This is a genomic window from Kocuria sp. CPCC 205235 (genome assembly GCF_040980905.1).
Lineage (GTDB): Bacteria > Actinomycetota > Actinomycetes > Actinomycetales > Micrococcaceae > Kocuria > Kocuria carniphila.
On the sequence record NZ_JAVKPR010000010.1, the window covers coordinates 57,672 to 114,440 of the forward strand.

Sequence of the window (56,769 nt, forward strand, 5' to 3'; positions counted from 1 at the left end):
AGGCCCTCACCCAGAGGCGGCGGCGGGCGATGAACATCGACATCAACAGGCCCGTGAAGGCCAGCACGAAGGACACGAAGGCGCCCGTCCGTCCCGGGTCGTAGACGATATCCAGGCCCACGTAGCGCTTCACATCGAGGAACTCGATGCTGCCCTTGCCCTGGGGCAGCTCGTAGACCGGGCCCGCGGCATCCAGGGTGATCGGCCCATCGGGGGTGAGCATGCCGTTGAGCTCGGTGAGCCCTTCGACGTCAAGCGCGTACACGTTCTGGGGGACTCCGGAGTCCAGTCCGAGGTCCCCGGAGTAGGAGGACAGGATCAGCTTCGGGTTGGCCAGTCCCGGATCCGCCGACCGCGGGAGCCCATCGGCCCCGGTGACGGCGGTGGGCAGCAGCAGGCCGGTGAAGCCTAGCTGGTCCGGGGCAGCGTCGGGGACCTTGAGCACGAGTGAAGAGGTGTAGACCCCGTCGGAAGGAATGCCCACCACCGGCCCCTCGAAGGCGACGTCGCCGTTGCCGTCGGTCACCCGGATCAGGGGGGCGTAGCCGTTGCCGATCAGGAACGACTTCACCCCGTCGACGTTGACCGGGGCGTTGACCTTCAGGGTCTCCTGCCGCGGCTGTCCTCCGGGTTGCTGGACGGTGACCTCGGCGGTGAAGTCCACCGGAGTCCCATACTGACTGGGAACGGCGGTGTCGCGGTAAAACTCGACCTCGAAGTTCTCCAGGGTGAGGGAGAACGGCTCCAGCTGGTCGGGGTCGTAGTTGGTGCCCGGGATGAACGCGTCGTAGTTGATCAACGAGTTGGCGAACGAATCGCCCTCCACGAGGATCTTCTGGCCCTTGAAGCCGAACAGGGACCCCACGGCCACGGAGACCAGCACGCCCAGCAGCGCCAGGTGGAAGACGACGTTGCCGACCTCCTTCCACATTCCCCGCTCGGCGGCCACCGACGGTGCCGGTCCTCCTGTGTCGCGCACGGCCACCCGGTAGCCGCGCTTGCCCAGCAGGCGGGCGGCCTGGGCCACGACCTCGTCCGGGGCCGGGGCGTCCGCGGGCCCACCGAGGACCAGGCGGCGGTGCTCGGGCAGCCGTTCCAGCCGTTTAGGGGTGCGCGGGGGCTGCGCCCGCCAGGCCCGCCAGTGCTTGCCCGCCCGGGGCAGTACGCACCCCACCAAGGAGACGAACAGCAGGATGTAGATCGCGGAGAACCACACGGAGGAGAACACGTCGAAGAACTGCAGCCGGTCCAGCCACGGGCCCAGGGTCGGGTTGGCATCGATGTAGTCGGCCACCGCACCCGTGTCCTGGATCCGCTGCGGGAAGGTCGAGCCGGGCACCGCCGCCACCGCCAGCAACAGCAGCAGGAACAGGGCGGTGTTCATCTTCGTCAGCTGCGCCCACGCCCACCGGGCCATCCCGACCGGCCCCAGCGCCGGCAGCTCGACATCCCCGGGGTTCTTGCCGGGTCCGGTGGGCGATGAGCCTCGGGGGCCCCTGCCGGGGGTGTCCTCAGGGGTGCTCTGCCTGCTGCTAGTGGTGCTCATGGTGACCTTTCAGCTCCCTGTGCGGGGACGGCGGAGGGGGTGCCGGAAGTCATGCTGTCTCGGCCACCGTGTCCTCGAGGAGGGTCTCGAGGATGGACCGGTCTGCGATCCCCAGGATGCGGGCTGCGACCCGGCCTTGGGCGTCGAGCACCAGCGTGGTGGGCACCGCCCGCGGGGGCACATAGGCGTTCAGGGCCATCACCACCTTCCCGTCCTTGTCTTCGAAGGAGGGGTACGGGATCCCGAAGGTCCGCTCGAAGGCCTCGGCCGTGGCCTGATCATCGCGCAGGTTTACCCCGTAGAAGGCGATCTGCCCCTCGAACTGCTGGGCGAGTTCGGCGAGGTCCGGGGCCTCCACCCGGCACGGAGGGCAGGCCGCGTACCAGAAGTTCAGCAGCGCGGGCTTCCCCCGCAAGTCCTCGGCCGAGAGCTCGGTCCCATCGAAAAGGGTGCCGCTGAACTGCACCGGCTCCCCCCGCTGATCCGGGGCGTACTCCGAGACGGTGCCGTCCCCGGCGATGTAGCCCTTCTCGTCTCCCGTGTTGGCCTGTTGGGCCAGGGGATCTTCCTCCGCACCGCAGCCGGCCATGACCACCCCGAGGACTCCTGCACCGGCCAAGGAGAGCACACGGCGGCGGGACGGGTGGGTGGGCAGTGAAGAGTTCGAGGGCACGGGCATTTCACCTCAGGGTCGAAACGGGCTCGGGGACGGGTAGGGGCTGACCCCGGAAACGATGAACCGGGAAGCCGATAGGCCTCTGAGCGCAACACGGCGGGCCTGTTGTCGAGGGCCTGGGGCGCACGCCGGCACACTCAGAGATGATCGTTATACGTCGATCATAGCAACGGGAATCACCGTTGCCGTCGGGGCGGCGACCACCGGCTGCGGGGGCATTGGCTCTCCGGGCAATGGCGATGCGGCCCGAGACGGAGGTGCCGCGGTTAGGGCGGACTCCAGGGAATGACCACGCGCGGTTCTCCTCCGGCGGACAGCTACGGGGACTCCAGATCGAGGGCGAGACCCACGTGCCCCAGGCCGTTTTCGGCCAGCACGCGGGCCATCAGCTCGGCCTTGGTGGTGGCTTGCGGCAGCTGCGGATCGGTGATGTGGGTCGGCAACCCTGGCAGGGCCTCAGCCGCGGATGTCCTCGTAGAGCAGGGTGGAGATGTAGCGCTCCCCGTAGTCGCACACAACCGCCACGATCAACTTGTCGCGGTTCTCCTCCTTGGCGGCATCCTGCAGGGCGGCCCACACGATGGCGCCCGAGGAGATCCCGCCGAGGATGCCCTCCTTGGTGCCCAGCTCCCGGGCGACCCGCACGGAGTCCTCGACGCTCACGTCGTAGACGTCGTCGTAGATGTCCCGGTCGAGGTTGTCGGGGACGAAGTTCGCCCCGAGGCCCTGGATCTTGTGCGGGCCGGCCTTGCCCTCGGTGAGCAGGGGTGAGTCGACCGGCTCGACGACGACCAGGCGGATGTCCGGCTTCTGCTCGCGCAGGTAGCGGCCCGCGCCGGTGATGGTGCCGCCGGTGCCCACGCCGGAGACGAAGACGTCGACCTGGCCGTCGGTGTCCTCCCAGATCTCGGGGCCCGTGGTCCGGTAGTGGATCGCGGGGTTGGCCTCGTTGGCGAACTGGCTGGCGAGGACGGCGTTGTCACTGGAGCCGACGATCTCCTGCGCCTTCTCGACCGCTCCGCGCATCCCCTCGGCACCGGGGGTCAGGACGATCTCGGCGCCGTAGGCGCGGAGCATGACCCGCCGCTCGGTGGACATGGTCTCGGGCATGGTGAGGATCACCTTGTAGCCGCGGGCGGCGCCGACCAGGGCCAGGGCGATGCCGGTGTTGCCGGAGGTGCCCTCGACGATCGTGCCGCCGGGCTTGAGCTTCCCGGAGTTCTCGGCGGCGTCGACGATGGAGACCCCGATGCGGTCCTTGACGGAGTTCGCCGGGTTGTAGAACTCCAGCTTCACGGCGACGTTGCCGGGCAGGCCCTCGTCGAGCCGGTTGAGGTGGACGAGCGGGGTGCTGCCCACGATCTCGGTGACGTCGTGGTAGATCTTCGCCATGGTGTGCTCCTGGGTGGTGGTGTGGTGAATCGGTGGGTGTTGGGATTCGGTGCGTCACAAGCCGGGGATGTTCTCCCGGGCTCAGACAGGAGTGATGAAGGTGCCGGCGAGGCTTTGGAGCTGATAGATCCACTGCATCCAGATCCCGGTCACCATCAGCAGCCCCACGGCGATCAGTACGGAGCCGCCGGCGATGTTGAAGGTGCGGATGTTGCGGCGGATGTAGCTCAGGGTCGTGGTGACCCAGTTGAGCCCGGCCGCGACCAGCACGAATGGAATGCCCAGGCCCAGGCAGTAGGTGAAGCCCAGCAGGGCTCCGCGCCAGGCCCCGCCGGTGGTGGTGCTCAGCGCCAGCACCGCACTCAGGGTCGGGCCCATGCAGGGGGTCCAACCCAGGCCGAAGACCACCCCGAGCAGCGGGGCGCCGGCGATGCCGGTGCGGGGTTGGAAGGACAGCTTCTTGGTCTGCTGCAGGAAGGGGAACTTCCCGACCAGCACCAGGCCCATGAGCGCCACGAACACCCCCAACACCCGCATCAGCGGATCCTGCCACCGCACCAACCAGCCCCCGATGGCGCCGAAGGCCGCCCCGTAGACAGTGAACACGGCCGCGAAACCCAGGATGAACAGCCCCACCCCGGCCAGCACCCGCCGCCGGTTGTCGGCCCGGGTCGGATCGGTCAGCCCGGAGACGTAGCCGAGGTAGCCGGGCACCAACGGCAGGATGCACGGGGAGATGAAAGAGACGATCCCGGCGATCACCGCCAAGGGCACGGCGATGAGCAGGGCCCCGGAGTTCACCGTCTCGACGAAGTAGCCGCCAATCGTCATCACCATCTCCTCGGGCCAGGGGGCGCCCTGAGACTACCGCACATGACCACTGTCAGCCCAAAACACGGTTATCATCGGTCCATGACGATTTCAGAGTATGTTCCGGATGCCCCTTGTGAGGTGTTGGATCCGGCGGCGGCGTTGTTCCACTCCCTCAGTGACCCGACCCGGCTGGCGATTGTGCAGCGCTTGGCTTCCGGGGAGGTGCGGGTGCGTGATCTCACCAGCGAGCTGGGGCTGGCCCAGTCGACCGTGTCCGGCCATGTGGCGTGCTTGCGTGGTTGCGGGCTGGTGCAGGGTCGGGCGCAGGGGCGCAGCGTGTACTACTCGCTGACCCGCCCGGAGCTGATGGACGTGCTGGCCGCCACTGAGGTGCTGCTGGCGGCCACCGGCAACGCCGTGAGTCTGTGCCCGAACTACGGGCTGGATGCCCGTGACACCCCCCAGATTCAGGAGATCACCCGATGAGCGATGCCTGCGGATGCAGCGACGAGAAGAACGAAACCGGTGAGGCCGGGGAGGAGGCCGAGGGCTTCTGGCAGGTGCGCGAGGTCCGGTTCGCCGCCGCGGCCGGGGTGCTGCTGCTGGCCGGCTGGATCCTGTCGCTGGCCGGGGTTCCTCTGTGGGTGGCGCTGAGCCTGGAGACGGGCGCGCTGCTGGCGGCCGGATGGACGTTCGTGCCCTCCACGCTGCGCCGGCTGGCCCGGGGCAAGATCGGGGTCGGGACCCTGATGACCATCGCCGCCGTCGGAGCGGTCGCCCTGGGGCAGATCGAGGAAGCGGCGATGCTGGCCTTCCTCTACGCCATCGCCGAGGCCCTGGAGGAGTACTCGGTGGCGCGCACCCGGCGCGGGCTGCGCGCGCTGCTGGAGCTGGTCCCGGATCAGGCCACGGTGCTCCGGGCCGGGGTGCAGGTCACCGTGCCCCCGGCTGAGCTGGTACTGGGGGACCGGATGGTGGTGCGGCCCGGGGAGCGGGTGGCCACCGATGGGCGGATCCTCACCGGGCGCACCTCCTTGGACACCTCGGCGCTGACCGGGGAGTCCGTGCCCGTGGAGGCCGGCCCCGGCGCGGAGGTCTACGCCGGGTCCATCAACGGCACCGGCCCGCTGGAGGTGGAAGTCACCAGCACCGCCGAGGACAATTCCTTGGCGAAGATCGTGCACATCGTCGAGACCGAGCAGTCCCGCAAAGGCCCCGGCCAGCGACTGGCCGATGCGATCGCCAAACGCCTGGTGCCGGGCATCCTCATCGTCGCCGCCCTGATCATCGCCTACGGGTTCATCGTGGGGGAGCCGGTCCTGTGGTTCGAACGCGCCCTGGTCGTGCTGGTCGCCGCTTCCCCGTGCGCCCTGGCGATCTCGGTGCCCGTCACCGTGGTGGCCTCGGTCGGAGCCGCCAGCCGCATCGGGGTGCTGATCAAGGGCGGGGCCGCGGTGGAGACCCTGGGCAAGATCGGCACCATCGCCCTGGACAAGACCGGCACCCTCACCCGCAACAACCCGGCCGTCATCGAGGTCGCCACCACTGGCGGGGTGACCCGGCAGCAGGTGCTGGGACTGGCCGCCGGGTTGGAGGCCCGCAGCGAACACCCCCTGGCCCGGGCCATCCTCGCCGCCACACCTGAGCGGGCCGAGGTGACCCAGGTGGATACCGTGCCCGGGGCCGGGCTCTACGGCACCCTGGACGGCGCCCGCCTGCGGCTGGGCCGGCCCGGGTGGATCGACCCGGGGCCCCTGGTCGCCGAGATCGAGCGGATGCAGCGCTCCGGGGCCACGGCCGTGCTCATCGAGCAGGACGGGCGTGTCATCGGGGCGATCGCGGTGCGCGATGAGCTGCGCCCGGAGGCCCGAGAGGTGATCACCCGGCTCAACCGCGCCGGATACACCACCGCGATGCTCACCGGGGACAACACCCTCACCGCCCATGCCCTGGCCGAGGCCGCCGGCATCACCCAGGTCCACGCCGACCTGCGCCCGGAGGACAAAGCCGAGATCATCCGCACCCTCAAGGCGCAACGCCCCACGGCGATGGTCGGTGACGGCGTCAACGACGCCCCCGCCCTGGCCACCGCCGACATCGGCATCGCCATGGGCGCAATGGGCACCGACGTGGCCATCGAGACCGCCGACATCGCCTTGATGGGCGAGGACCTCCACCACCTGCCCCAAGCCCTCGAGCACGCCCGGCGGACCCGCTCGATCATGCTGCAGAACGTCGGGGTGTCCCTGGCGCTGATCGCGGTGCTGATCCCCCTGGCCCTGTTTGGGATCCTCGGGTTGGCCGCGGTGGTGCTGGTACACGAGGTGGCCGAAATCCTGATCATCGCCAACGGGGTACGCGCCGGGCGGATCTCCCGCCGCACCCAGCTGCCCACTACCCAGCCCGCACCGGCTCTGGAACCGGCCGCATGAGCGCCCCCGTCGCCGGGCAGGTCGGCCCTTCGTCCCGATCTGCTCGCCGGTCCCGGACCCTCTTGCTGGCCGGGGCAGCGGCGCTGGCCACCGTCGATCTGATTCTCAAAGCCGTGACCTCAGCCCGTCTCACCGACGGGACCACGGTAGATCTGGGGCCGCTCACGCTGCAGCTGCACCACAACACCGGGGTGGCCTTCAGCCTCGGGGCGGCCCTGCCCTCCTGGGTCATCATCGCCGCGACCGGGGCGATCATCGCCGGGCTGATCTGGTATTTGCTCGTTGCGACACCCACCCTGACCGGGCTGGCCCGTACCGGAGCGACCCTGATGCTCGGGGGCGCTATCGGAAACTTCCTGGACCGCCTCGACGGGGGAGGGGTGGTGGACTACCTGCACACCGGGTGGTTCCCCACCTTCAATCTCGCCGACGTCTTCGTCACCACCGGGGTGGGCCTCTTGATCCTGGGTACGCTGCTGGCTCCGCGCCCCCAGGACATCTCCGCCGAATAGCCCCCACCTGCTCATCGCGTAACGTCAGGGCCGCCGAGACCTCCTCGGCGGCCCTGACTCAGGCCACCACGGGTCCCGCCCCGGGCCTTCACTCGTCACGCCCATGCCCGCCGCTCTTTGGCCACAGCCACCGCAGGCGAGGCCCCCGGGCCTCCCGTCGCACCGAGCCGATGACTATCTCGGGCCCCTGCACGGCGGCCACAACAGCTTCTCTGCCGGGTAGGCTCGGGTCGAGGTAGTCTCCAGCCCGAGACCCACCATTCCCTGGACAAAAGGCCCTGCACCGTCCCTTGCGGGCAACGTCAGATCCACCCCGTCCAATCAATCGGAATTAGGCGATAGGATCGGGTCATGACGAACACTAGTTGTACGACCGGCCTGGCCCCGGCTGTGGCCCTGTTTCACTCCCTGTCCGATCCCACTCGCCTGGCCATCGTGGGGCGCCTGGCCGGCGGTGAAGCTCGAGTGCGGGACCTGGTGGAGGAAACGGGCCTGGCTCAATCCACCGTCTCGGCCCATGTGGCCTGCCTGCGCGAGTGCGGGCTGGTGGCCGGACGCGTCGAGGGGCGGCAGATCTTCTACGCTCTGACCCGCCCGGAGCTGATGGATGTGCTCGCCGCCGCCGAGACCCTGCTGGCAGCCACCGGTTCCCAGGTCGCGCTGTGTCCCGCCTACGGCACCTCCACCCAAGAACACTGACAAATACATCACCCTCACCTGGCCCGCCCACGCACTGAGGGTGAAAGCGGGTGCTGGTGCGCCTTCGGGTGCCCATGACGGGCGCCGCGACCCATACCCGGTGACAGTGCCCCGGTGATGGTGCCCGGGGCATCGGCTCCCGGCAGCCTTCCCTTGCCTGCGCACTCGGCCGCCCGACACAGCGCAGCACGCCAGGTCCCGGTCGGCGATTCTCCCCACCTAAGAAAAGACAGGTTATGGAACTCATCTCCCCCGTGCTGCAGGCGATCGGCCTGTTCGCGGCCACCAACATCGACGACATCATCGTGCTCTCCCTGTTCTTCGCCCGCGGAGCCGGAGCCCGTGGCACTACCGCCAAAATCGGGATCGGCCAGTACGTGGGCTTCGGCGGCATCCTGGTCGCCTCCGTGCTGGTGACCCTGGGCGCCAGCACCTTCCTGCCGCCCGAGGCCATTCCCTACTTCGGCCTCATTCCCCTGATCCTCGGCCTCATCGCGGCCTGGAAGGTCTGGCGCAGCGACGAGGACGACGACGATGACGAGGGGAAGGTCGCCGGCAAACAGGTCAGCATCTGGACCGTCGCCGCAGTCACCTTCGCCAACGGCGGGGACAACATCGGGGTCTACGTGCCCGTATTCGTCACCGTGGGCCCCACCGCGATGGTGGCCTACTGCATCGCCTTTTTGGCCATGGTCGCGGTGCTGGTGGCTATCGCCAAGTACGTGGCCACCCGCAAACCCATCGCCGAAGTCCTGGAACGATGGGAACACATCCTGTTCCCGATCGTGCTGATCGGCCTGGGCGTGGTCATCCTCCTCGAAGGCGGCGCCTTCGGCCTCTAACCCATCCGCCTGCTGAGCTCAGCCCTGCGACGGGACCCCGGCTCCCCCGGGCGGTGTGAATGGCCAGGTCGCCCCCATCCTTTGCCTAAACGGTTCACTACCGTCGATCGTGGAACTAGGCTCGGCGCACACGATGCGTACGCCGAAAGGTGGAAACCATGCCGAGGATGTCCGCCTTAGAGGCCTCCTTCTGTCGCAGCGCGCCATGGGGCCTTGTGGCCCGGCGGATGGTTCCTTGGGCGACCCAGGGGTTCCCCGTCACCGGGGACGTGCTGGAGATCGGTGGAGGCAGCGGTGCGATGGCCGAGGCCATCGCCCGAGCCCATCCCCGGGTGCGGCTCACCATGACCGATGCCGACCCGGTGATGGTCGAGGCCGCGCAGGACCGCCTGGCCGGACACCCCTTGGTCCAGGCGCGTCAGGCCGATGCCACTCGGCTGCCCTTCGAGGACGAGTCGTTCGACACGATTCTGAGCTTTCTGATGCTCCACCACGTCATCGAGTGGGAACACGCGGTGACCCAGGCGGCCCGAGTCCTGCGACCGGGCGGGGCCTTCGTGGGATACGACCTGCTGGCCTCACCCATGGCATCCCTGGTGCACCGTGCCGACCGGTCACCGCACCGGCTCATCGAACCGGAAGCCTTCGGACCAGTCTTCGACCAGGCCGGCCTTGCCCCACTCGCCCTCCGGCTGTCCTTCGGCGGTCGGGTCATACGTTTTATCGCCCACAAGCCAGGCAATGCCCAGAACGCTCCCGGCAGCGACATCACTTCCAGGAACAGCCGATGAATAGCGCGCCCATCACCCCCGGAACCATCCATGAGGAGCTGGAGCGGGTCCGCGCGGACTTCCACGCCCTGATCATTAAAGCGACCCCTGCGGATGTGCACCATCTCTCGTCAGGCACTCGGTGGACCAACGGGCAGCTGCTGTTCCACATGTTCTTCGGCTACCTGATCGTCTGGCGCCTGCTGCCGCTGGTGCGCCTGATGGGCCGGCTCCCCGAGCCGGTCAGCCGCATCTTCGCCCGGACACTGGAGGCTGGCACCCGTCCGTTCCACCTCTTCAACTACTTCAGCGACCGCGGGGCCGCGCGGGTGATCCACGGTCCGCGGCTGATCCGGTGGTTCGACCGCACCGTCGAGGTCCTGCAGGCCCAGCTCGCCGCCGAGCCCGCGGCCGCACTGGCCCGTGGGATGCACATGCCCGTGTCCTGGGACCCGTACTTCCGGGACTGGATGAGCCTGGCCGAGATCTACCACTACGGCACTCAGCACTACGATCACCACCGACGGCAGCTGACCATCGGCCGGCCATCCTGAGGAGCTGAGTAGTGCGGTCGGGACGGCTCAGTGGGCGTCCTGCGTTTTGGGCGGGATCGCCACGTCAGGGCCGACCAGGCTGATGCTGATGGGGCCATGAGCCTGGGGTGAACCCACCGTTGAACCCGCCCGGCGCCCGAGGGTCTGTATTCAGCCGGCACCGACAGGGGGCTGTTGTCGCAGCGCCACCTTGACCTTCCCCTGTGGGGGAAGGTGCAGGCTGGGTCGGAGAAAGGCGCGCGGAAAGTTTCCGGTGGAAGTGTTCCTCACCGAGTTGCGGAGGTTGTCATGGCTGACACGGCAGTGATCGAGACGGATCTGGCCATCATCGGTTCTGGTGGTGGTGCTTTCGCCGCGGCGATCCGGGCGACCAGCCTGGGCCAACGGGTGGTGATGGTGGAGCGGTCCACGGTGGGGGGCACCTGTGTGAACACCGGGTGTGTGCCGTCGAAGGCGTTGCTGGCTGCTGCGGCCGCCCGCCATGTGGCCCTGGAGGCGCCTGGTCGGTTTCCCGGGCTCGCCGCCTCCGCGGGCCCGGTGGACATGCCGGGGCTGATGGCGGGCAAGGACGGGCTGGTGGAGGGGATGCGTTCGGAGAAGTACGTGGATCTGATCGCCGACTACGGGTGGGACCTGCGCCGAGGGGAGGCCGCCTTCACCGGCACGGCCCAGGACCCGGTGCTGGAGATCACCGGTGGGGGCGGGGCCGTGGAGGAGGTGCGGGCCCGGCACTACTTGGTGGCCACCGGCTCGGCCCCGTGGGCTCCGCCGATTCCCGGGCTGGAGGATGTCGACTACCTCACCTCCACGACGGCGATGGAGTTGCCGGAGGTCCCGGAGTCGATGATCGTGCTCGGCGGCGGCTATGTGGCTTTGGAGCAGGCCCAGCTCTTCGCCCGGCTGGGCTCGCAGGTCACGGTGCTGGTCCGTTCCCGGTTGCTGTCCGGGGAGGAACCGGAGGTCTCGAAGACCCTCCTGGGGGTCTTCGCCGATGAGGGCATCACAGTGGTGCGCCGGGCCGCGGTCGAGTCCGTGGGCACCGATCCGGCCACCGGGGGCGTTGTGGTGGCCGCCACCACCCGGGCCGGGCGCCAGGAGTTCACCGCGGACCGGTTGCTGGTGGCCACCGGGCGCCGGGCGGTCACCGAGGGCCTGGGCCTGGGCACGGTGGGGGTGGCTACGGGGGAGCGGGGGGAGATCCTCGTGGAGGACACCCTGGCGAGTTCGCATCCGCGGATCTGGGCGGCCGGGGATGTCACCGGGCACCCGGAGTTCGTCTACGTGGCCTCCGCCCACGGGGTCACCGCGGTGGAGAACGCCTTCCACGACACCGGGCAGCGGGTCGACTACACCCACCTTCCCCGGGTCACCTTCACCTCCCCGGCGGTGGGGGCGGTGGGGATGACGGATAAGCAGGCCCGGGAGGCGGGCATCCGGTGTGAGTGCCGGGTGCTGCCCCTGGAGTACGTGCCGCGGGCGCTGGTGAACCGTGACACCCGGGGGTTCATCAAGATCGTCGCCGACGCCGACACCGGGCGGATCGTGGGGATCACCGCGGTGGCCCAGGAGGCCGGGGACCTGGCCGCGGCCGGGGTATACATCTTGTCCGCGGGGATGACGGTGGACCAGGTGGCGACCTTGTGGTGCCCGTATCTGACGATGGCTGAGGGTTTGAAGATCGCCGCCCAGTCCTTCCGCACCGATGTCTCGAAACTGTCCTGCTGCGCCGCTTGAGGCCCGGACCCCACCAGCCACCCCAGCACAGGAGGGGACGACGGTGACCGGCCACGAGGCCTCTGCGGTGGCCGGCCGGGAGGCATGAGCACGGCCGAGCAGATGCTCGCCCAGGCCCCCTCCGACCTCCCCGGCGACCATGCGGCGGCTGGCACCGCGCGTCCTGCCCCGTGATGGGACGGGGTGCCACGATGAGCAGAGCCGAAAGATCCACCGCATCTGAAGGAGACGCATCATGAGCGAACATTTCGACGTGGCCGTGTTGGGCATGGGTCCCGGTGGTGAGGTCGCCGCCGGCCGGCTGCTGGCGGCGGGGAAGAACGTCGCCGTGATCGAGCGGGAGTTGATCGGTGGGGAGTGCGCCTACTGGGCGTGCATCCCTTCCAAGACGGTGCTGCGCCCGGCCGAGGCCCGCACCGAGGTGCACAAGGCCGCCGGGGTCTCCGGGGCCGAGGTGGACTGGGCGTCCACCCGGGAATACCGCGACTACATGATCCGTGACCTCGACGACTCCGCCCAGGCCGAGGGCTACACCGCCCAGGGCGCGACCGTGATCCGGGGCGAGGCCCGTCTCACCGGCCCGGGCCGGATCCAGGTCGGGGACCGGGAGATCACCGCCGAGCACATCATCATCGCCACCGGCTCCGAGGCCGTGATTCCGCCCATCGAGGGTATCGAGGAGATCACCGCCTGGACCAACCGGGAAACCTACACCACCCACGATCTACCGCGCCGGGCGGTGATCATCGGCGGCAGCGCCGTCGGGGTGGAGACCGCCACGTTCCTGGCCCGCTTCGGGGTGCAGGTCACCCTCATCCACCGCGGGGACCGGCTGCTGGGCCGGGAGGACCCCCGGGTGGGGGAGCTCGTCCACGACTACCTGACCGAAGCCGGGGTCGACATCCGCCTGGGCGCCTCGGCCGCCAAGGCCCACAGGAACGGTGCGGACAGTATGGTGATCCTCGAGGACGGGAGCGAGGTGGCCGCCGACGTGGTGATCTTCGGCACCGGCCGCGCCCCCCGCACCCAGGGTCTGGGCTTGGAGGCGGCCGGGGCACGTCTGGGCGAGCACGGCGAGGTGCTCATCGACGAGCACGCCCGGGCCGCCGACAACTTGTGGGCGATCGGCGATGTCACCGCGGTGATGCCCTTCACCCATGTGGCGAAGTATCAGGGGCGGATCGCCGCCGACGCGATCCTCGGCCGCCCGCGCCCGGCCGGCTATGAGGGGATCCCGCGGGTGGTGTTCGCCGACCCGGAGATCGCCGCCGCCGGACTCACCACCGAGCAGGCGCAACAGCGCGGGATCCGTGCCATCGCCACCGAGCTGGATCTGGCCCAGGCCATCGCCCGCCCGTGGACCTACGAGCAGGACCCGCGCGGGCACCTGGGGCTGCTGGCCGACGCCGAGCGGGCAGTGCTGATCGGGGCGTGGGCGGTCGGCCCGCAGGCGGGGGAATGGATCCACCACGCCTCCCTGGCCATCCGGGCGCAGCTGCCGCTGGAAATCCTGCGCGATCAGATCGCCCAATTCCCCACCTACCACGAGGCCTACCAAGCCGCACTGGAGCAGCTCGAGGTCTAGGGGCTGGGCGCCGCCCCGGGCAACCGGGCATGATCCGCTGCAGAAGGCGACAGCAAGCCGAAGCACTGCTCGAGAAAGGGGAAGCCCATGGCCCAACGATTGATCGTCATCGGTGGGGACGCCGCCGGGATGAGCGCGGCCTCCGCCGCCCGCCGCCAGCTGCCCCAGGACCAGTTGGAGATCGTGGCGTTCGAGCGCGGTCACTACACCTCCTACTCCGCCTGCGGGATCCCGTACTTCATCGGCAAGGACGTCGCCGACACCACGGCACTGATCGCGCGCACCCCGCAGCAGTTCCGCGACCACCACGCCATCGACGCCCGGACCGGTCACGAGGTCCTGGACATAGACCTGCACCGGCGCGCCGTGCTGGTGCGTGACCTCGTCCGGGGCCGGGAGGCCTGGGAGGGCTTCGACCAGCTCATGGTCGCCACCGGGGCCACCCCGGCCCGCCCTCCACTGCCCGGGATCGAGGCGGCCGGCATCCACGGGGTGCAGACCCTCGACGACGGCCTCGCCCTGCGCACGGTGCTGGAGCGGGACCGGCCGGGCCGGGCCGTGGTGGTCGGGGCCGGCTACATCGGCCTGGAACTGGCCGAGGCCCTGTCCGCCTGGGGCGTGGGCATCACCGTGATCGGACGCCCCCCGGCCCCGCTGCCGGCCCTGGACCCGGACATGGGCGCGCTCATCGCCACCGCGATGGAAGGCTTCGGGATGGAGGTGCGGATGGAGGAGACCGTCACCGGCTTCGACACCACCGACGGGAAGGTCACCGCCGTGGTCACCGACCAAGCCACCATCCCCACCGATCTGGTGATCCTCGGGCTGGGGGTGACCCCGAACACCACCCTGGCCGCCCAGGCGGGGATCCCGCTGGGGGCCACGGGGGCGATCACGGTGGACCGCCGGCTGCGCACCGGCATCGACGGGGTGTGGGCAGCCGGGGACTGCGTGGAGAAGTTCCACCGCGTCTCCCGCCGCCACGTCAGCCTCCCGCTGGGCACCCACGCCAACAAGGAGGGCCGCACCGCCGGGATCAACCTCGGCGGCGGCTACGCCACCTTCCCCGGAGTGCTCGGCACCGCCGTGACCAAGATCTGCGACATCGAAGTCGGACGCACCGGCCTCGGCGAGGCCGAGGCGCAGGCGGCCGGCTTCGATCCGGTCACCGCCGTGGTCGACTCCACCACCCGGGCCGGCTACTACCCCGGAGCCAAACCGATCCGCACCAAACTCATCGCCGAACGCGGCACCGGACGACTGCTCGGAGCCCAGATCGTCGGAGAAGAAGGCGCGGCCAAACGCATCGACGTGCTCTCCGTCGCTTTGTGGCACGAGACCCCGGTGGAAGAGCTGCTGAACATCGACCTCTCCTACGCCCCACCGTTTTCCCCGGTGTGGGACCCGGTGCTGATCGCCGCCCGCAAGAGTTGGCAGGCCGTGGAGACCGACCGCGCCCGCACCGAACCCGGATGACCACCGACTCCGGGTGACCACCGACGACTCCGGGTCAGGCAGTGCCCGGTACCGGAACCTTCCTCTACCGTGGAAGGCCACAGAACAGTCCAGGATCGAGGTGCACCGTGCGGATCGGTGAAGCGGCCGCAGCCGCCGGCATGACCACCAAAGCCCTGCGGTTCTACGAACAGCAAGGACTGCTGCCCCCGGTGCACCGCGGTCCCAACGGGTACCGCGACTACCCACCAGAGACCCTCGCCCGCCTGCAGTTCATCCGCCGCAGCAAGGCCGCCGGACTCAGTTTGGCCGAGATCCGGAACATCCTGCAGATCCGCGACGCCGGACAGGCCCCCTGCGCCCACGTAGCCGCCCAGCTCGCCCAGCAACTCACTGACCTCGACCAGCACATCGCTGAGCTCACCGCTCTGCGGACTTCCGTGGCCGAGCACTACCAGGCCGCCTCCCAAGGCGACCCCGCCCAGTGCGACGCCGAGCAAATCTGCAGTTACCTATGAGGTCATCATTGATGTTCAGATATGGATGAACACAGCGATGAATCCGAAGAGCGCTACCACCGCTTTACATATGGCCGGCTATCGGCCACTTCCCACGGGCATGGGCCTGGAGCATAGTTGTCTGCTCGGCTGGGCTCCCACGTCTAAGAGCTGGTCGGCCTAGCTACGGAGCCTCGACCCTTGCCGTTCTCACGAGTGCCGCCCGCGATTTTCTTCACTTCATCCGGAATCGGTTGGTGACGTTTCGAAGCTACCGCGATGTAAGCCTTGGCTGCAGCCTGTCGATTCGCCACGAACCGACCCGTTTTTGCGGAACGTCCAACGCTCTTCGTCACGACTGCCCCTCCTCACTGTTAGTCAAGTCTGCTTGGTCGTCCTCTGCAGTGTCCAGACCCAAGGCGGTCCCAAGAACTTCTTGGATGAACGCCGCCGTCGTATCGCTAGGGGCGTTCTCACCAAGATGCTGGAGGGCCGCAATCGCGGCAAGAGCGTCGCGGTCGCTGAGGATGGCCACGGTTGCGTCCTCACCTTCCAGATCTTCGTCCTCGGTGGAGACGGAGAGCAGGCGGTCCGACGCCCAACGCGCATTCTCCCACCATTGGGCGGCCTCGGCGGTAGCCCTTTGCACCTCAGCAGTCGCCAGCGCAGTGTCCCGGGCTGTCTGAGCGGAACGGGTGACTCCCCGGTAGGCGATTGAGGCTGCTCCGAGCGCCGCGACTCCACCCAGACCCGCACTCGTGGAGAACGAGTACAACCAAACCCGGACGGCGCCTAGCTCAATGGGCCAGTAGGCATGCGCCAACGCTCCCAAAAGTGCTGCGAATAAGAGAGTAATTAAATACCCAATAATGTGACTCTCAACCTCGTTTGGCGGGATTTCGCAGCTTCGTTTGGCGGTGTCAGGTGATGCCGATGACGAGGGTGGATCGGGCGGCTTCGACGACGTCATCGGTGATGATGTTGAGCTCGTTGATCTGCATGATGCGCTCCATCTGCGTGAACAGTCTGTCGACGAGGCGGAAGTTGCCGCGGGTGATCCGTGCGATCGCGGCGAGGGCTTGAGAGTCGGTGAAGTCGTCGGGGTCGAGGGGGTGGCCGTACTTGGGCCAGCGACGTTCGAGCACGAAACGCAGCTCGTCTTTGCTCAGTGGCCGGTACTCGTGGGCGAACCCGACGCGGCTGTAAAGCTGCGGGTAGCGGCTGAATCTCTTCTCGATCCCGGGCATGCCGACGAAGATGACGGCGACGTTGTCGCGGTCGTAGTGGTCTCGCACCATTTCCAGGGCGGTGGCATTGAGGCGGTCGGACTCGTCGATGATGATCAGCTCGACGTACTTTCGCAGGTTCCTGGGTCGTGCCTGCAGTTCGCCGGTGTTGATCAGATGCTCGTCGATGCACGCAGATACTTGGACCGTCAGTCCGGTGAGATCGTCTCTGACCTGACGCGGAGTGCTCAGGACCGCGGGGGTGTAGAAGACTGTCCGTTTCCTGGCCAGCGCGGCATAGATCGGGAAATCGGAGTCATCGCGTGGGCCCCATTCTTCGAGGAGTCGCTCGGCTTGGTGCCAGTTCGCATACCGTCTGGCAGACAGTGTTTTACCGATCCCGGCTTGGCCGTAGCAGATGCCAATGGTGTGTTGCCGGCGTACGGCGTCGGCGAACTCGACGAATCTGCGGTGCTGTTTGGTGGCGATAAACCGTTGCGGAGACATCAGTCATCCTCCAGGTAGGTACGAAGCTTCGTCTTCCTCTGTACTGGTGGGGTCGGTGCCGGCGGGGCCGGAAACGAGGGGTCTTCGTGGCCGGCGACGACGGCAATGCGTTCGGCGATCTGGCCACGTAGCTCGCGTCGGCGGGCTGCGCGTGCGTGCTGAATGTCTTTGAGACTGACGGTGGTCGATGCGTGATCGGGGTCCACGGCCTTACAGATGTACTGGTTCTTGTGGAAGACGTGAATTTCGGAGATGTCGCGGGGGTCGTAACGGATCACGACCTGTTCTTTGACGTAGGCGGCCAGCAGCGGTGAGACGTACCGCAGGCCCTGGAAGCGCACTCCGTCGCGGCGGACGATGCGCGTTTTGGCCACGGTCAGCAGCAGCAGGTTGAGATCATCGATGGTCTCGGGCAGGCGGGGAAGCCACCCGTCGCCGATCCAGGTCCGGTAGGGGCTGTCGCCAGTCTCCGGGTGGGTGCGGCGGTGATACTTGGCACTGATGAACTCGCCGATGGCGGTGTCGAGTTCGGGCAGCGTCAGTATCGGCTCGGGGTGCCGCTGACCGCGGGTGAGGTAGCCCGGCAGTTCGGCAAGGAGTTCGGTGTTGACCGTGCCGAAGATTCGCTCGATCTTGCCGCGGCCCTGTGGTCGGGCGATGGTCGAGTAGATGATCTGAAAGTGCAGGTCCTTGGCGGTCTGGGCGAGATGGTGACTGGTGAAGTCGGTTCCGTGATCGACGTAGAGCACATCGGGCAGGCCGCACATCGGCCAGTTCGGATCGCTCTTGGGCCAGATCGCGTGCCGCAGCGCCAGTGCGGTGTTCATCGCAGACGGCGCGCCGAGGAAGACCATGTAGCCGCACACTGCCCGGGAGTAGTCGTCGAGGATGACGGTCAACCACGGCCGGGCGGGCCGCCCGTTGGCGTCGAGGATGAGGATGTCGAGTTCGGTGTGGTCGGCCTGCCAGGTGGCATTGGCCCGCTCGGCTCGGTGGCGCCACACCAACTCGTAGGTGTCCCGGTAGGCCGCCGCGCCCTGGTGGGCCAGTGTGAGCATCCCAGGATCCAGACCGGTCACGATGGACCGCACCGTGCTCGCGGAGACCATCGGCCATCCGCGGCGGGTGGCGGTCGTGGCGGCTTTGCGGATGATTGACGCGGTGGTCGGCCGAGGCGTACTCAGCGCCAGGCCTTCGATGTAGGCCACAAGGTCTGGGTGGGTGCGCCGCCCACGCTTGGCTGGCGTTGCCGGAGCCAGTGCGGCGATCCCGCCCTTTCTATAGGCGGCGAGCCAGCGTTGCAGAGTGCGTTCCCCGACCTTCTCGGCTGCGGCCAACTGGGTCAGCGGGACCCCGCTCTCCACGTGTTGGCGTAGGACCTGCCATCGGGCCGCGGCAGTCTTCGCACCAGTGGGGGCGCCGATTGAACCTTGAGGTTCATCGCCCCCGCTCATGGCTACGCCGTCGTCGACTTCTGTCGGCGCGGAGCCGGGGGCTTGTCGGCCCCGCGTTGCAGCGCCCGGTAGACGGTGGTGCGGCTGACCCCCAGGACCTCGCCGATCTGGGCGACGGTCATGTCTTGTTGCTCGTAGAGCTTGCGGGCGGTGCGCAGTTTGTCCCCAGACAACAACGGTGGGCGCCCACCTCTACGGCCACGGGCTCGGGCGGCTTCAAGGCCGGCGTGGGTGCGCTCGGAGATGAGGTCTCGTTCGAACTCCGCCAGCGAGGCGAAGATGTGAAACACAAGCCGCCCGCCCGAGGACCCGGTGTCGATGTTTTCCTGCAGGGAGCGAAACTCGATTCCGCGCTCCTGCAACTCGGTCAGCTGATCGATCAGATGCCGAATCGATCGGCCCAGCCGATCCAGTCGCCAGACCACGAGCGTGTCACCCGGGCGAAGTTGATCGAGGAGCTTTCCCAACTCTGGGCGCGAGGCCAATGCCCCGGAGGCGGTGTCGGTGAAGACCTTGTAGCAGCCAGCAGCCTCAAGAGCATCGTGCTGCAGGCGAGCGTCTTGATCGCCAGTCGACACCCGCGCGTACCCGAAAGCGTGGCCCATACCGATAAATGTAGCAATACCCGTCGCTGGTGGGTAGATCAGAAACACAGATTCCGGGACTGGGTTCCGCTACAGAACAGGCTTCCGCCCACCTCGGCGTATCCAAATCCGGCAGACTCGGGTTCACTTGTAGCAGAAACGATCGTTTGGCGAACAGTCGCCGACTTCTTCTAGCCCCGGTGATTCATGGGGCGTGAGGGGGTTGAAGCTCTACTGGTGTTGCGTGCTGTCGGTTAGGTGGGTATGACGGGGTGCCGGCTGGCGCTGCCGGTGGGCGGGTCTCCGGTGGTGCTACTCGTGGGTGGGCAGGTGGGGTCAGGCTGGTTTGGGGATCGCGGCGATCGTGGCGAAGACGGCGGCGATGGCGGTGGCCCAGGGCCAGGTTTCGGGGATCTTCACGCGTCGTCGACGTCCACTTCGGGTCAGGCGGGCGGCGACGTGCCAGAGTCGGTAGCGCAGTGCTTTGGGCTCGCACAATGCCAGGACTGCGGCGTCGCCGGTGCAGGCGAGCATCCGTGTCCAGGCGACGAGGTCGGCGGCGAGCATCACGGCCACCAACCAGGCCTGATTCACAGCGAACTCGCGTGAGGGCAGGCGGCCGAGGCCGGTGTCTTTGGCGTGGCGGATCCGGTCCTCGACCCGGGCGTGAGCCCGGTGTCGGGCCTCGAGGAATTGGAGCTGGCCGGTGGCGGTGTTGGTGACGAACGCCTGGTAGCGCCACCCGTCGATCTCCTCGAAGATCGACAGCTGGGCGCCCGGGTGGGGTCGTTCGCGGCGGATGATGACCCGCATCCCGTCAGGCCACCGCTCCAGCCATTCGGGGCGCAGGAGTCCGGTCAGTTCGGCGACTTCGGCACCGTCGCGTAGGTCGCCGCCGGGGTTGAGTGCCGGCCCCCACGCAGCTTCGGGGCAGGTCGCGATGGCTCGTCGCATCGGGCCGGTGATGGAGAATCCGACCGAGTACTCCACTCGCCGACCACGGACACGGTTCTGTTCGGTGACCCAGTTCAGCAGGTCGTGGGAGGCGCCGGCGCCGTCGGAGCGGATCAACACATCCCTCCGGTGAGCGGCGGGGATCTGGGCGATCGCCTGGGCCAGGACGTCGATGTGGTCGGCAGCGGTGTTGGACCCGGCGTTGCCCGGCCGCAGCGATGCGGCGAGGAACTCGTCGGTGCTGTCGCACCACACGCCGATCGGGTGGTAGCCGAAGGTGCGCTTGTATGTCGGCGCCGCGTGTTCCTTCTCGGAGTGGGTGACCACGATGGTGGCGTCCACATCCAGCACCACCGTGTCGCCCAGGTCGCGGCCCGCACACGGCGAGGCCGGGATACCACCGGGGATCTGTGCCCATACGTGCCGCCGGGTGCGGGCCCGCGCGGTCTGGATCTTCCTGCGCTTGCCGGCGGTGACTTCATCCAGCGTGCGCCACACCGTCGGGGCCGAGGCGACTGGGCCGAGCGCCTCGGACTGGTGACGCAGGACGCCGATATCGGCGATGGCCTCACCCCCGTCGATGAGTGTCACCGCGAGATCGGTCAACACCCGGCCCCGGTCGTGGACCGGGACGAAGTTGCGGCGGGCTATCGCCTGCGACAGCTCACCGGTGAGCCCGACGCGGTCGGCCAACAACCGGGGCGCGATGGTGCCGGCATGGGAAATCACGCCGACACCATCAGCAGTAACGGACAGGCCGGACGACCACGAGTTACGCTTCACCTACCGAGTGCTTTCTGCTTGAGGATCTGGTTCCTTCGACAAGTCCCAGTTTCCCCTGATCAGGAAGCACTTCGGTGTATCAGCCCCCGGAAATTCGCGGATCCCCGTGAATCACCGGGGCTAGTGTGGAACTCCTCAAGTAATCTTCTGCTTCGACAGCGGCCTGTGTAGTGCTCAGATCCGGGGTAGTGGTGCCAGTTTCAACGACGACCGTTCGCGCGGCTCTGCTGTGCGTGGCAGGACTTGCGGGAATCGCGCTTGCGGCGCGGTGCCGACGGCCCCCCGGCGAGCTTGAGCACTTCCTCGGCGCTTCAGATGTTTATGGTGACGACGCCCTCGCCGCACAAGTGCTGGAGCTTCTGCCCACCAGAGGCGTCCACGCCCTGGGGATCGCTTCGGTGACACGGAGCGGTTCTCGAATCGCGACCGTCGGCGCCCCGCTGGCCGCGACATTTGAAATTGGATCAATCAATAAGGGCATCACGGGGATGCTCTATCTCGATGCCATCGAACGCGAAGAGGTTCTTCCGACAACGACGCTCGGTGAACTGTTCGAGCTGCAGGGCTTCGGCGCGGCAGGCATCACGTTAGAAGAGTTGTCCCAGCACAGGTCAGGCCTGCCAGCACAACCGATGGGGATGACAGATATAGCTCGCATCATCATCAGGACGATCCAGGCAAGGAATCCCTTCGACGGGAGGACCCTCGTCCACCTTGTTGAAGATCTGCGCCGTGTGCCGATCGGAGCGAAGGAGCCTGCTTACTCAAATCTGGGGTTTGCGGCCCTCGGCCACGCGCTCGCTGCCGCTGCCGGAATGGACTATGCCGAACTGCTGCGGGAGCGCATTGCGAGACCCCTCGAGCTGGGACGCTTCTACATACCAGCAGAGGGCCAAGCGGCACTGGATGAGCAGGCCGTACAGGGCAAAGACGAAAACGGGCGGCCGCAGCAGGCATGGACCGATCTGCAATATGCGCCTGCCGGTGGTATTCGAACTGACGTGAAGAGCATGGCGAAAGTTGCGCGGGCGCTGTTGACCGGTCTCGCACCGGGCGCCGCCGCTCTTAACCCAGTCGCTGCCTTCTCGACTGACGGGGCAGACCGCGTGGGCGCGGGATGGATGACCTCTCGAATCGAGGGACAAACCATCACCTGGCATAACGGACGTACCGGAGGATTCTCGAGCTGGATCGGCTTTGATCGCGAGCAAGATCACGCGCTCTTCCTCGTCGGAGCCACAACCCTCGCCCTCGACGAGATCGGCGAGACATTGTTGCTGAGCAGCTGACGTGTTCGCACATACACGGTACTGCCGGGGCCTCGGTAGTGCAGTGCCTGAGAGACCTCGAAAGCTCGGAGCTCTCCGAATCGCCGAGAGTTCCGCCATGCGAAGGTGAGAGAACCCGCCAAATGAAGTTGAGAGTCACAACCCAATAATCCATAATGGCCGAAGCCATCTACTGGAACGTTTGTGAGACACTCCGCCATTTTCCCGTCATGGTTATCCGACACGCCGGAGCACGAGAAATACCGCCTTCAGGAATGTCATTTCCAGCTGGCCAGCTGTAGTTCGACAGTGGGAGCCCCCTTGGCAAGCACAGTGCGCCAGTCGAGGTTTCCCATTTTCTGCAGGCGTCCAATCACAACGATGGGGTGGACGTGGTGCTTGTCTGCTTCGGCTTGAATCCAGGCGCTGCGGACGCGGCTGGGCGGCTCGGAGAACTCCTGATTGGGAAAGGTTAGCCCTGCGGCGAGTTGGTCGGCGGCTCGTTCCTGGTCGTCGAGCCCTTGGGTGTCGGCGGTTTCGTTGATGCCGGTGTCGACGCGGATTTCGCCTTCTTTGAGGTCGCCATTGAGGATGTGCGCGACCTCGTGTAGCAGCGTGAAAAGGACCTTGTCGAGTCTCTTGCCCCGCCCAGACAGCGCGATGACGGGGTTTCCGTCTTGTAGGAAAGACACCCCGTCGAGCTTGGAGCCGGGGAAGCTCTCCTCGTAGAGGAGGGCGACTCCGTACTCGCGGAACTGCTCCGGAAGGGAGGCGAATGCCGCAGGGGTGGCCACCATCTGACTAATCCGCCGGGCAAAGGCGGCGAAGTCGGACGAGTCGAAGGCCGGTAGCTGCTGGCTGCGGGCTTTGTTCTTGATGACGGCCAGCCAGGCTCGCTGAAGCTTGGTGGTCTCTTCGTGTTCGTTGCTGCGACGGGCGACGGCCTTGAACTTGGGCTCATCGTCGATGGTGGGCAATTCGAAGAGCTGGATGATCTGTGCCTCGGTGTCCGCGAGAGATCCTTCGGCGATGATCCCGCGCTTACGCAGCAACGACACGGGTGCCAGGTCGTTGAGGCGGGCGCGTCGCTGGACGTCGGTGAGCTGGTTCTGCAGGCCCTGGTCTTGGGACTGCTGCCACAGCAGGTACCGATTCTGGAGGTTCAGCCAGTACTCGGTGCTGGTCCCGAAGGCCGCTGCGATCTGAGCGGCTGATTCGCGGGTGAGTTCTTTCTTGCCGCTGATCACCTCAGACACGAACTGGGTGGGACGCTGGATGATCTCAGCGAACTCGGCCTGCGACCATCCGCGTGCCTCGAGCTCTTCTTCCAGATGCTCACCAACCGGGAAGGCCTGGGCAATGCTCATGGTGCTCTTCTCCTCTCCACGGACGTCGGACTCAGTGGTAGTCAACGATCTCGATGACCACCGTCGTCCGCCCGGCCGGCTCCGTCCTGAATCGGACGATCAGCCGGTACTGCTTGTTCAGGCGCAGTGAGTGCTGGCCGTCTCTGTTGCCCCGGAGCTTCTCCAAATGCAACGACTTCAACGCCCTCAGATCCCGCTCATCATTGGCTGCCGAAATGGAGTCGATCCTCTTGCGGTACGCCTTGACCAGCTCCCCACTGAGCCGGGGGTGCACGAAGCCCGGATCTTCCGCCAGGCAGCGGAGATCCTCGTCCTCGTACTCGATACGCAAATGCTGACTCCGTTCTCCAGAGATTGTGCTCCCCAGGGACCGGACACAGCCTACTTTACCACTACTCAACTACCGTGCATCACCCTTGCCGAGAAGTATTGAAACGACTAGAGTTCCAGTCGACGCCGGACTGCGGCGTCGGACCAAGTCGCCGGTCGAGGCTGGCGGGAAGGATGGACATGATGAGTAAGGGGCGTTCGGTAGCGCGTAGCTCGAAGACGGGGCGGTTCGTAACTAAGGCGCATGCGAAACGGTCGCCGCGCACGACCACCACGGAGCGTGTCGGTCCTGGGACGTCGAACTCGACGCCGGTGACGCGTTCCTCCACTACGGGGCGCTTTGTCACGACGCGTTGGGGGCGTGAGAACCCCGGGGGGACAATCACGCAGCAGGTGTGATGGCGGAGCCGCACCGGTGGACGCTGCGGGCACTTCGTTCATGACCAGCTGCTGCCAAGGTCGCTTTCGGCAGAGGCTGGTGGTGGACGAAGTTCAACGGCCACGAGGGCCTCGTGGCGTCGAGAAGGCTCCTGGTTCACATGGCTTGATACATGCGACCAGGGGCCTTCGGCCATTCCCACAGAAGGCCAGGTATCTTCTGGCCGGCGCCGTGGGCACGCGAGGCTATAAGCGGCAGCTAGAGATCATGGGGTGAGTGAGAGACGTGGGCTTCTTTTCGGGGAGCAGCGCACGCCGAAGGCATCCCGGCGAAGCCTGAGATCATTCAGTCCACCATCGCCTGCGCCATGGGTACGGGTGGCCCGGTACCGTGAGAGGGAGATTCCCGATCGCACTCAGGAGATCCCCCCATGGCCCGAGACCGCAAGAGGAAACAAGTTGAGGGGCAGTTGAGCATTGATGCCTTTCTCTTCCCGGAACCCGAGGAGGTTCGTGATGAATACGTACGGCAAGTTCGCTCAGGAAGCGTGGAGGACGACCGCGCCCGAGGAGTACGCCCTAATCCCGGATCCGGAGGCGTGGTTCGAGAGGCTGGGGGAGGAGGCGACCCAGCGGGTGGGCGATCTGATGATGGAGCTGGCCGGCCCGGACCCGGTGGGGGAGACCTACCTGGAGAAGGTAGGTCGGCTGAACGCGTCGAAGATGCAGGCCGAGGAGATCGTGCGCGCCGAGATGCTGACCCCGGAGCAATCGGTGCAGCAGGAGTCGGAGGAGGAGGACGAGGAGGAGACCGGGGTGGCTCAGATGCTGCGGGTCGTGGAGCAGCTGAACCAGGAGGACCGCCAGTACTGGGACGAGGTGGCCCGGAAGGACGCCGAACAGGCGTAGTCCCGGTTGAGTCTGAGGGTCCGGGGTGGTTCGTTCCCCGGGCCCAGGACGATCTGGCCCCTTCTGGTGCCCAGGCACGCTTTAGGGCCAACCTCGCCGCGCTGCGCGTGCTGCGCACCTTGCAGGCCGAGGAGCGGGCGGCGACCGATGCTGAGCGCGCCACGTTGGCCCGGTGGGGGTCCTGGGGTGCGACCGGGGTCGCGGAGATCTTCGACGAGTCCCGTCCCGAGTACGAGCCCGACCGGGCGGAGCTGCGCGAGCTGCTGGATGAGACCGAGTACGCGGCCGCGCGCCGGACGGTCATCAACGCCCACTACACCGACCCGGCGATCGCCGCCGAGGTCTGGGGCGCCCTCACTGGTCTGGGGTTCCAGGGTGGGCAGGTGCTGGAGCCCGGTTCCGGTGCCGGCACCTTCATCGGGTTGGCCCCGGAGGAGGTGCAGATGACGGGGGTGGAGTTGGACCCGGTCACCGCAGCCATCTCCCAGGCCCTCTACCCGGGAGCCACCATCCGCACGGAGTCGTTCGCCGACACCCGGATGCCCGGTGGGATCTTCGACGCGGCCGTGGGTAACGTCCCCTTCTCCCGGAACACCCTGCACGATCCGCGGCACAACGCGGGCGGGCACTCGATGCACAACCATTTCATCCTCAAGTCCTTGGCCCTGACCCGGCCCGGTGGGGTGGTCGGGGTGCTCTCCAGCGCCTCCACCCTGGATGCGCAGAACCCCGCAGCGCGCCGGGAGATGGCGCAGAGCGCTGATCTGCTCGGGGCGGTCCGTCTGCCCACCGGCGCCCACCGGCGTGCCGCCGGCACGGACGCGCTGACCGACGTGCTGATCTTCCGCCGCCGTCTGCCCGGAGAGGAGCCGTTGGATCAGGGATGGGTGGAGACCGTCCCGGTGGAACTGAATGGGGCGCAGGGGCGGATGAACGCCTACTTCCTCGACCACCCCGAGCGGGTGCTCGGTGAGCCGATGATCGGCAACGGGATGTACGGCTCCGCCACTTTGACCGTGCGCGCGGATGACCTGACGGCCACAGGGGCCCGGCTGCGTGAGCAGCTGGCGGAGGTCACCGAGCAGGCCGTGGCGGCTGGGCGTGGAATGGCCGAGCGTGGTGGCGGGCAGGGGCTCGAGGTCGCTGCCTTGATCCCGGCGGGGGAGCAGGAGCAGATCGGGCACATCACTGATCGCGGTGCGGAAGGCTTCACCCAGGTCATGATCGAGAAGGTGCACGCGCCGCTGAAGGTGGCACGTACCCGGCACGAGGAGCTTCGGGCGTTGCTGGGCCTGCGTGACGAAGCCCGTGCCGTGCTGACCTTGGAAGCCGCCAACGTCGATGACACCCCGGAGCTGGACGCTTTGAGGGCTCAACTGGCGGCCAGCTACCGGGCCTATGCGGATCGCTTCGGGCCGATCAACCGGTTCACCGAACGCCGCACCGGGCGCACCAATGAGGCCGGTGAAGAGATCTTGGCCCGCATCACCCCGCCGGCGGTGGCTCTGCTGGGGGATGATCCGTTCGGGCCGCTCGTGCTGGCCCTGGAGCACTTCGACGAGGGCACCGGCACTGCGGCTCCGGCTGGTCTGCTGTCGCAGCGGCAGGTGCAGCCGCGCAAGCCCGTGCTCGGGGTGGACACCGCCGATGAGGCCCTGGCCGTCACCCTGGACACGGTCGGCGCCGTGGACCTGGCCCATGTCGCGGCCCTGCTGGGCACCGATGAGGCCGGGGCGCGGGAGTCCCTGGGAGGACTGGTCTATGAAGTGCCAGGGGAGGACGGGGTCTATGAGACCCGTGCGGAGTACCTGTCCGGGGACGTGCGCGAGAAGCTGGACACGGCCCGGGCCGCCTCAGTCGCCGATGAGCGGTTCCAAGCCAACGTTGAGGCACTGGAAGCAGTGCTGCCGGCCCCGCTGGGAGCCGATGAGATCGAGGCGAGGATCGGGGCGGTGTGGGTGTCCCCTCAGATTCACGAGCAGTTCCTGCGCCACATCATCAAGGACTCCTCCGCCCGGGTGGACCGGATCAGTGGCGCGAACTGGGACGTGAAAGCCAGCCGCCATGTCTTCGCTGCCCGCAACGACTGGGGTACCGAGCGGATGGCTGCCGGGGACATCTTCAAGAACCTGGCCGAGCAGCGTCGAGTGCAGGTCACCGACCCGGACCCGACCGACCCCGAGGGTAATCGCCGGGTGGTCAACGCCACCGAGACCACGGCCGCCCAGGAGAAGGCGGCACTGATGCAGGAGCGGTTCAGTGAGTGGGTGTGGGAGGACCCGGCCCGGGCGGCCGGGCTGGTGGATGAGTACAACCGGCGGTTCAACTCCATCGTGCTGCGTGACTACACCGTGGAGGGGGAGCGGTTGAGCTTCCCTGGGCTGGTCAAGGACTTCACCCCGCGCCCGCACCAGCGGGCGGCGGTGGCGCGGATGCTCTCGGAGCCCTCGGTGGGGCTCTTTCACGAGGTGGGGGCGGGCAAGACCGCCGAGATGGTGATGGGTGCGATGGAACTGCGCCGACTGGGGATGGCCCGTAAACCGGTAGTGGTGGTGCCCAACCACATGCTCGAGCAGTTCACTCGGGAGTGGCTGCAGCTCTACCCCCAGGCGCAGATCCTCGCCGCCTCCTCGGCTGATCTGAAGGGTGAGAAGCGGCGGGTGTTCGTCGCCCGCACAGCAGCTAGTGACTGGGATGGGATCATCATGACCCGCACCGCGTTCGAGCGCATCGAGCTGTCCCCTGAGTCGAAAAGCGCCTACAACCTTTCTGAAATCGGGCGTCAGCGAGCCGAGCTGGAAGCCGCCAATGAACGGGCAGCCGCCAGCGGGGCGGACACTATGTCGATCAAGCGCATGGAAGCCCGGTTGCAGGCGAAAGAAGAGAAGCTGAAGGAGAAGATGGATCGGGTCACCGATCCGGGGATCACCTTCGAGCAGACCGGCATTGACTACCTCGTGGTGGACGAGCTCCACGACTTCAAGAACCTCTCCACGCCGTCGAACATCCAAGACGCGGCCATTGATCCGGGGTCGGGCAGAGCCACTGACCTGCACATGAAGGTCGAGTACCTACGGGCCAAGCACGGAGACCGCGTGATGACCGGTGCGACCGCGACACCGATCGCCAACTCGGTCACCGAGATGTACGTGATGCAGCGCTACCTGGGCCCGGAGCTGTTGGAGCGGGCCGGGATCCACGACTTCGACACCTGGGCGGCGACCTTCGGTCAGGTGGTAACCGAGATGGAACTGTCGGTGGCCGGCGGGGACAACTTCAAGCTGAAGGAGCGGTTCGCGAAGTTCCAGAACGTGCCCGAGCTGCTGAAGATGTTCCATACTTTCGCCGACGTGAAGACCGCCGAGGACTTGCAGCTGCCGACCCCGGATCTGGTGAAGCGAGACGACGGGGCGCGCCTGCCGCGCATGGTCCCGGTGGAGGCATCGGCGGAGCTCGAGGCGTACATCGAGGACATTGGTCGGCGCGCTGAGGCCATCCAGGCCCGGCTGGTGGACCGGCACGATGACAACATGCTCAAGGTCAGCTCCGATGGCCGCAAGGCCGCCCTGGACATGCGCCTGGTGGATCCCGAGCTGGGATCGGTCGTGGCGGAGAACAAGGTCAGCGTGACCGCGGACCTGATCGCCCAGGTGCACCAGGAGCACCAGGATGACGTGTTCCTGGATCCGGCCAGCGGCGAGGAGCACCCCACGAAGGGTGCGTTGCAGATCGTGTTCTGCGACCAGAGCACCCCATCGACGGAGAAGTGGAACGTCTACGACGAACTCAAGGACCAGCTGGTGCAACGGGGCATCCCGGCGGAGAAGATCCGTTTCATGCACGAGGCGAAGAACGATGCCGAGAAGGGCCGGTTCTTCTCCGCCGCCCGTGTTGGGGACATCGCCGTGCTGATGGGCTCGACCCAGAGGATGGGGGTGGGCACCAACATCCAGGCGAGGGCGGTGCACCTGGTGGACCTGGACGCCCCGTGGCGCCCGGCCGACATCGCCCAGCGGCACGGGCGGATCATCCGGCAGGGCAATCAGAACCCGGAGGTCGCCATCTCGCAGGTGGTCACGAAGGGTTCGTTCGACACCTTCATGTGGCAGACCCTGGAGCGGAAGTCGAAGTTCATCGACCAGATCATGCGCGGGCGCCTGGACGTGCGCGAGATCGAGGACGTCGGGGACAACACGCTGTCCTTCGCCGAGGTGAAGGCGATCTCCAGTGGCAATCCGTTGATCTTGGAGAAGTCGAAAGCCGACCAGGAACTGGCCCGGTTGGAGCGGTTGAACCGGGCCTGGCACCGCAACCAGTCCTCGCTGGTGTTCCGCAAGGACGCCGCCCAGTCGCGCGCCGATGGACTCGAGCAGGAGATCCCCGTGCTCCGCGCGGCCGCGGAGCGGACCACCGATGAGCTCGGCGGGGAGAAGTTCCGGATGACCATCGACGGGCGCACCTACGACAAGCGCAGCGAGGCCGCGCAGGCGTGGCAGCGGTGGGCTGGGGTGCACGCCACCGCGCGCCCGCCGAGGGCCGGAGAGATCGACCTCGGAGTCGCCGGGTGCATCGGTGGTCACGACATCCGGGTGGTGCAGCGTCCAGGCAACCTGGCCGACCTGAGTGCGTCGCCGGTGGAGCTGCGCATCGATGATGCCCCCGGTGTGGCGGTGGAAGTCACCCGGGCGACGTCGTTGAATCCGAGTGTGGGGATGATCCAACGGCTGGAGAACCAGGTGCGGGCACTGCCGGAGGAAGTCACCAAGCGCGAAGCTCGACTGGCCTCCGCCCGGCAGGAAGTCGTCGACGCCCGTGAGGCGCTGAAGGTTCCCTTCAAGCACCAGGACGCACTGGAGGCCGCCCGGTGGGAGGTCGAACGGATCGGGCGCGCGATGCGCGGAGAAGAGACGCCGCAACCGACTTTGGATCCGGAGCTGGAGGCGTTGAAGAAACGGATGCGCATCAACTTCCCCGACGCCCCTGCCGCGGGTCGCAGCAGTGCCAGCAGTGGTGGAAACGGCTCCGGGCGTCCGCTCGAGGTGGCGCGGCGGCACGACGAGCAGCGTCCCCAGCAAGGCGGCTTGGAGCTGTAAATCCTCGCTCTGCTTGGTCTGTTCAGACGGACGGTGCCCGCTCCCCACTGGGGGAGCGGGCACCGTTGTTGCGTGGTGACCACGTGTGCGGGAAGCCGTCCACAGTCGGCGGGAACGGAAGGGTCACGGGCGGGCGTGAGGTGACCTGCCGGCTGTGGTCGGGTGGTCAGATGGGGTCCCCGCTGTCCATATGGGTGCGGGAAAAGCCGCGGAGCGAGAGAGCTTTTGCCGTGCCCATGTGGGCACGGGGCCAGGAACTCAGCCGCGGTTGCCCAACTCGCGGTCCGCTCGAATCTGGCGTGCTTCGCGCCAGATGACGAGCAGCGAGACCACCAGAAGCAGACCGGAGAACAATCCGATTTTTGAGCCTCTGGCCATCAAGATGATGGAAACGAGCAGAAGCACGCCGTAGCAGGTAGCAAGAACCCAGCGGCTGGCCGTCACTGCTCCGGCTCGGTGTCGCCGCCGTTCTGCGCGGACGAGGCGTGAGTGTCCGAGGAAGTCGAGGTGGCCTTTCGCCGGCGCTGTACGCGCTGCACCTTATCGGGTGCCGCCAGCCCGATCTTCTTCAGTTCGTCGGCGGTCCAGCCGCCGTTGTTCACTGCGGCTTGGAACGCCTGGACGTCGTTCTTCTCTGCCTCCTTGAGCGCTTCGCGGGCCTCGTTGAGGGCGCCGCGTGCCGTGATCGCCCGGCGGATGTAGTCCATCCGGTCGTTGAGCAGCCGCTGCGCGGCTTCCTCTGTCTGCTGGGGGTCAGTGAGCTTTGCCATGCCCCCACCTTAACGGGCGCACACGGTGCGTTCCATAGTCCACGGGTGCTCCGCCGGCGCTTCGCACCCGTGGTGCCCCAGCGGAGCAAAGCTATGTTTTATGGCACATAAAACAGGCGTCCCGCTGGCCCGTTGGTCTTTGCGGTGGCACACTGGTCGTGTGGGGCCCACGCTGTGGGGGCGCTGCGCTGGGCCGGCAGGGAGAGGAGGTGCTGTGGTGGAGCAGGAAAATCCGCGTCGGGTATGGAAGTCCCGTCGGAAGCGAATTGAGGGCAAGACCCAGTACGTCCGGGTGTCCATGTCGGAGTCGGAGCGTGCTCAGTTGATGGTGCTGGAGCAGCAGACCGGGTTGTCGCCTTCGGCGCTGATGGTGCAGGCGGTGTTCGGGTCGGCTGATCCGGTGGCGGTGCAGCTGCGCAAGCAGCAGCTGGTCGAGTTGCTGGCGATGCGCCGGCTGATGGCCACGATCTCGAACAACGTGAACCAGATCGCCCGGCACGCCAACAGCACCGGCGAGGTGCTCCCCGAAACGGTCGAGACCTTGCAGGAGGCCCGCCGGTTCGGCGAGGAAGTACTGGCGAAACTCGAGGAGCTCGCGCCGTGATCCCGAACATCACCAAGGGCAACAAGCCAGTCGGGCTCATGAAGTACCTGGTGGGTCCGGGTCGTTCCAACGAACACACCGACCCGCATCTGGTGGGCGGCTCGCCGCTCATCATGGCGTGGCACGACGACGTGCAGCTCAACGAGGAAGCCGCGGTAGGCATCGCCCGCGAGGTGGACCTGAACCGGCGGATGCTGGGCTTTGATGCAGAAACCAAGCACATCTGGCACTGCTCGTTGTCGATCCCGTACCAGGACCGGGAGGTCACGGACCAGGAATGGTCGGACATCGCCGCCCGGTTCATGGACGAGATGGACTTCACCGACGCGGGTGCCAAGGCACCGTGCCCGTGGGTCGCGGTGCATCACGGGCGTTCGGCCAAGGGCAACGACCACATCCACATCATGGCCTCCACGATCCGGGAGGACGGGACGAAGTGGGCCGATGGCAATGACTTCTCCCGGGCGCAGAAGGTCGCCCGTGGGATCGAGAAGGACTTCAACCTCATCCAGCTCGGCAACCACTCCGAACGGTGGCTGCAGCAGGGCGAGGTGCGGCGGGACAGCACCCGGGAACCGACCCGGTTCGCGCTGGAACGCACCGTGCGCGCGTGCGCGGTGGCCGCCGAATCGGAAGCGCAGTTCGTGCGGCAGATGCGCCGGGCCAACATGCTCGTGCACCCCCGCTTCGCCGCCGGCACCGACTCGGTGGTCACCGGGTACTCCGTGGCGGAGCGCCCGCCGAAAGGGATGCGGCCGCTGTGGTTCGGTGGCGGCAAGCTCGCCCAGGACCTCACGCTCCCGTCCCTGCGGACCCGCTGGTCTGACACCCCCGAGTCCGCCCAAGAGGCATCCGAGGAGTGGATGGCGGCCAAGCGGCACCGCCGCATCGTCCACCCCGACGCCCCCGGTGCGGTCCTCGACGAGGAGACCGCCCGACGGTTGGCCGGGGAACTAAAAGAGGTGCGCCGGCGGCTGGTCACCATCGCCCCGGACGATCACCAGTCGTGGGCGCACGCGGCCCGTGAAGCCTCCGGGGTGTTCGCGGCGTGGTCCCATGCGACCGAGGACGGCCAAGGGCCGCTGGGACGCACCGCCCGGGTGCTCGCCCGGTCCGCGCACCGGTCCGGGGTGAAGATCACCACCCCGCTTCAGGCGCCGCTGCGCACCAGTGGCACCACGGCCTTCTTGTTGGCGGCCACGCGCACGCCGTCTCCGATGGCGCAGGCGCTGATCATGCAGCAGATGCTGCGGATGACCCGGGCGTTCCAGGACATGCACCAGGCCAACAAAGAGCTGCGCGAGACGCAGCTGATCGTGGACGCCTTCCAGCAGCACCTGGCGGTCGTGGCGGAGCCCCTGCCCGATGTGAAGCACGGCCCGAGGCAGGTCGCCGCGCACGCCGGTCCCACCCGCCACCGTGGTGCGCTGCGTGAAACCCAAGGCCCGACCGTTGAGCACCCCTACGTTGACCACACCCCCCACACGGACCACGGAATGGAGCTGTAGCGATGAGCACACAACCCGACGGCGTGAATGACCTGCTCTCCCGAGACCTCCAAGCGGCGATGGCCGTGGCCGGGCGCTGGGGCGAGATGATGGCCCGCCAGCGTGCCGAACAACTCCGCCAACGTGTCATGGAGCAGCAGCACCGGCGGCGTGAGCTCCAGGAGCGCTTCGAGGCCGAACGCGCCGTGATGCGCACCGAGCTCGCCCCGGTGGAGCAGGACCGGTTCTGGGAGACCGCCAAGCCGGAAGACATCGCTGCCCACTACGGGCTGGCCCGCCAGTGGGAGCAGCACGACGAGGTCGCCCAGGCCGCGCGAGGACGGATCGAGTCTCAGGTGAAGGAGCGCCACGGGTTGAGCGTGGAGGACTACCTCGAGGAACGTACTCCGGAGAGTCAGCGCACGGATTCGGCGGAGCAAGAGACCGCCGCACGAGAGACAGTGGACGCCCAGCGTGACCACGCCGCCGCTCTGAACGCCGCTGAGGCCGGCCGTGGCGATCTCCAGAACGACACCGATGCACGCAATGCTGCCGCTGAGGCTGAGGAGCTGTGGGACTCCGGGGACCGGCGGGCCAACCTGGCCAGTCGACTCATGGACGCCCTCGGTGGCACCGAAGAAGGCCGTGATGGCGTGCGCGCACGCCTGGCGGCGGACCGGGACCAGGGCACGCCCCCGATCGACGCCGTACGCTCCACCCAACGCGGCCCCAAGGCACGGAAGAACACCGGACGTGCAGCGGGACGGGACAGGGGGCTGGAACTGAACTGAGGGTTTCCGGACAGCAGATAACACCTGGCTTCAAAACCTGATCGGTCGTTGCTCAAGTTCCTGCCGGTGATGGGGATCGGTGCACCGTTTGCTTCGGCGACGTTGGTCCAGAATTGGGAATAGCCGACCGAAGGAGCGCTGAACCAGCAATGATGATCGACTACAACGTCAGCGATCACTGGTCGCCCCAACATCCCGACTGGCTCAAGGCACTCGTGTCCTCCCTTGACCGTCGCCACGGCGTGAGTACTGTTCTCCCCCTTACGGTCGTAGTAAGTGAGATTGCGGAGTGGGTGCAGCTGGCAAGCGGAGTTGACGCCTGGAAACCCGGCCCGAACCGCGAGTCGTTGCGGCTCGATCTAGAAGAATCCGTCCAAGCGATTGGCTCCTTGCTGCGTACGCAGATCGCCACGCCGTTGTCGGAGTTCGAGTCCGCCTTTTCCCGACTCATCTCAAGCCCAGGTGCGATCCTTAAACAGCCTCCCGGCACGCGCACCGACGCTGTTTGGACTGAAGTCTCGACCTCCGCGACGGAACTGCTCGTGGCACTGAAAACTGACCAGGCCGTGCGCGCCAGCTGGGACGACCTGGTCGCGACCGCGCAGGACCGAAGTCTTGTGGGAAGGGAATATCGCCCAATTGCTGAACTCCTGTTCGAGCAGCTTCAGGGGCGCGGACACCATGCGGAAGGAGTCTTCAGCGATCTCGTGTCGATCGTTGCCTTTGGGCGCGCCCCAGACGACGTACCTCTAGGGGAGAAGGAAACTCCGCTCGATGAGCGCCTCACGAATGCGCGCACGTTCGTCGGGACCCCCGCGGAGGTGAAACCAACCGTCGTTTGGCTCGGCTATAAGGGGCGGATTCATCAAGACCTCGAGGCGGGCGGAGTTTGCTTTTACGACGCGCGCTGGGCCGTCCCGAACGCCGAGCCTGGCCGCTTTGAGTTCGCACATAAGGCGGAGCTTTGGGAGCTGGTCCAGTACGGCTATATATTTCGTGTTGCGAAACGCGTCGACGAGGAATCCGATGTGGACACTCTCGTGCGCGTTGATCTCGGCACCACAACGGCGGCTGGTGCGGTCGAGCGGGCGATTGCCATAGTCGACGTGATCTTGAGCGTTTCTATTCACCGGGCAGGTGGGATCCGTCCGCAGCTCGCACAGTTTCAAGTACTCCGCTCCGGCCAGTATGCGGGCGGCGGTCACCATGCTGTCCGGAAAGAGCTGGGCTTTCCCAACGACACCTACGGCGCGGGCCTTACCACCGAGGCGATCGGGCAGCACGGCCCGCGCATCGCGGAGGCGCTGGCCCGCGAGGAGCTCCCGCGGTTCCTGGCCGCTGCTATCGAAGTCCAGACAACCGCGGACCATCCGTTCAGCCGAGACATGGCGCTGCGTAAACCGTCAGAAGCAGATATCAGCAGTGTCATCCCACTCTCGGACCGTGTCGTCCAGCACGTGGCCGCGCACGCAGCCATGAATCCGAACGATCTCTTCTCGAGTCTTGGTGAACGCTGGGCGCACGCCCGTTGGCTGACCGACCTCCAGCGCGCGGCCGGCATGTGTCTACTCGGCGGCAACGATCGGAGCGAGTTGCTGACCGAACTAACGCGGGAGTGGCTCTCGGATCACCCGAAGAAACCATGGCTACTGTTCCTCGCTGATCGCGCCGATGACTTCCTGTCGCTGTGCCGTGTCAAACACGAGTCTGCCTGGATCGCTCGCATGTTCTCTAGCATCAAAAGTCACGCTATCTACCGCGTGCTCGTCGACGAGTACACGACTGAGGGTGCTGTGCTCGATGCGCGTCGACGTCGAGTCCGAAATGCTCTGGTGCATGGCAACCCCACGAGCTTTGCCGTCGTACAGTCCGTTCGTGAGTACGCCGATTTTGTTAGTGGTGCGGCCCTCAACCTCGCCCTGGAATCCTACGTAGAGGGGACGCCTCCTGCGGTTGCACTCCTGGAACGAACGGATGATTTCATCGCAATGAAGAGCGGACAGGATGCGGCGACCTACTGGCGCCAGCGTATTGCCAAAGAGGGCTGGTCGACCCGCAGGTAAGGAATGGCCGCCGCCCCGACGAGCATGTCGGCACGGCGATGATCCCGCGACTGTAGTACTGAAGGGGGTGGGATCGAGGCATTCGGGGAAGTAGGCAACGCCGAGGGGCATAGCACGGTGGATGCCCCCGTCATGGACTGCGTCCTTTTCGCTGTGACGTTCAGTCGAACAGGCCCTCCGGTGGTGGTTCCAGAGTTAGAGGCACTCCCTTGGGGCTGTGTTCCCTGGGGGTGCAACCGTGGAAGGGCCCTTTCTCCTCGAAGAGCACACGCATCGTGGGGTCGGCGTAGTCGCGCCACCACACGGCCAATCCCGTGGACGGGTCGGTGCGTAGCTGCTCCCACGCCCGCCACAACCCCGTCAGACGGCTCACCGCTTCCTCATGCCGCCACCACTGGGCGCACCAGGTGAACGTGGTCGAGCGACCCGCAGGGTCCAACTGACGTCGGTACACGGGCGCCAGTTGCTCGGTCACGAACTGGGCCACGTTCGCGTAGAACAGCTGTGCAGGAGGCTGTTCCTCGACGTCCTCGTTGCCCTCGGCGGCTTCCTCTTCCCAGTTCATCTCTACTCCTTCACCAGCGCCGCCCACCGGTTCCCGGCAGGCGCGGCCGCCGCAGTCTCAGCAGCCGGCTTCTCGGGCGCGTCCCCCTGGTCGACGGTGGCCGCTGTCGGGCTGTTATGGGCCTCCTCGGAGGCCCTGGATGCTTCCGCGTAGGGGCGGTGGTCAATCGGAATGGTGCGCAACAGCACGGCCCTCGCCCCGGAGCCAAACATCACGGCCCTCCCCTTGGGCAGGGCGGACAGGTCAGCCACCGACATGATGTCGTCGGTGGCGTCCTGGCGGGACGTGGACCCGGAGTCCTTCTGTCTCGAGGAGGAGACCGAGGTGTAGGTGTACTTGCCGATCAGCTCCGAGAGCATCTTCAAGTAACCCTCCTCCTTGACGTTGCCGCCGTAGGTGACGACGTTGGCCGTGGAGAACAGCTTCTTCATCCCGGACTCCCCCCACACGTCCACGCCCTGGGACCAGGACTGCAAGAACGTGGAGACCACGATGCCGCGGGACCCGTAGTGGCTGTAGAGGTTGGGCAGGTTCATCCAGCGGCAGACGTTGGCGGCCTCATCGAGCACGCAGAGCATCGGGGTGGCCAGCCGGCCACCACGCTGGCTCACAGCGTGCTCCTCGGCCGCCGTCACCGTGGCCACGGTCAAGGCGGTCACCAGCGGACCGGCGGTGCCGGCCCCTTCCTTGGACAGGGCGTAGAGGGTGTGCTTGCCGGCCACGAACGCCTCCGGCTCGAACTGCGGCCGGTCGTCGCCGGGACCCGTGGGGTTGACCCAGGCGGCGATCTTCTCGTTCTTCAGGCACGCGGCCATCTGCAGGGCGGTGGAGTAGACGCTGCCCCGGTACTTCTCCGGTTGGTGGATCGTGCTGGCCACCGAGTCCGCTTCCTTGGACCACCCGTGCTCATCGAGCAGTAGCGCCGGGGTCTCATCGGTGGAGCGGGTCAACCAGTAATGCACCTTCTCGATGGGCTCCCCACCCACGGCGGCCGCGAGCAACAGCCCGGCCAACAGGTCCTTGCCGGCGGAATCGAAGTGACCATCGCCCTTAGCACCGACGTCTCGGGAGCCAGCAGCAAAGTTGTTCGCCATCTCGGCGGCGCGCTCACTATCGGTGACGTAGGTCAGCGGGTTCCACCACCAGGTCGGTTTCTCCCCGGCGACTCCCTGGGGGTCGAAGACCCACACGTCGCCGTTCTCGGCGCGGATGTCGCGGGTCAGACCGGAGAGGTCGCGTTTGTTGGAGGTGGCGATCACCGGGCCCGGGGCCTCGATGATGGACGGGGCCGCCTGGGAGGTGGTCTTGCCGGTGCGGGTGCCCCAGATGTGCAGGAGGGTGTCCTCCCAGGAGGCGTAGAGGGTGTGTCCGCCGCGGACCATCTTGCCGAGCATCACCCCCGGGGTGTCGACGCCAAAGCGATCCGCTTTGGCGCGCGCCTGCTTCTCGGTGAACGGGGCGACGTCGCGCACGGTGGCCATGCGCGGGGCGGCACGGTCGTGCTTGACGAGCTTCTGGGCTTTCTGGTGGCGCTTGAAGGCCCACAGCACGAACAGTGCTGCCGCCACCAGCCCGAGGGCGGCCGCCAGGACGATCTCCGTGGTGCGCCACGGAAGGTCTCCGGTGACCACACCCAGGGACCGTTCCCAGTACCCGGTGGGCAGCGGATTAGCACGCGGGGTGAGAGCCTGTCCGGCGGTGTGCACCACGTAGAGAAGCGCGGGGATACCGACCAGCGCAAAGAGCAAGGTGAGCAGCAGGGCGACTTCGCCGCCGCCGGCCTTGTACTTACGGTCCAGGGAGCTCATCGTTCGCCCCTCTCCTGAGCGGCACGGAACTTGGCCTCGTGCCACTTCTTCTCGGTGTCGTGGACCTGAGACCGGCGCTCGGTGGGGGTGAACTCCATCGAGAACGGAATCCCCGCCCTCGCACCGACCTTGATGAAGAACTTCCCCTGGCCCGGCGGCGGGGAGGTGGTGCGATCGTCGAAGTACCACTCCCGGTTCTCGGGGTCCTCCAACCAGGCCCGCAGCTCGGCCTCATTGACCGTCAGCCGGTCGGTGGAGGCGTACACGTCATCGTTGGTGTACTGAATCTCCTCATCGCCCCGGCGGTTCCAGGCCGGCGGGTCCTGCCAGGCAGCGAGCTGTTCCTGCTCGCGCATCGACAGCGGCACGGACTCGGTCAGCAGCGGCATCTCCGACTTGGCCAGCCCACCGAGGATCTTGATCCCGCAGCGGTCCATGATGCCCTTGGCCTTGGCTCGGTCCTCCTCGCCACGCACGGCCATCAGGTCAGACGGGGTGTGGGAGGCCATGATCTGCCCGACCCCCATCTCCCGGTTCAGGCGGGTCAGTGCGTTGACCTGATCGACGATGCCGGGCCCGGCCGCCAGGGTGTTCCACAGCTCATCGAGGATGAGCAGGAACCGCTGCCGCTCAATCACCCCGTCATCGGCCAGCATGTTGGAGGTCCGCACCGTTCCGGTGCCAATCGACCAGCACGCCAACAGGGTGGCCGCCCGCAGATCGGACTCGGACTGAGAGATCCGCGAGAGGTCGAAGACCATCGGTCTTGAGGCGTCGATCTTGTTGGTGGAGGGGCGGGCGAACATCTGCCCGAAGGCCCCGGTCCCGCACAAGGAGTTCAGCGAGGACTCCAGACCCTCGGTGATCTCGTCATAGCGGGCATCATTGCCGCGATCCAGGGACACCTCGCGCACCTCGGCCGGCTTGTCCTTGAGCACCTGGCGCAGATCCGCCATGACCGGGACCGTGCCGGATACGGTGTGGCGGGCTTCCAGGACGGTGAGGCACCGATCCAGGATCTGATCCTCACGCTCGTCCAGCGGCTTCTTGCGCAGAATCGCGATCAGGGACCGGACCAGGTCGAATCGCCGGGTGTGCAGATCAGCCAGCAGCTCCTCCGCCTTGGCGGCAGACAGCAGCTTGGCCGCCGCGACCGCTCCGGCGTCATCGAGCGGGTTGATGTGGCCGACCCCGCGGCCCAGCGGCAGCACGGCCCCGCCCAGGTGCTCGATCATGGCGACGTGTTCGCCCTTAATGTCGCCGAGCACCATCGGCCACACCCCGAAGGCGGCCAACCCGATGGCCATCCGGCGCAGCAGGGAGGACTTGCCCAGCCCCGGGTTGGCCATGATGAACGCCGAGGGGTTGGCGATCACCCGCAGCTTCTGGAACCAGGAGATCGGGTCACAACACACCGGCTCCCCCGAGAGCAGGTTCCGCCCCAACGGCACGCCTTCCAACGGGGAGCCCCCGCCCATGGGGAAGGGGAACAGCCCGCAGACCTGGTAGTTGGTGCCGCGCATCTCGCGGATCGGGTGCAGCAGCTGCGCCTCGCCCAGACCCCGGCCCTTGTGGCCCCGCGGGCCCGGGCGGTAGGTGGAAGTGGCCGTGACGGAGGTGCTGCCCGTGCGCTTCGGTCTAGTGGAGACCTTGCCACCCCTCATCCGAGCGAAGGCCCGGTCCAAGACGGTGGCGCCGGCCGCGCCCCGGGAAGCGGGGAGGATGATCTGCTTGGCGTTCTTGGTGGCCATTAGAGTGCGTTCCTCACGGTCGAGGGCAGGGCCAGATGATCCGGAATCACGACACCCAGCGGTAGGCCGGCGGCGAAGGTGGAGTCCTGGGCGCCGTAGGCCTCCTCCATGCGGATCCTCGCCGAGGTGCCGAGGTTCTCGATGATGGCTCCGGCCTCATCCAGCTCGCCCTTGGAACGGACGGTGGCGGTGACCACGAGCCCGAAGTTCAGCAGCCCGGCCCCGTCGGCCTCTTCGGCGGCGGTGGCCTGGGCGGCGCGGGTTTCGCGGGTGTCCCGGGCGGTGGCGCGGTTGCGGGAGGAAGCGTTGAAGGTGGCGGTGTTGATGTCGTTCTCCACCATCTGGGCGGCCCGGGCGGGGTCGATGGGGCGGTAGAGCAGGGTGACGCGCTTACGCACCAGTTCCGGGTTCGGGGCGATCAGGGCTTGGAGCACGTTGGCCTGAACGGTGGAGCGCGGGGGCACGGACATCGCCCAGGACTTCGACCAGGAATTGTTGTGGTGGTAGCAGTCCCAGAAGGTGTCAGCGGCCTGGGGGCCGACCTCGTCCCAGTCCAGTTCCGGGGCTTTGCCCTGGGCGTGGGCCCGGTCGAAGAGGATTGCCTCGGCCGGGTCGTAGGCCACCCGGATGACCTCGCACAGCTGCTGGGCGGTGAGTGGGGCGGCCACCCCGGCCCCGGTGTCGTTGAGGGACAGGGTGAGGTTGGGCAGGCGCGCCGCCAGATCATCGGCGACTTCCTGGGCGTTGCGGATCCGCCCGCCGGCCCGCACGGAGGCTTTGAAGGTCACCGCGATGTAGGCCCGGGTGACGGTGGCACCGGTGGGCAGCATCTGCACGGTCTCGTTGATCACGTCGCGGGCAAACGCCGGGGCGTTCTCGGCCATGCGGGCCTCGATCTTGCGGGCCAGCCGGTACCCGGAGTCCGGGGCGGTCTCGATCGTCACCGAGGCGGCGGTCAGCCCCGGTTCGTCGGTGAGCATCCCCAGCCAGTGCGACCAACGATCCACCCACCGGTTGATGTGGTCCTGATCGACCATGCCCCCGCCATCGGGTTCAGAGGCCAGCACCACGGTGAAGTGGTGCTTCTGCGGGACCTCGAGCAGAGCGAAGGGGCGGCCGTAGCCGTCGACGTGCTCGGTGATCGTGGACCGAGCCGAGACCCCGGGCAGCTTCGTGGTCCCTGAAGGCACCCGGGACACGGGGCCGGCCCGGTAGACGTTGGCGCCGGAGTAGACGGCGTTGGCCCACCCGGCCCGGCGGAGGATGCGCTCGATGAGGGTGCGTCCGTGCTTGTTCTTCTGCATGGACAGGGCGATCAGGACCAGGATCACTGCTTCGAAGCCCAGGGCGGCTAGCCACAGGTTGAGCATCATCAGCAGGACCCCGCCGACCACCCCACCGATCAGCAGCACAGTGCCGGCGGTGGAGAGCCCGGCCAGGCCCTTGGAGGTGGGGGTGCGGAAGTTGCCGTACACCCGCGGACGGTTCTCGGTTTTAGCTTCGGTTTGCGCCATCGGGGTAGGCCTCGTCTCCGGTCTCGTAGATGATCTGCTGCTTGAGCGCACGTACCTGCTGCTGGGCGGCCTTCGCCGTCGGCCCCACACCCGGGGCCGGGTCTGACGGACGCGTCCCACCACCCGCTCCCGGAGCGGTTCGTGCGCCGGTGCCAGGGCCCGGACTGGGTCGGGTGCCCTTCCCGCCGCTGGCGGTGGGCCCAGGGGTGCTGGCACCCAAGGAAGGCCGGGCCCCGGAGCTGCGGCCCGTTGAGGCCACCTGGGTGGCCTTGGTATCGGTTGGGCCCGCAGACGAGGTGCTACCGGGTGCCGGGCCCGACGGGGCACCACCTGGGCCCGTAGTCGAAGACGTGTCGGAGATTCCGATTCCTGCGCTGGATGCGGTGGCCTCTCCTACAGCCTCCCCGGTCTTCTTGACGGCGTCGGCGGCCGCCAAGCCGACCGCCACCGGAGCCGCAGCCGCCCCAGCGGCCGCGGTACCCGCGGCGCCGGCACCTGCAGCCCCAGCTCCCCCGCCGGCGGTTCCCGCACTGCCAGCGCACGCACCGGCAGGCGTAGGCGATAGTGTGGACGTGGGCGCCTGGATGGCGGAGCTATCGGAACCGAATCCGCGTCCGGACCGCGACAGGTGGGCCGCGCCCTGCGGGATCGCCGCGCCCATCGCAGCGACCCCCAACGCACCACCTCCACCGTTGGAAGACATCGAGCCCAGCACGGGGCTGAGGAAACCAATCAGCACCGGTAGCGCGAACACGGAGGCGATGATCATCATCAGCCCCGCAGCGAACTGGATCAGCCCGCCGTCGCCCTCCCATACCCCGGTGGTGGACATCTTGATCGCCAACCCGTAGATCAGGGCCGCCGCCGGCTTGTAGAAAGCAAACGCCAGGGTCCAGGCGATGACTTTCTGGAAGAAGTTCTTACCCGTTTCCGTGTTCAAGAAGGCGGCAGAAAGTGGCAGGATCCCCGCCATCAGAAACAACATCCCGGTGCGCAGCACCATCAGCATCACCTGAATGAGGTTCACGATGATCGCCACGACCCCGCCGACGATGATCAGGATGACGTTGCCGCCCAACCACACCGGACTGGTGCCGCTACTGGCCATGTTGTCCAAGGCCAGGAGCTTGAGCACGTCGGTCTGGAAATCATCCCCGATGGCGGAGGCAATGATCTGCACCGCCAGGGCGTCGGTGCCCCGGATCAAGACGTTGAGGATCGTCACCCCCGAAGCGGTGACCACGGCCAAGGTAAGCAGGCCCTTGAGCAGCTCCCGGGCCGGCTCAGCGCGCTGGGACCAGGCCATCTGCGCCCCGGCGATCATTACGCTCAGCGCGGCCACCGCCAGAGTGAGATAAAAGGTCTGGTCCTGGATGAATCCCACCGAACCGCTCAAGTTCATCGCCCGGGCCGGGACGAGGAAACCGATCAGGCTGGTGGCTCCCCCAACCAGCGCCGCCCCGCCGGCCAGGGCGGTGGCGGTGTTGACCAGGCCCGCGCCGTCGCCGCGGCGGGCGTTAACGGCCAGCATGATGCCCAAAAACAGCACCCCGAACACGGCCACGCCCAACCCGAGCCAGCTCGCGTAACCCAGCAACGTGTCGATGTAGGCGTTGAAATCCCCCCGCACCGGAGGCTGAGAACCGGTACCGCCCTCGGAAGTGAGGCCGGCGCTGTCGATCCGCGTCCACATCGAACCCAGGGAAGCGACCGTGTCGACCACACCGGCGGTCACACCGTCGGCGATCTGATCTAAGGCATCCCCGGCGGCACCGGTCAGAGCTTCGCTAACACCTTTTTTCGCTTTGCAGATGCCGTCAAGGAATCCACACTTTTCCTCGTCAGCCATTGTCGGGATTCCACTGGATGTACCCGGACAGATCGGAAATCTGACCTGAGACGGGGCCACCGCTCCCGTCATCCTGCAACAGGAAACTCCAGTCTCCCTCGTACCAAACCATGTCGGTTGCGGTCGTTGTGTAAACCTTTTCCGTCCCGTCGTCGGCGGCCAGCACAACCTCGACGGTGGCCTTATCGTCTGTATATGAGAGCAACCGGAACCCGGCCACTTCCAGCGGGACGGTCGTCGTGTCGTTCTCGCTCACTCGCTGCTGCGCCTGCCCGATGGCGATGTTCTTGCCGGGGCCCTCCATGACTCGTGCTTCGATGGTGTCGAGGAGGACCTGCGGATCGTTGCCCGAGATCAGCATGTTGGTGGAAGCCAGCAACGCCCCTTCGGGGGTGTGGGAGTAGCAGGACCGGACACCCGTGGACTCGTCCACGGTGCCCGGCCCGTGCTTCTTCGAGGCTGGGGCGTAGATCGCCCCCAGAGCTTCCCACTCGACGTCCTTCGGCGCCTTGGTCAAGGTGGTACCGCCGGCGGCGGACAACCCGCACACCGACTCCCCACCCGAGGACGCTTCGGTCGCGGTGGCCGGGGCGGGCTGGGACTGGGACTGCTCCTGTTCTTCGGGCCACAGCCACAGGACCAGTCCCAGCACTACCAGCAGGGCCACGAGCACCGCCGAGACCAGGAACCAAGGGCCCGCCCACCATGGTTTGTCGTTGTCTGTCTCGAGCTGATCTGTCACCTGCTGCTCCTTTGTCGCGCGTGGGACTAATCCTGTAGTTGTTAATGGTGGTCAGCTTCTAGATGCTGAAGTGGGGGTCATCGTGGATCACGATGGCAGCAGCCTCCGCATCGCTACTCTGCTCTTCCTCTTGTCCTCCGCCGTCTTGGGAGATAAACGAAAGGATCGAAGCACCACCGGAGATCAGCGCGACGGCCAACACGATCTTGATGATCCCGGAGATTTCTTCGGTGGTCTCACCACGACGAGCGTCGAAAGCCATCTTCCCGCCCACCACCAGCAGTCCCAGAACGGCGATGCCCAAGGCAATCCACTTGCCCACACCGACCATCCTGTTCCAGGACTCTCCGATGCCCGGAGGAGCCAGCGGGTCGGAGTCAGGCAGTGCAGCAGGCAGGGCCAAAACGGTGTCCTGCGCGGCAAGTACGAGGTCGATCATTGGGGAATCCTCTCGGAGGTGAGTTCATCGACTGCCTCACCGATAGCGGTGAGGACTTTCTTCGGCTCACGGGCCATGGACTCCCAGTCCACGGCTCCAGTGAGTCGGAGTTCTTCGATCCACGGCACCACCCAGGTGAAGGGGACACCGCCGGAGATCACACGGGTCGCTGCTGCCAGGGATCTCGGGGTCTTGCCCGGGGTGTCGGCCACGATCACCAACCCCGCGAGCACTACATCCGGATGTTGACCGGAGGCCCAACCCTGGGCGGCACGTCGAGCTGCTTCCAACCCACGATGCGTCTGACGGGCGAGGAGGACAACGACAGGAGACGGTGCCTCTGGGGTCGGAGAAGGCCAACGATGATGGCATTCGACACCATTTAGCAGCTCCCGGAATGTGGTCTCTCCCGCTCCACCATGGGCGCCTAACCAGTACGGACCAATAGATGACGCGGGAAACCGTTCGAGCCGCCCGCCGCCGACCGGTGCAGAAATACCCTGCTGGGGCGCCTGCGCTCCCCGAAGCGCCGGGGGCGGCTCAGGAAGGGTCTCATCCAGGAGCGAGACCGTCTGAGCCCCCGTTCCGGGCGCGACGAACACTGTCCACCGATTGCCCATCTAGGCTCCCAAGTTGAATTCAATGCACTGAGGTGCATTCCCGTGGATCATCCACGAAATTAAGTTGAACATGTTCAACTATAGGCAGTTTCGAGCTATGGTGTGCAACCGTAAGCAATTTTTTCCCACTCCGATGTACCGGAGCCGCTGTGATCGCTGGAGCGCTCTCTATGACTGAGTCGCTGGACAGAATCTTCAACAGGCTGCCCGAGCGACTCACCGCGGCCCAGCTGACCGAGGTGCTGGGGCTGTCCAGTAGCACGGTGACCTACCGGTGGCTGAGCGATGGGCGGGTGCCAGCCATACAGCTGGGTTCGCACTGGATCATCCTCCGGGACGACGTGAAAGAACACCTGCGTGCTCACTACAACGTCTCTCAGCAATCCAACCTCGGAATGAGGGACACCGACTGATACGAAAGGCATTCCCATGGCGCAGGCGCTCGACCGTCCGCGATGCACCGCGACGATCAACGACAACGACACCGTTGAAGTCTCCGTCGACGGTGTGGTGACCCCCCTAAATTCAATGGACGACGCCATTGCTCAACTAACCGAGACCGCGCGTATCTTGGGTCGGGCCGTCAAGGTCGTAGCCGTCGACCCGTCTTCGGCGAACGAATTCGAGACCTACCTGGTCGTTGGGCCTGACGGGGAAGTCTCCACCGATGCGACGCCCACTCGCCTACCCCGGACCGGGCGTCGAGGCAGCCGTGCGGTCAGCCCCGGAGAGCTCGTGCCCGCCGAGTCGACCCCGGAACCACTGCTGGGCGAGCCCGAAAGTTCCTCTCATAAAAAAGCTGCCTCAATGTCTTCCACCATCGTTGCGCCGACTCTCAAGAACGCTTCGCAGTCCCGTCCCGTGCAGGCAAAGCCAATGCCCTCTAGCGCCCCGGTGCCGCAACCATCTGACACAACAGTCTTAGACATCGACTCCGCCCCCAGCTTTATCGCCACCGACAGCTCTCTGGACGAGGCACCAGCCACCCACGGTTGGCGCGGGATGCTCAACCGCATCGGGCTGCACCTGACCCCTGGGCCTGGGGAAGTAGCGGAACGAGAAGACCTGGTCGCAGTCTCACGGCACTGGATCGGTTCCCGCACCATCGCGGTGGTCAATCAGAAGGGCGGTGCCAACAAAACCCCCACCGTTGCCCTGCTCGCCGCCCAGTTCGCCCGCCACGGCGGGGCGGGCGTGCTTGCCTGGGACAACAACGAAGCCATGGGATCCCTGGGCTGGCGCACCGACGGCACCGACCACGACTCCACCGCGCTGGACCTTCTCCACCACGCTAATCACTTCCTTACAGCCGAAGCCAAGGCGGCCGAGCTGGCCGCCTTCGTCCACCACCAGGCGCACGACGCCTACGACGTCCTGCGCTCCGACGAGTCACCGTCCAACACCCACGAAATTACTGGCGCCGAGGTGGACGCCTTGCACCGGGTGGCCGAGAAGTACTACCGGCTCGTCATCATGGACAGCGGCAACTCCACCCGGGGCGAGAACTGGGCGCATATGATCGCTCACACTGACCAGATCATCATCGCCACCACCACCGAGTCCGATAAGGCCCAGGGCGGGGTCAACGCCCTCAAAGCCCTGCACGCTGGAGGCCCCCATGCCAGGGAACTGGCCCGCAATGCCGTGGTGGTCATCTCCGAGCTGATGCCCTCACACAGCACCAAGGCCCAAGCCATTACCGAGGAATACGCCCCGTTTGTGCGTGAGGTGGCCATCGTCCCCTTCGACCCGCACCTGGTGCAGGGCCGCATTCATCACTGGCAACTACGTCCAGCTACCCGCAGGGCCTGGCTCCACGCCGCGGCCCTGGTCTCCCGGGGCTTCTGATGGCCAAGCCCCACCCCCGAGCCCTCGGCGGCGCGGCGCTGCTTCTCCTTGGCCTTTTGGTGAGCATTGTCATGGGCTTAGCCATGTTTGTGACTACCCTGGCCGAGGAGGAAGACACCGCGAGCCTGTCCACCAGCTGCACTGCCACCGCCGTCGGCACCAACGAGAAGGGCAATGTGGTGTCCGTGCCAAACGGCTGGGGACCGCTCGTGGACGCGGCCGCCAACCAGGCCGAACTGCCGGCCAGCCTGGTCGCCGCACAACTGGCGCAGGAGTCCGGGTGGAACCCAGATACCACCAGCCCCGTCGGCGCCCAGGGGCTGGCCCAATTCATGCCCGCGACCTGGGCCACCTATGGCAACGGCGGAGACCCCTTCGACCCCGAAGATGCCATCGCAGCCATGGGCCGTTACATGGCAGCCCTGAAGAAAGAAATTCAGCCCATTGCCGGGGACGATCCGGACGAACTCGTGCGCCTAACCTTGGCTGCCTACAACGCCGGACCCGGTGCGGTACAAGAGCACCACGGCGTCCCGCCCTACCCGGAGACCCAGCAGTATGTTGAGAAGATCCTCGATGGCGCCCAGTCCACCTTCTCCACCGACTGCAAGGCCCCCACTGGGGCCCGGGCCTGGGACGGAGGCCTCGGCGACGGTGAGTGGACCACCCCACTGCCCGGGGGCGTGTTCACCTCCAGCTACGGCGGGCGCGCTCTAGCCGGAGTCCCCGGTTGGGCCAACCAACACGAGGGCGTGGACATCGCCACTCCCGGGGCCGGCAACAGCAGCGGCGGAGTCGTTGTAGCCCCCACCAGCCTGCGGATCACCGGGTTCAACCCCACCGACGGATGCGTCATCGCCAAGGAGAACGGGCCCGACCCCGATTTCGGATTCGCCTTCTGCCACCTGCACTCCTGGGACGTGGCCAAGGGCCAGAAGCTCAAACGCGGTGACATCATCGGCGTCGAGGGCAACCGCGGACGCTTCGGCATGGCCACCCACCTGCACCTTGAGATCTACAAACCTGACGCCCCCGACCTCGTCTTTCCCTACCAAGGGCACAACCTCGACCCCCAGCCCATCCTCAAAGAGAAAGGTGCGTGGCCGAGATGATGCGCCACCCGCTGCGCCTCGCCGCAGCCTTGTTGATGTGCGTGTTGCCGCTTGCCGCTTGTGGCTCCAGCAACGAAGCCCAGCAAGTCTTCCAAGAAGCCACCGCCTCCCCCACGGCGCGACAGCTAGGCGAGGGCACCTTCGCCACCGCGGATAACGCTGACCGCACCGATGCGGACTCCACCGCCGAGGTCACCGCCCTGATGCTCCACTCCTGGGACACCGCCAGCGACCGCACGGAAACCGCCGCAGCGATCCGCGCCCAGTCGCTGATGTCCCCTGACTGGTCCGTTCACCAGGTCGAGCCCGACCGTAACGCAGCAGGCGCCCCATGGCTTACGGCAGCGCAGCACGAGAGTTACAGCGCGCCCACCATCGTCCCCGTCCACGGCGACGTCAATCAGGACGTGGCTCCGGACAAGGCCATCCGCGCTTACACCGTGGAATGGACCTGGAATACCCGCGACGGAGCCACCATCCACGAAATGGATCGTCGGCAGGTCACCCTCTACCTCGAAGAGCGCGACGGCCAGTGGGAAGTCGTCGGCCATCAGTCCCGCCACATGGGCGACGCCCAGCAGGTAGATGGTAGATGAACGAAGGAAGTTGGCACTGCCGTTGTGATTGGGCCGGACTCCTTTAACTACTGTGTGGAGTCGTCCTGAGAGGAACTTTCCTTCTTCTCGATGACCTCAAGGATCGCCTGAAGCCCTTCAGGATCAATCTGGCCAAGGGCTCTCGCCGCGAAGTTGCGCACCTCGGCTCGTCGGAGGGCGCGCACCGTGGCTAGTTCCTGCTCGACCTGCTCAGGCAACGGGCCGTTCTCGTGCACCAGATATCTGGGGTCCACTCCGAATACTTCCCCCAGCGCCCGGAGCAGTTTCTCATCGGGGCGCACCCGGGTGTCGGCCGTCTTCAGGTAGTGCCATTTCGTGCGCGACATAGCCACACCACGGTCTTTTATACCTTGCTGGATCGTGGTGAAGTCGTAGGGATGGCCAGTTTCGGTGCGCAGGGTATCCAACAGCAGGTTGATTTTGTCGGCCAAGATCTGGGCTGACCGTTCCCGGTTGGCATCCCCCACGTCTTTTCTCCTCATGTCACGATCCAGGCGTAAATGCTGCCCAGGAAGGCTAATCCGTAGATGAAGCCTGAGATCACCTGGTGACCAGTGTGGTCCTGGAGCCGGATACGGCTCCAGCACACCACCAGGCCCACCGGAACGAACAGCAGCCCGACAACACCCCAGGATGTTGTCAGGGCAACAATAGTGCCGCCCATCATCATGCCGTGCCCGGAAATCTTCCACCACGGACTCACCACAGCGATTACTAACCCGGCCAGGAACGTGGCCACCAGCAGTGCCACAATCTCGATCGGTCCCCGCAGCAGGATCGCCGCCGTGAGGTAGCTGAGGACCAGCACCAGCACTCCGGCCATCACCGGGCGGCGGTGCTCCTTCACGCTCACGTGGTGGTCGGTGAGGACCCCTCGGCGCACCAGTATGAGGACCACGGCCAGTGGAACCCCGCACACGATCAGGGCCGCGCTGATTCCCCACCACAACGAGGCGGCAGAAGGGTGCGCCCCCCAGGGCAGCGCGATGAGCAACGCCGCCAGCAGCACAGGAGGCTGGAAGGCTTCCGTGGCGGTTCTCTCCCAGCGGGGGACGACGATCGAGGTGCTCATGATGTGAGTTCAAATCTCCTCTCGGCGGTCTGCAGGGCACACCGTTGTTTTTCCGACAGGTCCATGTTCTCTGCCCGCAGGGCGTCTTCGACGGCAATGACGGCACTGTAGAGAACTTTCTGGGGATCAGCCGACAGGGCACTGCGCCAGCCCGGAGGGCGTCCACCAGGGCTCCACCGGTCAGCGTCGAGTTGGGCCCACACCGGGGCGATCCTCAGGATGTCCATGCGCAGACCCATTTTCAGGCGTCGGCCTTGGGCGTAGAGACCCAACCACGCCACGGCCAAGCACACCAGCACGGCCCCGGGCAGGAAGACCGGCGCGAACGAGGCTCGCATGGCCGTAGCTACAGTATCCCAGGTGCCTGAATACCCGAGGACTGCATAGCCGGCCTCAAGCGTGCAGCCGAGCACGAGCAGAGAACCTCCCACACCCAGGCCGAGCAGAGCCGGCCACAGCAGACGGTTGTGCTCCGGCTGGCGCAAGGCGAGTTCCTGGAAGGCGACACGGGCAACATCGGTGGCGTTCCACGCTCCCATCACCATGATGAGCAGCGTGTAAACCAATGTGCCGCCCTGGGCAAGGTGGTCCGGGATGAACGCTCTCGAGGTCGGGTCCCGATCGATTGAGAAGAACGCTATCGTCAGCCCCAGCAGTAAGGTACCGCCAATGGCGGTCTCCCACAATGTCCGCGACCGGCTCCAGTCCCTGCACTGCAGGGACTGGACGAGGGCCGCCCGCAGGCACCATACGGCGCTAAGCGCGAGCAGGCTGCGCACCAGGTGGAAGATGTTCTCTCCGCCCAGCCACGCATCCACGCTCTGTTCGGGAACCATGACCCCGTTGGCCGAGAAGGCCAGCGCCGCCAACGCCGTGCCCATCCAGACGAAGTCCACGTGGCGTCGCCGCGCTACTCGTGGCAGACGAACGACCACCGCCACGACGGCGAAGATGCAGGCTACGGTTTTGAGCAGACTCAACACCGCACCAAGGCCCATTAAAAGGCCTCAAGCAGAGGATCCACCCGCCGGGTCAGTCTGGCGGCCAACCTCGTGGCGGCGTTCTCTGCCGCGATCTCCTGGGCTGTCCAGGTCGAGGAACGCCCGAGAAGGGTCTTGATCCGCCGGGAGCCCCCAATATGGGCGAAGGCATTTCCCAGTGTCAGCTCGCATCCACCATGCATGAGGAGGATGTGTCCGTACTCGTGCAGAATCACGTGCCGACGCAGCAGCTCGCTCTCACCGGCAGCATGGAAGATCCAGGACTGCTCAGCCTTCTCCAACCACAGCCCTGTGACGTCCTGGCCCAACCCCGCGGGGGCAGGCTCGATGTGGACGGGCTTGCCGTGCCGACGCTGCACCTCCAAATGAAGACCCTCCCAAGTGAGATGGTCCGGCAGTTCAGCCAGCATATCGGAGTCGGAATGGGAAGCAGTTCCCCCTAGCCAAGACATGCCCTCCAGGCTACCTGGAACTTGAACGTGTTTATGTTGAACATGTTCAAAAAATTGTATGATTGATGCGATGCACCTAGGCGGGAGCCTTCACTGTGTCTTTATTACGTCAAGTTTTAGAAACAAGGGGGCAAGGAAATCATGGAGACACACCCCACACTGCTACCGGTTGCGGTTGCAGTATGCAACGATGGCTTCATGACCGAGTACCAGCAACCAAAGCTGCAAGGACACAAAGTGGCGTTATCCACGCGTGTGTCTCCTGAGCAGCACCGCGCGGCGGTCGAAGCGTCTCGTCGAACGGGACTCAGCATGGCTGAGTACATCGGTGCCTTGATCGATCGCGATGCGGGACGACCCAACAAGCTTGACAACAGGGAGGAGCCGCGCCTACCGCTGGCTAATTCCGCTTAAACGACTGACGACCCGCCTGGCAGGGCGGGCCGTCGAAGTCATTTGGCTGTCTCAGGTCTCCAAACTCGCGACAGCCGTTTCAACAGCTAACTGAATCGGAACCTGTCATGAATCCAATATCAGGGGACTGTTATGTCCCTTAGTATACCTGAGGCGCGTCCACAAGTGGACCCTGCCTTGCTGGATGTTGTCCTTTTTTGCCCCGAGACCCCGGCCCGCCGGTTCCTAGCACACCACCGGATCGCGTACTTCCGGTGCGGTCAGACCAAGTCGCAGGCGTTCCCGAACCGTGGGCGGCCTGCTGGGGAGTTCGCGTTCCTCCAGCTCAACCCGGCCGATTGGTTGAATTTCCTCGTCGTCGACGTCGATGACGAGGCCGCGTTGTTGAACCTGATGCACCCGGCGGTGCCGGAGCCGACGTGGATCATCGAGAACCCGGCCACTGGTCACGCCCAGGCCGGGTGGGCGATCGAGCCGGTCTACCGGGGCGAAGGCGCTCGGCCGTGGCCGATCCGCTATGCAGAGGCGGTACAGCGGGCCCTGGACCGGCTGGTCGATGGGGACCCGTGCTTCACCCGTTACTTGGTGCGCAACCCGGCTGCTGAATTCCCGGCCGGGCGTGTGTGGTGGGGCCGCAGAGCCAGCCCATGGTCCCTGGGGGATCTCAAGGCCCACATGGCCGAGTACATCGACCCGTTCCACGACGAGGCTATTGACGGACCCGCCGCATCAGCCTGGGACCCGGGCACAACCCTGCTGGGGCAGGCCGGCATCCCGCGGGCCCCGGTAATGGACACCGCCACGGAGGTGGGGCGCAACACCGCTATCTTCCGCGCCACCCGCCGGTGGCTATGGGACCAGCAACAGATCCGCCACCAGACCCCGAGTGAGGCCGCCTCGATCGCCCATGCCCGGGCGCTCAACGCCCAGCTGCCCCACCCCCTGTCCGATGGGGAGGTGGCGTGCCTAGCTCGTTCAGCCGTGCGGCAGGTCAATGCTGGCAAGGGACGCCCCACGTCCACCAGCGGTTCTGACGCGGCGCATGAGTATCTGGCGCAGATGGGACGGCGTGGTGGGAAAGCCCGTACCGAGGCCAAGGCGCGTGCGGCGGCGGACAACGCCGGCAAGGCCCGCCAGGCCCGCACCGACCGTGCTGGGCAACTGCGAGCTAAGGCATTGCGGTTGCGGGCGGCGGGGGCGACCTACCGAGCCATCGCCGAGGCCGTAGGGCGTACTACGCGCACTGTGATGGCCTGGTTGAAAAACGAGCCCATCACACCCGCCGGCGGCCCCGACGAGAAGGGTGAAATTCTCCAAGCAACAGGTATTTGTCCCGTCGCTGCCGGACAAACTAGCACCTCCCCCCACCCGGCCCCTTCCCCCATAGCTGCTGCCGAGGACCCCCTTGGGGCAACTAAACCCACCCACCAGTGGCCCCAAGGTGCCCAGCGCAAAGAGCTGGAAGCTGCCCTCACAGACCGGCTCCACACCGAGGACCGCGGCCCCCTACTCTGGGTGCCGCCGGATTACCTGGAGGACCCCTTGCGGATTCTAGGTCCTGGCCTTTCTCCCTGCCGCCTTGGGCGGCAGGGAGAAAGGCCAGGACGAGCCGACCCTCCCCGGGTTGTGCGCTGGGTGGTCGGGAACTCCATGTGGTCGAAGTGGGGGCTCGAGTAGGAAAACTTTACGGCCTGCGCCTCCTGCACCTGACGGTTACCCCTACAAGATCACTCGCATACCCGGTGAGACCAGCTACTCAGCACGATTTTTCGGCTTCATCGGCCACTGACCGGTCATGTCTGGGGTGCTACCAGGTTCTGCGAATTCCCCGGGTCTGTTCCACCGTTAGCTAATTCAGTTACGGGCGAGGTCGGCGGTAATAGGGCACGGGGGTGAGGTCTTGGTACTTGGCTGCGGTCTGAGATGCGGCATCGTTCAGTGCCCTGGTGATCTGGGCCCGGTCCAACCACCAGCCGCTGGTTATCGCCAGACGATCGAAGAAGAAGCGCTGGGTGCTTCGGCTGTCCTCCCGGAACGGATGCGGATAATCGATCTAGTCATAGTGATAGGCCAAGCATTCGATGAACTAGTCCCGATCCAGGTGCTGTAGGTAGTTGATCCTGGCGGATCTGATCGAAGACGAAACCGGCCGAGTAGGTGATCATCGATACCGGAAAAAACGGCTACGCCCCGGGACCGTCTTACGCAGATCCATGGTACGAAGCTGCCCCGTCCAGGGATACATGTCCTGAAACAGGTGACGGTGGATGGCTTGCAGTTAGACCAGATCTCGGGTGGGTACCAGTGGGTGGCGGGACGGCTGCAGGGCGCGGACCGCCACCAGGTCGGCTTCCGCGGCGGCGAGCTCTGACGCGGTGGGTGCGTCGATCAGGTTGGTCAAGATCCCGGTGTGCGGACCCAGATAAGGGTCGAGGTGCAGGCCGGGGGCTCACTCCAGGCCGTAGCGGGCGCGCGTGCGCCGAAACCAGCTCCTCGACCTCGAAGCCCGCCATTGGCGAAAGATCTAACTCAGCACGGGTCACCGCAGTGACGTGGAGCCCTTCCCTGGCGCGCTGTGCACTACGGAAGCCACCTGTCGTGTCCGATCCACCTCGAGGGCCGACGACAGACGGTGCTGTTGCCCCTTGGGCCAATCCGCCAAGCAGCTCTCTCCTCGCGCTACACCACCGACTGGGACGAGCTCCACACCGTCTCCTGAGCACGGACTTCTTAGCTGGTCCGTACTAGGACTAACTTACTTCCCCAGCTGATTAAGGCGACAGTTCTTCTTGGGACTTGGTTGACGGACGATGGCTGCCGCACATTTCCTCGGCCCTGGCGGGCCTCCGAAATGATTGCCCAAGGAAAACCGCGGGAACCTCCGAGCCCGGACTGGACCACGATCACTACCAGCACCTCGTTCGCGGCATCCACCACATGCACTTTGGTACAGGCAATTTCCTGAAGTTTTGTGGGTGATCGTGATACGTAGCTTGTACCATATTGGTACCACACTGGTATGGTACTAATATTGATGTGGTGCAAATCCAGCTGAAGGGCCCTGCATCTTGCCAAACCTCCATGGGGACGGTGGTTTGTGCATTCACTCTGACACCACGGCAATATAAGGGTCTGAAGGTGCTGAGCTCACAGCATCTAATACAGAGCCATTTTCACACTGGTGTGGTACTGGTACCACACCAGTGTGAAGTATGCGCCCGGCTCGAAAGGTTTCCGTAGTCCTAGCGCTTCTTAGGTAGGGAACCGACGAGCTTTTTGATCGTCTTCTGCTGGGAAGTGTCGAAGGCAGTGCCTGGGCATGAAGATGCCGTGCCAACTCTTGTCGAAACGGCACCATATTGGTACTAGTGTGGTACTAATATGGTGCCGATGTGGTGTGAAAGAACTACTTGATCGGCACATTTTGACCGTAGCGCTCTTCAAGCACGGGCCATACGAGCTCTTCGATCAACTTCTGCTGGGAAGTGTCCTCAGCTTCGGCGGCGTAATTGAGCAAAGCATGCTGGATTTTATTGAACCGGAAGTTGTACCCCTTTACCTTGGCTCCGCTTCGCGCCCGCCGCTTCCACGGCTTCAGGGGCGGTCCCTGAGCAGGGATGTCTGAACCTGATCGTTCGGCTGCCGCTGCAAACCGCTCAATCTCTTCCTCACGATTAGAAGCAATCGGTCCGCGTTTCCTCACCATGAGAAGACCTCCTGGGTCAGTAGTTGGATCTCGGCCTTGGCCTTGGCATCGCGCATCTCTACGACTCCCTTGCCGTCGGCCAGGCAGTCGGCAAAAGCCTTGCGCTGATGCAACACGGTCTGAGCAAGCCGCACTCGAGGAAAGTCCTCGAGATACGACTGCGCTTCCTCTCGTTCCTTGGTGAACACATTGGAAGATACAAAGTTGAGGACCAGCATTGACTTAAGGCCCTCATTAAAGTCTTGGGCCCCTTCAACCGTCTCCAGGAGGCCGGCCACGGCGTCAAGGTCGGCTTGGGTGGCGCGCGTAGGACTGATCAGCATGTCCGCAGCAGTCAGGGCTGTACGCATTTCCTTGGAATCTTTGCCTGGGACGTCGACCAGGATGTGATCGAACTTGGGTCGGAACTCCTCCAGGAACTTGTGCAGTGATCCCGACTTCTGCACGGACTGCAGTGAGGGAAGCCCGGCCTCCTCTCGGTCGGTGGTGAAGTTCGAAGTTGTGCGGATCGTCGGGTCAGCGTCTACCAGCAGCACGTCCTTTCCCTGTCGTTGCAGCTCAACGGCCATGTTGACGGTGAGAGTCGACTTGCCCGTTCCGCCCTTTTGGTGCCCAAAGACAATGATCATGGCACCACAGTAACACCAATGTAATGCCATATTAGTACCAGAGTGGTACTAATATGGTTTATTATGGTGTGGTACTAATCTGGGGTGGTGCACGGCCTGGCCATTCGCCTTTCAAATGCACAGAGCCCCGAGGTCTCCAGCGGGCGGCATCCCAACCTTCGGGTAATTCTTTCGACCCGCATCGTCTCCAACCGGTCACGCGGTGGCCCGTTGACGTTGTCGGCGTGAACGAGGCAGACAACGTGGTCTACGCCGCCACTGCCACCAGCGGTGACATCGATGCAGGTAGACGGGGCCAGGCGCACGGTCGCCCAGTTCTTCCCGGCACCGCCGCCAGTTCAGTACCCCGGGCACCCTCACGGAGGCAGACATCGTGGTCGGTGGGGTGAAGGAGACGAACGTGAGCCGGGCGGCGGCCAGTAGCGAAGACCTTAGCCTTGATCCACCGATGAGCATGCTGGGCTTGGGCCGCAATTAAAGACGAGATGCCCGTCTGACCGGGAAGAATGGGACTTGTTCAGGGTTCCGTTCCACCGCGATGAGAGGGCATCTCGC

The 56,769-nt window shown here is 66.0% G+C and carries 53 protein-coding genes (1 of these 53 cut by a window edge); 24 read left to right on the plus strand and 29 right to left on the minus strand.

Annotated features, from left to right (window positions below; all coding sequences use genetic code 11):
• The 5 genes from RF638_RS08830 to RF638_RS08850 all read right to left on the minus strand — a co-directional run.
• A protein-coding gene (locus RF638_RS08830; protein WP_109222874.1) for a cytochrome c biogenesis protein ResB crosses the window boundary here: on the minus strand, positions 1–1,546 show its 5' portion. It extends 203 nt beyond the left edge of the window; the window shows 1,546 of its 1,749 coding nt (coding positions 1–1,546); it begins with the start codon at positions 1,544–1,546; the stop codon falls past the left edge of the window.
• Between the two features lie 49 nt (positions 1,547–1,595).
• A complete protein-coding gene (locus RF638_RS08835; RefSeq protein ID WP_238663209.1) occupies positions 1,596–2,219 on the minus strand; it encodes a TlpA disulfide reductase family protein in 624 nt (207 codons plus the stop codon).
• A gap of 320 nt (positions 2,220–2,539) precedes the next feature.
• On the minus strand, positions 2,540–2,665 hold the full coding sequence (locus RF638_RS08840) for a hypothetical protein (protein ID WP_259915413.1): 126 nt from the start codon (positions 2,663–2,665) through the stop codon (positions 2,540–2,542).
• A gap of 13 nt (positions 2,666–2,678) precedes the next feature.
• A complete protein-coding gene (cysK, locus tag RF638_RS08845) occupies positions 2,679–3,614 on the minus strand; it encodes a cysteine synthase A (RefSeq protein WP_368841787.1) in 936 nt (311 codons plus the stop codon).
• An 81-nt stretch (positions 3,615–3,695) separates the two neighbouring features.
• A complete protein-coding gene (locus tag RF638_RS08850) occupies positions 3,696–4,445 on the minus strand; it encodes a cytochrome c biogenesis CcdA family protein (protein WP_368841788.1) in 750 nt (249 codons plus the stop codon).
• An 81-nt stretch (positions 4,446–4,526) separates the two neighbouring features.
• Between RF638_RS08850 and RF638_RS08855 the strand changes: the two genes are divergently transcribed.
• From RF638_RS08855 to RF638_RS08905, 11 genes are all read left to right on the plus strand, one after another.
• Positions 4,527–4,913: a helix-turn-helix transcriptional regulator gene (locus tag RF638_RS08855; protein ID WP_062737356.1), complete on the plus strand. Its 387-nt coding sequence runs from the start codon at positions 4,527–4,529 to the stop codon at positions 4,911–4,913.
• Positions 4,910–6,859, plus strand: a complete 1,950-nt coding sequence (locus RF638_RS08860; protein ID WP_129701476.1) for a cation-translocating P-type ATPase — start codon at positions 4,910–4,912, stop codon at positions 6,857–6,859. The genes RF638_RS08855 and RF638_RS08860 overlap by 4 nt, the downstream gene beginning before the upstream one ends.
• Entirely contained in the window at positions 6,856–7,371 is a 516-nt protein-coding gene (gene lspA, locus RF638_RS08865; protein WP_109222877.1) for a signal peptidase II, read from the plus strand. Before RF638_RS08860 ends, lspA begins: the two co-directional genes overlap by 4 nt.
• Positions 7,372–7,722: 351 nt before the next feature.
• Positions 7,723–8,070 carry a helix-turn-helix transcriptional regulator gene (locus tag RF638_RS08870; RefSeq protein WP_062737353.1) on the plus strand — a complete coding sequence of 116 codons (348 nt, stop codon included), beginning with the start codon at positions 7,723–7,725 and terminating at the stop codon, positions 8,068–8,070.
• Between the two features lie 236 nt (positions 8,071–8,306).
• Positions 8,307–8,912: a cadmium resistance transporter gene (locus RF638_RS08875; RefSeq protein WP_109222878.1), complete on the plus strand. Its 606-nt coding sequence runs from the start codon at positions 8,307–8,309 to the stop codon at positions 8,910–8,912.
• Between the two features lie 167 nt (positions 8,913–9,079).
• Positions 9,080–9,703 carry a class I SAM-dependent methyltransferase gene (locus RF638_RS08880; protein WP_238663210.1) on the plus strand — a complete coding sequence of 208 codons (624 nt, stop codon included), beginning with the start codon at positions 9,080–9,082 and terminating at the stop codon, positions 9,701–9,703.
• Positions 9,700–10,236: a DinB family protein gene (locus RF638_RS08885; RefSeq protein WP_109222879.1), complete on the plus strand. Its 537-nt coding sequence runs from the start codon at positions 9,700–9,702 to the stop codon at positions 10,234–10,236. The genes RF638_RS08880 and RF638_RS08885 overlap by 4 nt, the downstream gene beginning before the upstream one ends.
• A gap of 288 nt (positions 10,237–10,524) precedes the next feature.
• The gene (merA, locus tag RF638_RS08890; protein ID WP_109222880.1) at positions 10,525–11,970 is read left to right on the plus strand and encodes a mercury(II) reductase; all 1,446 of its coding nucleotides are present in this window, start codon (positions 10,525–10,527) and stop codon (positions 11,968–11,970) included.
• A gap of 235 nt (positions 11,971–12,205) precedes the next feature.
• The gene (locus RF638_RS08895) at positions 12,206–13,555 is read left to right on the plus strand and encodes an NAD(P)/FAD-dependent oxidoreductase (RefSeq protein WP_109222881.1); all 1,350 of its coding nucleotides are present in this window, start codon (positions 12,206–12,208) and stop codon (positions 13,553–13,555) included.
• Positions 13,556–13,642: 87 nt separating this feature from the next.
• Complete coding sequence (locus RF638_RS08900) at positions 13,643–15,031, plus strand: FAD-dependent oxidoreductase (RefSeq protein ID WP_129701478.1); 1,389 nt, start codon at positions 13,643–13,645, stop codon at positions 15,029–15,031.
• 107 nt (positions 15,032–15,138) lie between these two features.
• On the plus strand, positions 15,139–15,528 hold the full coding sequence (locus tag RF638_RS08905; RefSeq protein ID WP_109222883.1) for a heavy metal-responsive transcriptional regulator: 390 nt from the start codon (positions 15,139–15,141) through the stop codon (positions 15,526–15,528).
• 331 nt (positions 15,529–15,859) lie between these two features.
• On the opposite strand, the gene RF638_RS08910 is transcribed toward RF638_RS08905, so the two are convergent.
• The 5 genes from RF638_RS08910 to RF638_RS08930 form a co-directional block, all read right to left on the minus strand.
• The gene (locus RF638_RS08910) at positions 15,860–16,330 is read right to left on the minus strand and encodes a hypothetical protein (protein WP_368841789.1); all 471 of its coding nucleotides are present in this window, start codon (positions 16,328–16,330) and stop codon (positions 15,860–15,862) included.
• Between the two features lie 97 nt (positions 16,331–16,427).
• Entirely contained in the window at positions 16,428–17,240 is an 813-nt protein-coding gene (locus RF638_RS08915; RefSeq protein WP_368841790.1) for an AAA family ATPase, read from the minus strand.
• Complete coding sequence (locus RF638_RS08920) at positions 17,240–18,694, minus strand: Mu transposase C-terminal domain-containing protein (protein WP_368841791.1); 1,455 nt, start codon at positions 18,692–18,694, stop codon at positions 17,240–17,242. Before RF638_RS08920 ends, RF638_RS08915 begins: the two co-directional genes overlap by 1 nt.
• 2 nt (positions 18,695–18,696) lie before the next feature.
• The gene (locus RF638_RS08925; protein ID WP_317815301.1) at positions 18,697–19,299 is read right to left on the minus strand and encodes a recombinase family protein; all 603 of its coding nucleotides are present in this window, start codon (positions 19,297–19,299) and stop codon (positions 18,697–18,699) included.
• A gap of 315 nt (positions 19,300–19,614) precedes the next feature.
• Entirely contained in the window at positions 19,615–21,015 is a 1,401-nt protein-coding gene (locus tag RF638_RS08930) for an IS1380 family transposase (protein ID WP_368841792.1), read from the minus strand.
• 233 nt (positions 21,016–21,248) lie between these two features.
• Between RF638_RS08930 and RF638_RS08935 the strand changes: the two genes are divergently transcribed.
• A complete protein-coding gene (locus RF638_RS08935) occupies positions 21,249–22,304 on the plus strand; it encodes a serine hydrolase domain-containing protein (protein WP_368841793.1) in 1,056 nt (351 codons plus the stop codon).
• A gap of 257 nt (positions 22,305–22,561) precedes the next feature.
• Here RF638_RS08935 and RF638_RS08940 read toward each other — a convergent pair whose 3' ends face one another.
• Positions 22,562–23,650, minus strand: a complete 1,089-nt coding sequence (locus tag RF638_RS08940; protein ID WP_303383351.1) for a HigA family addiction module antitoxin — start codon at positions 23,648–23,650, stop codon at positions 22,562–22,564.
• 31 nt (positions 23,651–23,681) lie between these two features.
• On the minus strand, positions 23,682–23,981 hold the full coding sequence (locus RF638_RS08945; RefSeq protein WP_303383352.1) for a type II toxin-antitoxin system RelE/ParE family toxin: 300 nt from the start codon (positions 23,979–23,981) through the stop codon (positions 23,682–23,684).
• A gap of 893 nt (positions 23,982–24,874) precedes the next feature.
• Between RF638_RS08945 and RF638_RS08950 the strand changes: the two genes are divergently transcribed.
• Positions 24,875–25,267, plus strand: coding sequence for a TnpV protein (locus tag RF638_RS08950; RefSeq protein WP_368841818.1), 393 nt, complete (start codon positions 24,875–24,877; stop codon positions 25,265–25,267).
• A gap of 107 nt (positions 25,268–25,374) precedes the next feature.
• On the plus strand, positions 25,375–30,360 hold the full coding sequence (locus tag RF638_RS08955) for a helicase-related protein (RefSeq protein WP_368841794.1): 4,986 nt from the start codon (positions 25,375–25,377) through the stop codon (positions 30,358–30,360).
• 258 nt (positions 30,361–30,618) lie between these two features.
• Here the strand turns inward: RF638_RS08955 and RF638_RS08960 are convergent, their stop codons facing one another.
• Both RF638_RS08960 and RF638_RS08965 read right to left on the minus strand, forming a co-directional pair.
• Positions 30,619–30,804: a hypothetical protein gene (locus RF638_RS08960; protein WP_368841795.1), complete on the minus strand. Its 186-nt coding sequence runs from the start codon at positions 30,802–30,804 to the stop codon at positions 30,619–30,621.
• Positions 30,801–31,130, minus strand: a complete 330-nt coding sequence (locus RF638_RS08965; protein WP_368841796.1) for a hypothetical protein — start codon at positions 31,128–31,130, stop codon at positions 30,801–30,803. The genes RF638_RS08960 and RF638_RS08965 overlap by 4 nt, the downstream gene beginning before the upstream one ends.
• A gap of 214 nt (positions 31,131–31,344) precedes the next feature.
• On the opposite strand from RF638_RS08965, the gene mobC reads away from it, so the two are divergent.
• The 4 genes from mobC to RF638_RS08985 all read left to right on the plus strand — a co-directional run bounded on the left by mobC (position 31,345) and on the right by RF638_RS08985 (position 36,075).
• Positions 31,345–31,734, plus strand: coding sequence for a plasmid mobilization relaxosome protein MobC (gene mobC, locus RF638_RS08970; protein ID WP_368841797.1), 390 nt, complete (start codon positions 31,345–31,347; stop codon positions 31,732–31,734).
• A complete protein-coding gene (locus RF638_RS08975; protein WP_368841798.1) occupies positions 31,731–33,242 on the plus strand; it encodes a relaxase in 1,512 nt (503 codons plus the stop codon). Before mobC ends, RF638_RS08975 begins: the two co-directional genes overlap by 4 nt.
• A gap of 2 nt (positions 33,243–33,244) precedes the next feature.
• Positions 33,245–34,012, plus strand: coding sequence for a hypothetical protein (locus tag RF638_RS08980; protein ID WP_368841799.1), 768 nt, complete (start codon positions 33,245–33,247; stop codon positions 34,010–34,012).
• Between the two features lie 149 nt (positions 34,013–34,161).
• The gene (locus tag RF638_RS08985; RefSeq protein WP_368841800.1) at positions 34,162–36,075 is read left to right on the plus strand and encodes a hypothetical protein; all 1,914 of its coding nucleotides are present in this window, start codon (positions 34,162–34,164) and stop codon (positions 36,073–36,075) included.
• Between the two features lie 160 nt (positions 36,076–36,235).
• Here the strand turns inward: RF638_RS08985 and RF638_RS08990 are convergent, their stop codons facing one another.
• Genes RF638_RS08990 through RF638_RS09025 form a run of 8 tightly spaced genes read right to left on the minus strand, consistent with a single transcriptional unit; the run spans position 36,236 to position 45,363 of the window.
• Positions 36,236–36,640: a DUF4913 domain-containing protein gene (locus RF638_RS08990; RefSeq protein ID WP_368841801.1), complete on the minus strand. Its 405-nt coding sequence runs from the start codon at positions 36,638–36,640 to the stop codon at positions 36,236–36,238.
• A gap of 2 nt (positions 36,641–36,642) precedes the next feature.
• Complete coding sequence (locus RF638_RS08995) at positions 36,643–38,448, minus strand: type IV secretory system conjugative DNA transfer family protein (RefSeq protein WP_368841802.1); 1,806 nt, start codon at positions 38,446–38,448, stop codon at positions 36,643–36,645.
• Positions 38,445–40,199, minus strand: a complete 1,755-nt coding sequence (locus RF638_RS09000; protein ID WP_368841803.1) for an ATP/GTP-binding protein — start codon at positions 40,197–40,199, stop codon at positions 38,445–38,447. The genes RF638_RS08995 and RF638_RS09000 overlap by 4 nt, the downstream gene beginning before the upstream one ends.
• Positions 40,199–41,713: an SCO6880 family protein gene (locus RF638_RS09005; RefSeq protein WP_368841804.1), complete on the minus strand. Its 1,515-nt coding sequence runs from the start codon at positions 41,711–41,713 to the stop codon at positions 40,199–40,201. Before RF638_RS09005 ends, RF638_RS09000 begins: the two co-directional genes overlap by 1 nt.
• Positions 41,694–43,562 carry a type IV secretion system protein gene (locus RF638_RS09010; RefSeq protein WP_368841805.1) on the minus strand — a complete coding sequence of 623 codons (1,869 nt, stop codon included), beginning with the start codon at positions 43,560–43,562 and terminating at the stop codon, positions 41,694–41,696. The genes RF638_RS09005 and RF638_RS09010 overlap by 20 nt, the downstream gene beginning before the upstream one ends.
• Complete coding sequence (locus RF638_RS09015) at positions 43,555–44,304, minus strand: hypothetical protein (RefSeq protein ID WP_368841806.1); 750 nt, start codon at positions 44,302–44,304, stop codon at positions 43,555–43,557. The genes RF638_RS09010 and RF638_RS09015 overlap by 8 nt, the downstream gene beginning before the upstream one ends.
• A 58-nt stretch (positions 44,305–44,362) precedes the next feature.
• On the minus strand, positions 44,363–44,743 hold the full coding sequence (locus RF638_RS09020) for a hypothetical protein (protein WP_368841807.1): 381 nt from the start codon (positions 44,741–44,743) through the stop codon (positions 44,363–44,365).
• Complete coding sequence (locus tag RF638_RS09025; protein WP_368841808.1) at positions 44,740–45,363, minus strand: DUF6668 family protein; 624 nt, start codon at positions 45,361–45,363, stop codon at positions 44,740–44,742. The genes RF638_RS09020 and RF638_RS09025 overlap by 4 nt, the downstream gene beginning before the upstream one ends.
• Positions 45,364–45,533: 170 nt before the next feature.
• Between RF638_RS09025 and RF638_RS09030 the strand changes: the two genes are divergently transcribed.
• The 4 genes from RF638_RS09030 (at position 45,534) to RF638_RS09045 (ending at position 48,919) form a co-directional block, all read left to right on the plus strand.
• Entirely contained in the window at positions 45,534–45,776 is a 243-nt protein-coding gene (locus tag RF638_RS09030) for a helix-turn-helix domain-containing protein (protein WP_368841809.1), read from the plus strand.
• Between the two features lie 16 nt (positions 45,777–45,792).
• On the plus strand, positions 45,793–47,211 hold the full coding sequence (locus RF638_RS09035) for an AAA family ATPase (protein WP_368841810.1): 1,419 nt from the start codon (positions 45,793–45,795) through the stop codon (positions 47,209–47,211).
• A gap of 83 nt (positions 47,212–47,294) precedes the next feature.
• Positions 47,295–48,323 carry a transglycosylase SLT domain-containing protein gene (locus tag RF638_RS09040; RefSeq protein ID WP_368841811.1) on the plus strand — a complete coding sequence of 343 codons (1,029 nt, stop codon included), beginning with the start codon at positions 47,295–47,297 and terminating at the stop codon, positions 48,321–48,323.
• Complete coding sequence (locus tag RF638_RS09045; protein WP_368841819.1) at positions 48,320–48,919, plus strand: hypothetical protein; 600 nt, start codon at positions 48,320–48,322, stop codon at positions 48,917–48,919. Before RF638_RS09040 ends, RF638_RS09045 begins: the two co-directional genes overlap by 4 nt.
• Before the next feature lie 47 nt (positions 48,920–48,966).
• Here the strand turns inward: RF638_RS09045 and RF638_RS09050 are convergent, their stop codons facing one another.
• Genes RF638_RS09050 through RF638_RS09065 form a run of 4 tightly spaced genes read right to left on the minus strand, consistent with a single transcriptional unit; the run spans position 48,967 to position 51,465 of the window.
• Positions 48,967–49,407: a hypothetical protein gene (locus tag RF638_RS09050; RefSeq protein WP_303383259.1), complete on the minus strand. Its 441-nt coding sequence runs from the start codon at positions 49,405–49,407 to the stop codon at positions 48,967–48,969.
• An 11-nt stretch (positions 49,408–49,418) separates the two neighbouring features.
• Complete coding sequence (locus RF638_RS09055) at positions 49,419–50,012, minus strand: hypothetical protein (protein WP_303383258.1); 594 nt, start codon at positions 50,010–50,012, stop codon at positions 49,419–49,421.
• Positions 50,009–50,992 (minus strand): hypothetical protein, encoded by a 984-nt coding sequence (locus tag RF638_RS09060; RefSeq protein ID WP_368841812.1) that lies wholly within the window; start codon positions 50,990–50,992, stop codon positions 50,009–50,011. The genes RF638_RS09055 and RF638_RS09060 overlap by 4 nt, the downstream gene beginning before the upstream one ends.
• 17 nt (positions 50,993–51,009) lie before the next feature.
• Complete coding sequence (locus RF638_RS09065) at positions 51,010–51,465, minus strand: hypothetical protein (protein WP_368841813.1); 456 nt, start codon at positions 51,463–51,465, stop codon at positions 51,010–51,012.
• Between the two features lie 198 nt (positions 51,466–51,663).
• Here RF638_RS09065 and RF638_RS09070 point away from each other — a divergent pair, with 198 nt between their 5' ends.
• Positions 51,664–51,879 carry a hypothetical protein gene (locus RF638_RS09070; RefSeq protein WP_231885621.1) on the plus strand — a complete coding sequence of 72 codons (216 nt, stop codon included), beginning with the start codon at positions 51,664–51,666 and terminating at the stop codon, positions 51,877–51,879.
• A 165-nt stretch (positions 51,880–52,044) separates the two neighbouring features.
• Positions 52,045–53,556 (plus strand): replication initiation protein, encoded by a 1,512-nt coding sequence (locus tag RF638_RS09075; RefSeq protein ID WP_368841814.1) that lies wholly within the window; start codon positions 52,045–52,047, stop codon positions 53,554–53,556.
• Positions 53,557–54,157: 601 nt separating this feature from the next.
• Here the strand turns inward: RF638_RS09075 and RF638_RS09080 are convergent.
• The 3 genes from RF638_RS09080 to RF638_RS09090 all read right to left on the minus strand — a co-directional run bounded on the left by RF638_RS09080 (position 54,158) and on the right by RF638_RS09090 (position 56,214).
• A complete protein-coding gene (locus tag RF638_RS09080) occupies positions 54,158–54,280 on the minus strand; it encodes a hypothetical protein (protein ID WP_368841815.1) in 123 nt (40 codons plus the stop codon).
• A gap of 1,005 nt (positions 54,281–55,285) precedes the next feature.
• Positions 55,286–55,585 carry a hypothetical protein gene (locus tag RF638_RS09085; protein WP_368841816.1) on the minus strand — a complete coding sequence of 100 codons (300 nt, stop codon included), beginning with the start codon at positions 55,583–55,585 and terminating at the stop codon, positions 55,286–55,288.
• Entirely contained in the window at positions 55,579–56,214 is a 636-nt protein-coding gene (locus tag RF638_RS09090; protein ID WP_368841817.1) for an AAA family ATPase, read from the minus strand. Before RF638_RS09090 ends, RF638_RS09085 begins: the two co-directional genes overlap by 7 nt.
• Between the last annotated feature and the right edge of the window lie 555 nt (positions 56,215–56,769).

What these genes read in the sequence shown, in the direction of transcription:
- RF638_RS08995 (WP_368841802.1), bottom strand. Translation starts at nt 38,448, where the DNA reads ATGAGCTCCCTGGACCGTAAGTACAAGGCCGGCGGCGGCGAAGTCGCC.
- RF638_RS08950 (WP_368841818.1), top strand. Translation starts at nt 24,875, where the DNA reads ATGAATACGTACGGCAAGTTCGCTCAGGAAGCGTGGAGGACGACCGCG.
- RF638_RS09085 (WP_368841816.1), bottom strand. Translation starts at nt 55,585, where the DNA reads ATGGTGAGGAAACGCGGACCGATTGCTTCTAATCGTGAGGAAGAGATT.
- lspA (WP_109222877.1), top strand. Translation starts at nt 6,856, where the DNA reads ATGAGCGCCCCCGTCGCCGGGCAGGTCGGCCCTTCGTCCCGATCTGCT.
- RF638_RS09040 (WP_368841811.1), top strand. Translation starts at nt 47,295, where the DNA reads ATGTTTGTGACTACCCTGGCCGAGGAGGAAGACACCGCGAGCCTGTCC.
- RF638_RS09045 (WP_368841819.1), top strand. Translation starts at nt 48,320, where the DNA reads ATGATGCGCCACCCGCTGCGCCTCGCCGCAGCCTTGTTGATGTGCGTG.
- RF638_RS08900 (WP_129701478.1), top strand. Translation starts at nt 13,643, where the DNA reads ATGGCCCAACGATTGATCGTCATCGGTGGGGACGCCGCCGGGATGAGC.
- RF638_RS08855 (WP_062737356.1), top strand. Translation starts at nt 4,527, where the DNA reads ATGACGATTTCAGAGTATGTTCCGGATGCCCCTTGTGAGGTGTTGGAT.
- RF638_RS08870 (WP_062737353.1), top strand. Translation starts at nt 7,723, where the DNA reads ATGACGAACACTAGTTGTACGACCGGCCTGGCCCCGGCTGTGGCCCTG.
- RF638_RS09000 (WP_368841803.1), bottom strand. Translation starts at nt 40,199, where the DNA reads ATGGCCACCAAGAACGCCAAGCAGATCATCCTCCCCGCTTCCCGGGGC.
- RF638_RS08980 (WP_368841799.1), top strand. Translation starts at nt 33,245, where the DNA reads ATGAGCACACAACCCGACGGCGTGAATGACCTGCTCTCCCGAGACCTC.
- merA (WP_109222880.1), top strand. Translation starts at nt 10,525, where the DNA reads ATGGCTGACACGGCAGTGATCGAGACGGATCTGGCCATCATCGGTTCT.
- RF638_RS09025 (WP_368841808.1), bottom strand. Translation starts at nt 45,363, where the DNA reads ATGGGCAATCGGTGGACAGTGTTCGTCGCGCCCGGAACGGGGGCTCAG.
- RF638_RS08925 (WP_317815301.1), bottom strand. Translation starts at nt 19,299, where the DNA reads ATGGGCCACGCTTTCGGGTACGCGCGGGTGTCGACTGGCGATCAAGAC.
- RF638_RS08965 (WP_368841796.1), bottom strand. Translation starts at nt 31,130, where the DNA reads ATGGCAAAGCTCACTGACCCCCAGCAGACAGAGGAAGCCGCGCAGCGG.
- RF638_RS08885 (WP_109222879.1), top strand. Translation starts at nt 9,700, where the DNA reads ATGAATAGCGCGCCCATCACCCCCGGAACCATCCATGAGGAGCTGGAG.
- RF638_RS08875 (WP_109222878.1), top strand. Translation starts at nt 8,307, where the DNA reads ATGGAACTCATCTCCCCCGTGCTGCAGGCGATCGGCCTGTTCGCGGCC.
- RF638_RS09020 (WP_368841807.1), bottom strand. Translation starts at nt 44,743, where the DNA reads ATGATCGACCTCGTACTTGCCGCGCAGGACACCGTTTTGGCCCTGCCT.
- RF638_RS08985 (WP_368841800.1), top strand. Translation starts at nt 34,162, where the DNA reads ATGATGATCGACTACAACGTCAGCGATCACTGGTCGCCCCAACATCCC.
- RF638_RS08940 (WP_303383351.1), bottom strand. Translation starts at nt 23,650, where the DNA reads ATGAGCATTGCCCAGGCCTTCCCGGTTGGTGAGCATCTGGAAGAAGAG.
- RF638_RS09030 (WP_368841809.1), top strand. Translation starts at nt 45,534, where the DNA reads ATGACTGAGTCGCTGGACAGAATCTTCAACAGGCTGCCCGAGCGACTC.
- RF638_RS08920 (WP_368841791.1), bottom strand. Translation starts at nt 18,694, where the DNA reads ATGAGCGGGGGCGATGAACCTCAAGGTTCAATCGGCGCCCCCACTGGT.
- RF638_RS09005 (WP_368841804.1), bottom strand. Translation starts at nt 41,713, where the DNA reads ATGGCGCAAACCGAAGCTAAAACCGAGAACCGTCCGCGGGTGTACGGC.
- RF638_RS08860 (WP_129701476.1), top strand. Translation starts at nt 4,910, where the DNA reads ATGAGCGATGCCTGCGGATGCAGCGACGAGAAGAACGAAACCGGTGAG.
- RF638_RS09070 (WP_231885621.1), top strand. Translation starts at nt 51,664, where the DNA reads ATGACCGAGTACCAGCAACCAAAGCTGCAAGGACACAAAGTGGCGTTA.
- RF638_RS09090 (WP_368841817.1), bottom strand. Translation starts at nt 56,214, where the DNA reads ATGATCATTGTCTTTGGGCACCAAAAGGGCGGAACGGGCAAGTCGACT.
- RF638_RS08850 (WP_368841788.1), bottom strand. Translation starts at nt 4,445, where the DNA reads ATGACGATTGGCGGCTACTTCGTCGAGACGGTGAACTCCGGGGCCCTG.
- RF638_RS09035 (WP_368841810.1), top strand. Translation starts at nt 45,793, where the DNA reads ATGGCGCAGGCGCTCGACCGTCCGCGATGCACCGCGACGATCAACGAC.
- RF638_RS08915 (WP_368841790.1), bottom strand. Translation starts at nt 17,240, where the DNA reads ATGTCTCCGCAACGGTTTATCGCCACCAAACAGCACCGCAGATTCGTC.
- RF638_RS08990 (WP_368841801.1), bottom strand. Translation starts at nt 36,640, where the DNA reads ATGAACTGGGAAGAGGAAGCCGCCGAGGGCAACGAGGACGTCGAGGAA.
- RF638_RS08880 (WP_238663210.1), top strand. Translation starts at nt 9,080, where the DNA reads ATGTCCGCCTTAGAGGCCTCCTTCTGTCGCAGCGCGCCATGGGGCCTT.
- RF638_RS09010 (WP_368841805.1), bottom strand. Translation starts at nt 43,562, where the DNA reads ATGGCTGACGAGGAAAAGTGTGGATTCCTTGACGGCATCTGCAAAGCG.
- RF638_RS08895 (WP_109222881.1), top strand. Translation starts at nt 12,206, where the DNA reads ATGAGCGAACATTTCGACGTGGCCGTGTTGGGCATGGGTCCCGGTGGT.
- RF638_RS09065 (WP_368841813.1), bottom strand. Translation starts at nt 51,465, where the DNA reads ATGTCTTGGCTAGGGGGAACTGCTTCCCATTCCGACTCCGATATGCTG.
- RF638_RS09055 (WP_303383258.1), bottom strand. Translation starts at nt 50,012, where the DNA reads ATGAGCACCTCGATCGTCGTCCCCCGCTGGGAGAGAACCGCCACGGAA.
- cysK (WP_368841787.1), bottom strand. Translation starts at nt 3,614, where the DNA reads ATGGCGAAGATCTACCACGACGTCACCGAGATCGTGGGCAGCACCCCG.